The sequence below is a fragment of the Solirubrobacter deserti genome (assembly GCF_027587175.1).
Classification (GTDB): Bacteria; Actinomycetota; Thermoleophilia; order Solirubrobacterales; family Solirubrobacteraceae; genus Solirubrobacter; species Solirubrobacter deserti.
On sequence record NZ_JAPCID010000040.1, the window covers coordinates 1 to 54,915 of the forward strand.

The window sequence follows — 54,915 nt, forward strand, 5'->3', positions numbered from 1 at the left end:
GCCCCCGATCGCCTGCGCGACGGCGAAGACGCGGCCGCCGCCGAGCGCGCCGATCCGGTCGCCCGGGACGGCGTCCAGCAGCCCCACGGCCAGCTGGTCGACGTGGCCCGGCGCGACGATGTGGAATGCGTCCGCGCCGGCCACGATGCCCGGCGCGGCGTCCTTCGCACGCGGCGTCGTCAGCAGCGTGTAGCCCGGCCCGCCGAGTGCGTCGACGGCGTCGTCCAGCGCGCCGCGGCCGAAGACGATGAGCCGTTCACCGTCCTGCCAGCGAAAGCTACGTGCCAACGGGGTCCTCGTACCAGGAGTACGCATAGCTCGGATCGTCCAGGTCGCGGGCGAGCGTCGTGAGCTTCAAGGGGCGGAACGTATCGCACATCACGGCGAGCTCGGACGTCTCCTTCACGCCCAACGACTTCTCGACGGTGCCCGGCTGCGGGCCGTGCGGCAGGCCGCTCGGATGCAGCGTGAACGAGCCGATCTCGACGCCCTTGCGCGCGGCGTAGTCGCCGTCGACGTAGTACATGACCTCTTCGCTCTGCACGTTGGAGTGGTGATAGGGCAGCGCGACCGCCATCGGGTCCCAGTCGAGCATGCGCGGGCAGAACGAACAGATCACGAAGTTCGGGCCCTGGAAGGTCTGGTGCGCGGGCGGCGGCTGGTGCAGGCGGCCGGCCTTGGGCTCGAAGTCGTGGATGTTGAACGTGTACGGGTAGACGTAGCCGTCCCAGCCGACCACGTCGAGCGGGTGGTAGTCGAGCACGTAGTCCTGGTAGCCGCCGCGGACGCGGACCTTCACGTCGTGCTCGGCGCGGTCGCGGTGCGTGACCAGCTCCGCCGGGGGATGGAAGTCGCGCTGGGAGAACGGCGCGTGCTCGAGCAGCTGGCCGTAGCGGTTGCGGTAGCGGTTCGGCGTCTCGATCTCGCCCGGGGTGTAGAAGGTCAGCCAGCGCTGGGGCTCGTCGAAGCGGAAGCGGTACGTCGTCCCGCGCGGGATCACGACGTAGTCGTGCTTGCGGTAGGGCAGCGTCCCGAAGATGGTCTCCACGACGCCCGACCCCTCGTGGACGAAGATGACCTCGTCGCCCTCGCCGTCGCGGTAGAAGTAGTCGGCCTCGCGCTCGGGCACGCAGATCGCGATCTCGACGTCCCCGTTGTACTGCAGCACGCGCCGTCCCAGCACCGCGTCCCCGAAGGCCTCGGTGCCCATCGTGTGCGTGAGGCGGTGCACGTGCGTCTCGGGCACCCACTCCTCGAGCTCGATCGGCGTGAACTCCCCGACCTCCTTGACCCGGCAGGGCGAGAACAGGTGGTAGAGGATCGACTCGTTGCCGGAGAAGCCCTCGAAGCCCATGACCTCCTCGACGAGCAGCGGCGCGTTCCCGTTCGCCGACGAGTCGGGGTCGCGGAACTGGACGTGCCGCTTCGCGGGGACGCGGCCGAGTGACACGTAGCGCATCAGTCTCTCCTCTGCACTGGGTTCACCACGCGCCCGGCGAACAGGACCGTGCCGGTCGGCGCGTGCTCGATGGCCCACGTGAAGGGCCGGTCGAAGACGATGTGGAACTGCGGCTGGATGAAGGCGACGGCGCGCGCCATCACCGCGGTGGTGGCCGCGGCGCGGGTGCCCTCCTCGTCGACGTCGACCCGCGCGCGCTGCAGGATCCGGCTGATCCCCTTCGCGCCCGGCCCTTCGATCAGCTCGTCCAGGTCGTGCCCGGTCTCGAAGCTCAAGCCGAGCACCTCGTTGACGTCGATCGAGCTCTCGACCGTGAACCGGGGCAGCTCAACTGTCCCGTGCCCGCGCGCCCAGTCCCGCTCGCCCGGCTCGCCGAGCGTCGCCACGAAGCGCAGGTCGTGCTCGGAGTAGGGCAGCCGGACGGCGCCGTCGGCGTACTCGAACGTGCCCTCGACGCTCATCATCGGCACGTCGCCCACGCCCTCGAACGGGGCCGGGCGCGTGTCCTCGAACGGGCGCTGCCACTTCGCGTCGAGGTACTCGGCGTCGGTGAGGACGAAGACCTCGTCCGGGTCGAGCGACTCGAGGATGCGCGGGATCATCCCGCGCGTGTGCTCGCTCGACCACGCGTTGATCGCTTCGAGGTCGAGCGGGCCGGTGTCGAGCCTGAGCTTCCGGCCCGGCCGGTAGTCCTCGTGCAGCCACGCCGCCTGGGCACTCACCACGCCCGGCACCTCGGGCGGCATCTCGAACCGCTCGAGAGCGCGCCGGGTCTCACCCGTCGCGCCCCCACGGATCACGCTCAGCGCACGGTGCAGGCCGTAGGGCGAGAAGACGACATCACCGCTGAGCTGGTCCAGGAGCATGTCCTACAGGTTGCCGCGCAGGGCCTGCTCGCGCTCGATGGCCTCGAACAGCGCCTTGAAGTTGCCGTCGCCGAACCCACGCGCGCCGTGGCGCTCGATCACCTCGAGGAAGACGGTCGGGCGGTCGCCGATCGGCTTGGTGAAGATCTGCAGCAGGTAGCCCTCGTCGTCGCGGTCGACGAGGATGCCGAGCCGCTTGAGGTCCTCGAGGTCCTCGTTGATCTCGCCGATGCGCTCGGGCACGTCGTCGTAGTAGGTCTCCGGCGTGCGCAGGAACTGGATGCCGCGCTCCTGCAACTGCTCGACGGTGCGCACGATGTCGCGCGTCGCGACCGCGATGTGCTGCGCGCCCGCGCCGCCGTAGTACTCCAGGTACTCGTCGATCTGCGACTTGCGCTTGCCCTCGGCCGGCTCGTTGAGCGGGAACTTCACGCGCCCGTTGCCGTTGGTGACGACCTTCGACATCAGCGCGGAGTACTCGGTCGAGATGTCCTCGTCGGAGAAGTGCAGCATCTCGCGCATCCCGAAGACGTCCTCGTAGTACTTGACCCACTCGTCCATGTGGCCGAGCTCGACGTTGCCGACGATGTGGTCGATCGCGAGCAGGCCCGTGTCGCCCGTGTCGATGTCCCGCGCCGCGAACCCGGGGTGGAAGGCGCCCTTGTACTGGGAGCGGTCGACGAACGTGTGGATGGTGTCGCCGTAGGTGGCGATCGACGCGCGGCGCAGCGTGCCGTGCTCGTCGCTCACATCACGCGGCTCCTCGACGCCACGCGCGCCGCGCGCGGTGGCCTCGCGGTAGGCGTGGTCGACGTCCGGCACGCCCAGCGCGATCACCTTCACGCCGTCGCCGTGGCGCGCGACGTGCTCGCCGATCTCGTGGCCGGGCACCAGCGCGCCCGTCAGCACGATCCGGATCCGGCCCTGCTCGAGCACGTGTGACGCCCGGTCGCGAACGCCTGTCTCGAGCCCGGCGTACGCCACCTCCTTGAAGCCGAGCACCTTCGTCCAGAACGACGCGGCCTGCAGCGCGTTGCCGACGAAGAACTCGACGTGGTCGATGCCGTGCAGCGGCATGAAGTCTTCGGTCTTGCTCGGAGCGACGATGGGCTGGGTCGACATGGGTGGAATGTTCCGCCTCTCGTCCCGCACGCTCAATCCCGATCCGTTGCGCGCATGTGGGACCATGGGCGCCTGATGGACGACATCGACCGGCAGATCGTTGCGCTGCTGCGCCAGGACGCGCGGCGCTCGTTCCAGAGCATCGGGCTGCGCGTCTCGCTGTCCGCGCCGGCCGTCAAGCGCCGCGTCGACCGGCTCGAGGCCGACGGCGTGATCCGCGGCTACACCTCACGCGTGGACCCCGTCCGCTTCGGCTGGACCACCCACGCGATCGTCGCGCTGTTCTGCGAGGGACGGATGCCGGCGCACGAGGTGCGCGAGGCCGTCGAGCGCCACCCGGAGGTGGAGTCGGCCTACACCGTGGCGGGTGAGGCGAGCGCGGTCGTGCACGTGCGCGCGCGGGACACCGCGCACCTGGAGGAGACGCTGGAGCGCATCCGCGACCACCCGGGCGTGACCCGGACGCAGACGCAGATCGTGCTCAGCACGCTGTTCGAGCGCCCTTTTGAGGCCTAGCTACAGATTCAACCGCACAAATCCTTGGGGTACGCCCAAGAATTGTGGTCCAAGACTGCATAGCCTGCTCTCCATGACCCGCCTCGAGCGCCGTGTGAACATGGCCGCAGTCTTCATCCCGTTCATCGTCACCGCCGTCGCGATCGCTGTCCTCTGGGGCGACTGGATCGGCTGGTCCGACGTCGTCGTCTTCGGAATCATGTACGTGCTGAGTGGTCTCGGCGTGACCGTGGGCTTCCACCGGATGCTCACGCACCGCGCGTTCCAGACGCACAACTTCACCCGCTACTTCTTCGCCTATCTCGGCATGCTCTCGGTGCAGGGACCCGTCATCGACTGGGTCGCCGACCACCGCAAGCACCACGCCCACACCGACGTCGAGGGCGACCCGCACTCGCCGCACGTCGGCCACGGCGACGGCTTGTCCGGCGCACTGAAGGGCCTTTGGCACTCGCACGTCGGCTGGCTGTGGGAGACCCACGGCGAGGCCAGCGCGCGCAAGTACGCCAAGGACCTCGTCGAGGACCGCACCATGCGCATCCTCAACCGCAAGTTCCCGCTGATCGTGGTCGGCTCGCTGCTGATCCCGACGATTCTCGGCGGGCTGCTCTCGTGGAGCCTGAAGGGCGCGTTCACCGGCCTCATCTGGGGCGGGTTCGTCCGCATCTTCCTCCAGCACCACGTCACCTGGTCGGTCAACTCGGTCTGCCACTTCTTCGGCCGCCGCCGCTTCGACATCGAGGACAAGTCGACCAACGTCTTCTGGCTCGCCATCCCGTCCTTCGGCGAGTCCTGGCACCACAACCACCACGCCTTCCCGCGCTCGGCCGCGCACGGCCTCAAGTGGTGGGAGATCGACCCGTCGCAGATGGTCATCAACCTGATGAAGCGCCTCGGCCTCGCCTGGGACGTCGTCACCATCACGCCGGAGCGTCAGGCGCAGAAGCTGATCGGCGCCGAGAAGCCGGTCAAGAAGAAGAAGCCGGCCGAGTCAGACGAGAAGGTCGCCGAGCCGGTCGCCTAGCGCCCGGATCGTCTTCTCCGTGATCGGGCTGCAGACGAGGATCGCCTCGTCTGCGCCCAGCGCCCGCAGGTGCTCGGCGAGGTCGTCGGGCGCCACGGGCGCAGCGGTCGGCTCGCGCTCGACGGCTTCCCCCGGCATCTGCACCAGCACGCACGCGCTGCGCTCCAGGTGCGGTGGGATCTTCGCCTGCAGCTCCGCGAACCCCTCCGGCGTGTTGCCGTAGTCGGCCCACCAGGTGTTCCACACCGTGCAGTGCGGCGCCGCGATGGACAGCATCCGCGGCCCGTTGGAGCCGATCATCAACGGCACGGGCCGCGCCGGCTTCGGGAGCAGCACCACGTCGTCGGCACGGTGGAACTCGCCGTCGAACGTCACGCGCTCGCCGGCCAGCAGCCCGCGGATGATCGTGAACGCCTCCTCGAAGCGCGACACGCGCTTGTCGTACGGGATGCCGAACGCGTCGAACTCGCGCCGGTTCCAGCCCGAGCCGAGCCCGAGCGTGAAGCGCCCGCCCGACACCTCGTCGATCGTCGCCGCCATCTTCGCGATCAGCCCCGGCGGGTGGAAGCCGGCGCACGCGACCAGCGGGCCGATCCGCACCCGCTCGGTGGACGCCGCGAGCGCGCTCATCAGCGTCCACACCTCCCACGGCGCCCGTTCCGGCCCGTCGTAGAGCAGGTGGTCGCCGACCCAGACGGAGTCGAAGCCGACCTCGTCGGCGGCCTTCGCCATGGCGAGGTACTCGGGCCAGCGCACCTCGCGCTCGACCTCAGGAAGTTGGATGCCTACGCGCATTGGACCCAGAGACTAGGTCGAGGGCCCGCGCAGGGAGGCGCTGCCCGCGCCCCGAAGGCTCAGCGATGATCGTGGCGCCCGCGCCCGGGCGCGAACGCAAGCGCGTCGAAGACGCCCTGCCGGTGCCGTGACGCGGCGCCGTCAGGCGGCCGGGCGGGCTCGCACCGCGGGCGAAGGCGCAGCGGGCCGGCCGCCGAGGTGGTTGCCCCAGTCCGGACGGAACTGCACGCTGATGCGAGCTCCGAGGCAGCGGGCGGTCTTCGGGATCGCGTGCAGCCAGGTGCGCTGGCAGCTGCCGCCCATGACCAACAGGTCACCGTGGCCGATCTGAAGGCGCAGGCCGGGGCCGCCCGACGTCGGGCGCAGCGCGAAGGGCCGCACGGCGCCGAGCGAGAGGATCGCGACCATCGTGTCGGTGGGGCTCTCGCGGGCGATGCGGTCCCCGTGCCACGCGACGCTGTCGTTGCCATCGCGGTACAGGCAGAGCCCGGCGCTGACGAAGGGCCCGCCGACCTCGTCGGCGTAGTGGGCGTTCAGTGCCGAGCGCGCCTCGTCGAGGACGGGGTGGGGCAGCGCTTCGCCCTGCCGGTAGCGGGCGAGCAGCCGCGGGACGCGCACCGTGTTGTCGTACATGCGCATGCGTTCCTCCTGCCACGGGACGCCGGCGGCCAAGGCGTCGAACAGCTCGTCGGCCGCCGTGATGAACCCCGGTCGCACATCCAGCCACGCCCCGTCGGACAGCACCCGGCGCTCCACGGCGGCGCCCAGGGCGGCCACGCCAGGCTGACCCGACGAGCCGAACAGCGACGGTTGCACCACGAGGGGCACGCCGCGAACTATAGCGAACGTACGTTCGTATCGGGGAAGAGGGTGGGGGCGGAGCCTTCGTTGCGCCAGCAGGACGAAGACCCCGCGCCCCTCGTGGGCCCGGTCGGGACCTACGGTTTCTTGGGCGACTCGACGCGAATCACGAGCGCCACCGACGCCACGATGATTCCAGCGCCCAAAAGCGTGGTTGGGGTTATGGACTCGTTGAGCACGAGCCAACCCAGCGCGATCGCGACCACCGGGTTCACGTACGCGTACGTGGAGACCTTGGAGATCGGCGCGTTCTGCAGCAGCCACGCGTAAGACGTGAAGGCCAGCAGCGAGCCGAACGTGATCAGGTAGAGCAGGCCGCCGATCGAGCGCCCCGAGAACTCGCCGAAGTGCACGTCGGGCAGCTCGCCCGTCAGCACGCCGGTCGTGAACACGGCGATGCCGCCCAGCAGGCTCTGCCAGGCGGTGGAGACGAGCGGGTCGCGCGGAAGCGAGATGCGCGGTGAGGAGAACGAGCCGAGCGCCCACATGAACGCGGCGAACACGCACGCGAGCAGGCCGATCAGCGTCGCCTCGCCCTCGGGGTTGAGCAGGAGCACGAGGCCGCCGAAGCCGATCAGCGTCGCGACCAGCGACTGCCAGGAGATCGACTCGCCGGTGAGGCGGCGCAGGAGGATCACGAACAGCGGGATGGACGCGACCAGCAGCGCGGCCAGACCCGAGGGCACGGTCTGCTGCGCCACGGAGATGACGGCGTTCGCGCCCGGCAGCATCAGGCCGACGAAGCCGGCCGAGAGCAGCTCGGCGCGGGTCGGGCGCCACACGTGCCCGCCGCGCCGCCACGCGAGGATCGGCAGCAGGAGCAGGCCGACGGCCATGAAGCGAGCGCCCGCCCCGAGCAGGGGCGGGATGGTCTCGACCATCAGCGCGATGGCGAGGTAGGTCGAGCCCCAGACGATGTAGACGATCCAGAGCGCCGACCAGATCTTCCAGGGTGGAGCGGCCTCGGCCGAGGAGGTGGGGACGACCTCCCCGGCCGAGGCGTTCACAGCCGTCACGAGGTTCGAAGCCCCCGCGCACGGTAGGCCAGCAGGTCGACGACGTCCGCCGTGCGGCGGAACGGATCGGCGACCTTCTCGCCGGTGTCGACCGACAGCGCCGCGACGAGCTCGTCGTCGGCCTCGGCGATGAGGACGTCGCCGGTGGGGACTTCGCGCGAGTCGAGCTCGGCAAGGCGGCGCAGGGCGGGGCCGTCAGAGCCGCGGGCGGCGCGAATGACGACTGTAGGGGCGAGGTGGGTGGCGAGAGCGGACATGGCTTGACTCCTGAAACGGGGGAGAGAGGCGGGGTGTGAGGTACATCTTGCGGGCCACACTGCATCAGTTCAAATGACCTTTCGCTGGGCGTGGTATAAGAACCACTGATGCTTGACGTTCGCCGCATGCGGGTGCTCAGGGAGGTCGCCGTCCGCGGCTCGTTCAGCTCCGCCGCCGAAGCGCTGTCCTTCACGCAGAGCGCCGTCAGCCAGCAGATCGCCGCGCTCGAGCGCGAGGCCGGCACCAAGCTCGTGCAGCGCAACGCGCGCGGCATCCGCCTGACCGAGGCGGGCGAGGCGCTCGTGCGCCACACGGATGCGATCCTCGCCCGGCTGTCGGAGGCGGAGGCCGAGCTGGAGGCGATCGCCGGCGTGCGCGGCGGGCGCCTGCGCCTGGCGGCGTTCGAGTCCGCGTCGGCGTCGCTGATGCCGCTCGCGATCGCCGCCTTCCGGGAGCAGCATCCCGGCGTGGAGCTGTCGATGATCATCACCGAGCCGGAGGACGCGGCGCCGCTGCTCAAGAGCGGTGAGCTGGACCTTGCGCTGGGCTACGACTCGCGCGTCCGCACCGAGGCGGACGGCATCACGCGCCACCAGCTGCTGTCGGACCCGATGTTCGTCGCCATGCCGGCCGACCATCCGCTCGTGCACAAGCGCACGCTCCGGCTCGCCGACCTCGCGGACGACCCGTGGATCGGCAGCGTCGCCGACTGCGAGTGCAACCGCCTGGTCAACCGCGCGTGCGCGGTCGCGGGCTTCGAGCCGCGGATCGCGTTCCAGACCGACGACTACACGGCCATGCAGGGCTTCGTGGCCGCGGGCGTCGGCGTCTGCCTGATCGCCGAGCTGGGGCTCACGAGCGTGCGCGACGACATCGTGATCCGCGCACTCGGCCGCGAGACGCCGTTGCGGCAGATCTACGCCGCGACCGCCACGGACGCGCACCGTACGCCCGCCACGCAGGCGATGCTGGAGATCCTGCAGGGCGTTGCGGCTCGCTATGAGAGCCGCCGCCCGCAGCTGCAGCTCGTGGGCTGACCGCCCGCGAGCTGAGGAGTCGTCTAGATCTGCTCGCCGGTGACGGCGGGGTGCTTGTCGAGATCGACGTCGTGATCGAGGCCGACGTCGTTCGGGGCACCGATTTCGATGCTGCCAGCGCCGATGGGCTCGTCTTTGCGGGCCGCGCGACGGGCGTTCTTCTCGGCGCGCTTCTCGCGCACCTTCTGCTCACGGTTGAGCTTGGCGAAAGTCGTTCGCTTCTTTGAGCTGGACGCCATACAGGTCCATCCCTTCGTCGTTTTTAGGCCGCGCAAGGTCAGTCCGCGCGGGAGGAGACCACACACAGTAGCGGCCGCAACTAAATGTCGGATAGCCGCACCCGCATTGACAAGGTAGCGGCAAGGACGGGGCAACGCCGCGCCTGCAACCTGGATGACATGCCAGCCACCGACTCCCAACCGACGAGCGTCATCCAGCGGTGGACGCTCGCCGCCGTACTCGCCGCCACCGCGATCCTGATGCTCGACATCGCGGTGGTGAACACCGCGCTGCCGACGCTGCAGATCGACCTCAACACCGACCTGCACGCGCTCAAGTGGGTCCTGGACGCCTACACGCTGGCGCTCGCGAGCGTCGTGCTGACGGCGGGCTCGCTGGCCGACCGCTACGGGCGCCGCAAGCTGTTCGCCGTCGGCGTCGCCGTCTTCACCGTCTCCTCGGCGGCCGCCGCGTTCTCGGGCTCGATCGAGTTCCTGATCGCCGCCCGCGCCGTGCAGGGGCTCGGCGCGGCGCTGATGTTCGCCGTCTCGCTCGCGCTGCTCAGCAACGCGTTCCGCTCGCCCGCCGAGCGCACGCAGGCGTTCGCCGCCTACGGCGCCACGATCGGCGCGTCCTTCGCGCTCGGCCCGTTCGTGGGCGGCGTGCTGACGGAGTGGGCGGGGTGGGAGTGGGTGTTCCTGCTCAACGTCCCGATCGGCGTCGTGCTGCTCGCGATCACCGCGTCCAAGCTCGTCGAGTCGAGCGACCCGAACCCCCCGAAGATCGACATCCCCGGCCAGGTCACGCTCGTCGGCGGCCTGTTCGGGCTCGTCTACGGCCTGCTCAACGCGGCCGAGGACGGCTGGAGCGCGCCGCACGTGATCGTCGCGCTCGCGGCGGGCGCCGGCCTGATGACCGCGTTCATCACGATCGAGGCCACCTCGCGCAACCCGATGGTCCCGCTCGGCATGTTCCGCGACCGGCGCTTCGCCGGCGCGCAGATCGCCGCGCTGGCGATCTCCGCGGGCCTGTTCTCGACGTTCATCTACATCATGGTCTACCTGCAGGAGATGCGCGGGTACTCGCCCATCGAGGCCGGGCTGTTCCTCGTGCCCGGCACGATGTTCAACCTGTTCTGCGCGGCGGCCACGGCCCAGCTCGGCAAGCGTGTGGAGCCGGTCGTGCTGATCGCGGGCGGCCTCGGCCTGGCGGCGATCGGCATGGTGATCAGCGCCTTCACGATCACCGCGGACGCGTCCTGGCTGCAGCTGCAGGTCGGCCTGGTGATCGCGATGATCGGCACGGGCCTGTTCAACCCGGCCGTGAGCGAGGCCGCCCTCGACGTCCCCGAGCACCAGGCCGGCCTGGCGACCGGCATTCACGACACGGCCCGCCAGACGGGGATCGCGGTCGGCATCGCGGCGCTCGGCACGTTGATCTCGTCCACGGACTACGTCGGCAGCCTGCAGACGCTGTTCCTCGTCGGCGGGGCGATCGGCGCGGTGGGCGCGATCGCGGCGCTGTACCTCTTCCGGGGCCCGCGTGGCTCCGTCCCTGCGGCGGCGCCGGAGGGCGCCGCCGCCTAAGGCTGCGCCGGGCCGCTCGCGGAGCGGCCCGCCCGCTCGGCGGGTCATCGCCTCCGCCCGCCTCGAGCGGCCGGCGCCCGCGACCCTTGGTCACGCTCGCGGGCGCCGGTGCGCAGCGCGCCTTAGGCTGCCGGGATGTCGTGGTTTCAGAGCGCGGTCGTGTACCAGATCTATCCGCGGTCGTTCGCGGACTCGGATGGGGACGGGATCGGTGACCTGCGGGGGATCATCGAGCGCCTCGACTACCTGAAGCACCTGGGCGTCGACGTGGTGTGGCTGTCGCCGTTCTATCCCTCGCCGCAGGACGACAACGGCTACGACATCAGCGACTACCAGGACGTCGATCCGGTGTTCGGGACGCTCGCCGACTTCGACGAGCTCTCCGAAGGCCTGCACGCGCGCGGCATCAAGCTCGTGATCGACCTGGTCGTCAACCACACCTCCGACGAGCATCCGTGGTTCCGCGATCCAGCCAAGCGCGACTGGTACTGGTGGCGCGAGACGCCGCCGAACGACTGGCGCTCGTTCTTCAGCGGGCCGGCGTGGGAGCTGGACCCGGTCAGCGGCGAGTACTACCTGCACCTGTTCTCGCGCAAGCAGCCCGACCTCAACTGGGAGAACCCGGAGGTGCGCAAGGCGATCCACACGATGATGCGCTGGTGGCTGGACCGCGGGGTCGACGGCTTCCGCATGGACGTCATCAACCTCATCTCCAAGGACCTCGCGGCGGGCGTGTACTTCAACGGGCCGCGGATGCACGAGTTCCTCCAGGAGATGCACGCGTCGGTGTTCGCGGACCGTGAGGGGCTGCTGCTCGTGGGTGAGATGCCGAACGTGACGGTCGAGCAGGCACGGCTGTACACCGACCCGGCGCGGCGTGAGCTCGACATGGTCTTCCAGTTCGAGCACGTCCAGATCGACCAGGGGCCGACGTCGAAGTGGGACCTGCACGCGTTCGAGCTGCGGGCGCTGAAGGAGACGTTCGGGCGCTGGCAGACCGGCCTGGCCGACGTCGGCTGGAACTCGCTGTACTGGAACAACCACGACCAGCCGCGCGTGGTCTCCCGCTTCGGCGACGACGGCGAGCACCGCGTGGCCGCCGCGAAGATGCTCGGCACGGTCCTGCACCTGCACCGCGGGACGCCGTACGTCTACCAGGGCGAGGAGCTCGGGATGACCAACACGCTCTTCAACACCATCGAGGACTTCCGGGACATCGAGTCCCTCAACCACTACGCCGAGGCCGTCGCCGCGGGCGCGTCACCGGACGACGTGCTGCTGGCGCTGCGCAAGATGGGCCGCGACAACGCGCGCACGCCGATGCAGTGGACGTCCGGCGCGCACGCCGGCTTCACGGAAGGCGAGCCGTGGATTCCCGCCAACCCGAACCACGAGTGGATCAACGCGGAGGCGGCGGTCACCGACGAGGGCTCGGTCTTCCACCACTACCGGCGCCTGATCGAGCTGCGGCACCAGCTCCCCGTGATCGCGCGCGGGGACTTCACGATGCGCCTGGTCGACGACGAGCGCGTCTACGCGTTCACGCGCGCGCTCGAAGGCGAGGAGCTGCTCGTGCTGGGCAACTTCTCCGGCGACTCGATGCGGATCGAGATCGAGGGCTGGACCGGCGCCGAGGCGCCGCTCATCGGGGGTCCAGGGCTGGTGCTGGGTCCGTGGGAGGGGAAGGCCTTTCGGCGTTCAGCGGCCTGAGCACCTGGTAGATCACGACGGCGGCGACCGTGCCGAGCGCGATGCCCGCGAACTGGTAGTCGCCCCAGGTGAGCGTGTAGTTGCCGGCGCCGACGATGACCGCCACGCCCGCGACCGCGAGGTTCACGGGGTCGCGGAAGTCGACGCGGGCGTCGACCCAGATACGCGCGCCGAGGATCGCGATCAGGCCGAATAGGACGGTGACGGCGCCGCCGAGGACGCCGATCGGGATCGCGGAGATGATCGCGCCGAACTTGGGCAGCAGCGCGAGCGCGATCGCGATGCCGCCCGCGATGATGTAGGCCAGCGTCGAGTAGACGCGGGTGAGGCCCATCACGCCGATGTTCTCGGCGTAGGTGGTGGTGCCCGAGCCGCCGAAGGCGCCGGCGAGCGTCGTGGCGGCGCCGTCGGCGGCGATCGAGCGGCCGATCAGCGGGTCCATGTCGCGCTCGGTCATGACCGCGACGCTCTTGACGTGCGCGGCGTTCTCGGCGATCAGGACGAGCAGCACGGCGGGCACGATCAGCACGATCGCGTGCCAGGAGAACGCGGGCGTCGTGAAGTCGGGGAAGCCGATCCAGTCCGCGTCGCGGACGCCGTCCCAGTTGACCTTGCCGAGGATCGCGGCGAAGACGTAGCCGAGCGCGACGCCGATGAACACGCTGAGCTTCTGCAGCAGGCCGCGCAGCGCGACCGTGCCGAGCAGGATCACGACGAGCGTGAACAGCGCGATCCCGGCCTGCGCGCTGAACTGGTCCTTGGCGACGGGCGCGAGGTTGAGCCCGATCAGCATCACGATCGCGCCCGTGACCACGGGTGGCAGCAGGAACTCGACGACGCGGTAGCCCGCGCGGTCGATCACGATCCCGATCGCCGCGAGCGCGATGCCCGACGCGACGATCCCGCCCAGCGCCTCCGCCATGCCGCCGTCGTTCATCGCGGCCGTCACCGGCGCGATGAACGCGAAGCTCGACCCCGTGAAGCTCGGGACCCTGTTGCCCGTGATCAGGACGAACAGGATCGTGCCGATCCCGGCGAACAGCAGCGTCGTGCTGACTGGGAAGTCCGTCAGCACGGGCACGAGCGCCGTCGCCCCGAACATCGCCAGCACGTGCTGGGCCCCGAGTCCGAACATCGCCGGCCACGGCAGCCGCTCGTCCGGCGCGATGACCTGCCCTTCCCGCCGCAGCGTCCACATGTGCAGGGACGCTACTGCTCGCGCCCGACGGCTTTGCCGACCTCCGCCCGGCGCGACACGCCGAGCTTGGCGAACAGCCGTGTCATGTGGTTCTCGATCGTCTTCTCCGACAGGAACAGCTCGGCCGCGATCTCCTTGTTGGTGCGCCCGAGCGCGACCAGGTCCGCGACCTCGCGCTCGCGGCCCGACAGCGCGGCGAGGCCGTCCGTGCCGGCGGAGCGTCGCTTGCGCCCGGTGGTCTTGACGCCGAGCCGGCGCAGCTCGCGCGCGGCCTCGTCACGCAGCCGGATCGCGCCGTAGCCGGTCAGGTCGGACTCCGCGCGTTCGAGCAGGGCGACGTCGTCGCTCGCACGGCCGGCGAGGATGCGCGCGCGGGACGCCTGGATGACCGCGCCGACCGAGTCCGCGAGCTGGGCCGCGTCGAGGGCCGCCGCGACGGCCCGCTCGCCGCGCGCACCCCCGGCGGCGAGGTCGAGCTGCGCGCCCGCGGTGAGGACCGCGGCCTCGGCGTACGGGAGGCCGAGGCCGGCCGCGGCGGTCTCGCCCCGCTGCACCCAGTCGCGGGCGGCGTCGGGGCGGCCGAGTGCAAGCTCCGCGCGGGCCAGGATCGCGTAGAGCCACGCGCGGCGGCCGGGTTCGACGCCCGCGAACTCGGGCGCGCCGCCCGCGCTCATCGCCGCCAGGCAGCCCTCCGGCTCGCCCGCTTCGAGCTGCGCCGCCGCGACGTGCACGCGCGTCGCGCGGGAGAGCACGCTCTCGTCGAGCCCGTTCAACAGCGCCATCGCCTCGGCGCCTGAAGCGCGAGCGCGGTCCAGCTCCCCGCGCAGCGCGCTCACCCAGGCGTCGGCGGTCAGCGCGAAGCACAGCATCTGGTCGTTGCCCCACAGGCGCGCGCCTTCCACGGCCTCGTCGGCGGCCTCGGCCGCCTCGCTGAGCCGGCCGCGGACCTCGAGCGCGTGCGCGAGCCCGATCGTCATCGGGATCACGAACTGGCCCTGCCCGGAGGAGCGCGAGACCGTGATGCCGCGGCGGAAGTGGCGGATGGCGTCGTCGTAGCGCTCGCAGAAGAACTCGGCGAACCCGAGGTAGTAGGCGGTGTCCAGGCGGCCGGCGAGTCCGCCGTCGTCGAGCGCGTCGAGCTGCGTGGCCGCGTCCTCGCGCAGCGTCTGCGCCTCCGCGATCTCGCCCAGCCCGAGCGCGCCGAAGCACTGCAGCGCGGTCGCGACCGCGGCGAAGCCCGGCACGCCGATGTCGGACGCGGTCGCGCGCGCCCGTCGCGCCCAGGAGACCACCCCGTGGAAGTCGCTGTCGTAGAGCGCGTCCGCGGCGAGCTCGACCTCGAGGTCGGCGGCGCCGAACGAGCCTTCGCCCTGCGTCGTGAGCTCGGCCAGCAGGCGCGCGTGCGCGGCGGCGTGGCGGCCGAGCAGGTTCTCGCACATCGCGCACGCGGCCACGAGCCGCGCGCGCACCGGCGCGAGCTCCGGCCCCACGAGCGCCAGGCCGTCGTCCAAGGACTCCAGCGCCGCCTCCAGCCGCCCGGTGGCGGCGCGGGCCTGCGCGAGCCCGACCAGCAGCTCGAGCCGCGCCGGCAGGGTCTCCGGCGTCTCGGGCAGCAGTCGCAGCGCCGCCGCGAACCGGTCCGCCGCCGTGGCGGGAGCGCGGGCCGCCGCGTGCTTGCCGGCCTCGACGAGCACGCTCACGGCCTCGGCGTCACCCGGCCGCGCGCAGCGCTCCAGGTGGTGCGCGCGTGCGGCGAGCGACCCGCCGCGCGCCTCCAGCGCCGCCGCCGCGCGCCCGTGCGCGGCGATCCGCCAGCCGCCCGCGGCCGAGTCGTAGATCGCGTGCCGCACGAGCGGGTGCCGGAACCGGTAGCGGCGCGCCGTGTCGGTCTCGACGAGCAGCGTGCCCGCGAGCAGCTCGTCGAGCGCGGCGAGCGCGACGTCGCGTTGCGGGGAACCGAACTCGCGGTATGCGGGAGTTTCGTTCCCCTCAAGGCCGGCGGCGGCGATCGCGAGGTCCAGGTCGACGGGGTCGCCTGCGACCGCGGCGCCCTGCGCGAGCGCGCGGCCGGCTTCGCTCAAGGCCGCGATCTCCTGCTCGAGCGCGCGCAGCACCGCGCGCGGCACGCCGGCCTCGCCCGGCTCCGCGGCGACGCTGCGCCCCGCGGCGTGCTGACGCGCGAGCTGCTGGAGGAAGAACGGGTTGCCGCCGCCGGCCTCGAAGATCTCGCCGCGCACGGGCGCCGGGACCGAGTCGCCGAGCAGGACCTCCGCGTCGGCGAACGAGAGCGTGCGCAGCGCGTGCTCGATCACGCGGCCGTCGCGCTCGGCCGTGGCCAGCGCCGTCGCCAGCAGCGGGCGCACCGGCGCGGGGCGGAACGCCAGCACGAGCAGCACGCGCCCGCGCGGCGGGCGGCGCAGCAGCGCGGCGATCGTCTCCAGCGAGGAGTCGTCGGCCCACTGCAGGTCGTCGAGCGCGAGCACGACGGGCCGCGGCTTCGCGAGGCCCTCCAGCAGCGCGCGGACGGCGCGGTGGGTGCGGTACCGCTCGTCCTGGACGCCGGTCGCCGCGCCGCCGAGCACGGCCGCGAGCTCGGGCAGCTGATCGCCGACCAACCGCTCGAGCCGGTCCTGGCCGAGGAACGCGGCGTGGTCGGCGAGCGCGTCCTCCCACACGCCGAACGGCAGCTCGCGTTCGAGTTCGGAGGCGCGGCCGTTCAGCACCAGCGCATCGCCGGCACGGGCCGCCACCTCGTCCAGCAGGCGTGTCTTGCCGATCCCGCCCTCGCCCGAGAACGCGAGCACGCCGCCCTCACGCCGCGCGAGCGCCTCGTCGATCGCGGCCAGTTCCGCCCGCCGTCCCAGGAGTTCTGATGCAGCCAACGCGCCAAATCTATTCGGCTGACGCATCCGTGCCATGGGGCTAGCGCGAATACCTCACAACCTCCTCTCACGAACGAAAGGCAGTGAGATGCATCTGAAGCGCCTGGCGGCCACGGCCGCCACGATCGCCCTTGCGGCGACCGCGACCGCCTGCGGCGGCGAAGACGAGACGACCGCCGCCACCACCACCGGCACCACGCAGAGCAAGCCGGCGCCCCTCGCCGACATCCCGTCGCTGAGCGGCCGCAGCACCGCCGTCACGCTCGACGCCGGGTTCGTGGACGCGCTGGGCTCGTTGAAGCTCACGCCGGCGCCGGTCGGCGACGCCGAGATCACGCCGCAGGGCGTCGCCGAGTTCCCGATCACCGGTGGCAACGTCACCTACTACGAGCCGGGGACGGTCTCTCCGTACGTGCAGGGCATGATCGACCACGCCGGCTCGGGCCTCAGCCTCACCGGCGGCGGCAAGAAGGTCGAGCTGACCGACTTCGAGGTCGACCCGGGCAAGTCCGTGCTCACCGGCAAGGTGTCCGTGGACGGCGCGGTCGCCGCCGAGAGCGCGCCGCTGTTCTTCCTCGACGGCCGCACGCTCAAGCCGCTCGAGACCAACGACAACGGCACCGCCGTGCTCGAGGGCACGACCGTCAAGCTCAAGGCCGAGGCCGCGGACCTGCTCAACCAGACGTTCGGCGTCGACGCCCTCACCGAGGGCCTGAAGATCGGCGTCGCGAAGATCACGGTCAACACGGGCGCCTGACTCACGCGTAGGCGACCAGGTACCGCCACTGGTTGCGCAGGCGAAAGCTGCCGTCGGGCCGGCGCAGCGGCTGCAGTGAGGTGAGGATGGCGTCGCGCACGGCGTCCTCACCCGCGGCCCGGACCGCCGCCCCGACCGGCGCGGGCGCCAGCAGCAGCTCGACGAGCTCGGCCTCGCCCGCGTAGTGGAACGCGTACTCGAGGTCGAAGGCGTCGCCCGGCGTGAGCCCGGCGGCGCTCGCGATCTGCTCCAGCACGCCGGGGCTCCACAACGGCGGGGGCGGCGGGCTGTCCCCGCCCGGGGCGAGCGCGAACACCGCGTCCTTCATGCGCGTGAGGTCGCACCACTCCGGGTTTCCCCAGACCTGGATGACGACCGGGGCGCCGGACCTGGCCACCCGCCGCGCCTCGCGCAGCGCCGCGGTCATGTCGCGGGCGAAGAAGAACGCGTTGAAGCCGAACACGGCGTCGAAGGCGTCGTCGTCGTAGGGCAGCGCCTCCATGTCGCCCACCCGCAGGTCGGCCGCGGGGACACGCTCGCGCGCCAGCGCAAGCAGCTCGGGCGAGGCGTCCAGCCCGGACACCCGCGCCCCGCGGTCGTGGGCGAGGCGCAGGAAGGCGCCCGTGCCGCACCCCACGTCGAGGACGCTCGCGCCCGCGGCGAGCGGCACCCGGCGCAGCGCTTCGCGGTAGGTCTCCAGCTGCTGGTCCTCGGTCCGGCCCCAGGCGAGCGCCCGCGCGCCCCAGAGCGTGCCCTGGGCGGTCACTGGACGAACTCGATGCCGTGGGCCTCGGCGAGGGCGACGACATCGCCGGGGTTCGCGGCGAGGGCGCGCACGAAGGCCTCCATCTCCGTGCCGGGGGAGAACACCACGTACGCGCGCGCCGGCTCGTCGCTCTCGTTGCGGACGGTGTGCGCGGCGCCGCCCGGGATGTGCACCACCGAGCCGGGCGTGGCGACGATCCGCTCGTGCTCGCGGTAGATCGTGAGCCGGCCGGCCTCGACGCGGTAGAGCTCCTCAGAGGGATGACGGTGCAGGCCCGGCGGGCCGCCCCCGGCCGGGATCGTGACCTCGGTGGCGAGCAGCGCGCTGCCGCGGGCGTGGATGGCGATCTCGTCGCTTCCGACTTTCAGGCGTTCCATTTGACGACTCCAGTTAGACAGGATGACTGTCTAAATCTAGGCAGGTAGACTGTCTAAAGTCAAGTGTCGAGCCTGCCGGACACCACCGCCCGCCACGCGCCCGAGAACATCGCGATCCTGCTGCGCGAGCCGTTCCGGCGCATGACGGAGCAGACGATCGCGCGGCTCGCCGAGCGTGGGCACCCGCAGGTGCGTTACGCCCACGGCAACGTCTTCCAGTTCCTCGACGACGCGGGCACGCGCGTGTCCGTCCTCGCGGAGCGGGCCGGGATGACCAAGCAGTCGATGGCCCAGCTCGTCGAGCACCTCGAGACGCACGGCTACGTGGAGCGCGTGTCCGACCCCGCGGACGGCCGCGCGAAGCTCGTGCGCACGACGGCCCGGGGGCGTGAGGTCTTCGCCGTCGTGCGCGAGTTCATCGCGGAGACGGAGGCCCTGATCGAGGCGCGGCTGGGCGCCGACAAGCTCGCGCGCCTGCGCGCGCTGCTCACTGAGCTCGACGCGGCGCTCTGAGACCGGTGCGCGCGGGGACGCGCGCCCCCAGCCGCATCGCGGGCTTCTCGACGAGGTACCACGAGACCGCGGCGAGCGCGAAGGTGATCGGGAAGACCCACAGCGCCGCCGGGACGAAGCGCTCCGGCATCCGCTCGTGCAGCTGCAGCGCGTACATGACCGGGTAGTGCCACAGGTAGACGCCGAAGGACACGGTCCCGAGCCACACGACCGGCTTGGCGCTCAGCATGCGGCTCTCGCGGTAGGCGAGCGACCACAGCACCAGCCCGAACCCGATGCCGGCGGGCAGGTCGCCGACCGCATGGCCGAGTGTGCCCGTCCCGTCGCTGTGCCACCACGAGTTGGCGAGCACGATCGCAACTCCCAGCAGGCCGACGAACCGCGGCGGTGAGCGCTGCGCCAGGACCGCCGCGGCGACGCCGCAGGTGAGCACGCCGATGTACGAGGGGAGCGTCCAGGTCACCTCCGGCGGCCACTCGCGCAGCACGCCGGCGGTGGTCCACAGCAGCCCGCCCGCGATCAGGCCGGCGCAGGTCGTCAGCGGCCGCCGCAGCAGCGCGTAGCCGATCAGCGGCAGCACGAGGTAGAAGCTGACCTCGACGTGCAGCGACCACATCGGCGGGTCCAGCTGGTTGCGCGTCTCCTCGAACAGATTCGGGATGAAGAAGAGGAACTTCGGCAGGTCGTGCAGCGCGATCGCGCGGCCGTGCTCGGTGCCGTGCAGCAGCAGGAACGAGCCGACCACCGCGAGCCAGTAGCCCGGCACCACGCGCGCGAACCGCCGCGCCGCGTAGCGGCGCAGGTCGGGCGTCTTCCCCGCCGCCCACGGCAGCGCCAGCAGGAACCCGGACAGCACGAAGAAGAAGATCAGCGACACGCGGAACTCGCCGATCACGCGGTCCAGCAGATCGGTCCGGCCCGGCCGCGGATGGTTCGCGTCCGTGTACATCCAGACGTGCAGGACGACGATCAGCACGCACGCGAGCCCGCGCAGGCCGTCGAAGGACTCGAAGCGGGGGCGAGTTATCCGCGCCACTGCCTAGCCTGACCATGGTGGAAGAACTGCTGCACCGACTGGCCGGGCCGAACGCGACGTTCCGCGAGCACCAGCGCGAGGCGATCACGGATCTGGTCGAGGACCGTGCCCGCGTGCTGTGCGTCCAGCGCACGGGCTGGGGCAAATCGGCCGTGTACTTCCTCGCGACGACGATGCTGCGCGAGCGCGGCGCCGGCCCCGCGCTGATCGTCTCGCCGCTGCTGGCGCTGATGCGCAACCAGATCGCGGCGGCGGAGAAGCTCGGCATCCGCGCGCACACGATCAACTCGACCAACCGCGACGCGTGGGCCGAGGTCCGCGACCTGCTGCGCGAGGACGCCGTCGACCTGCTGCTGATCAGCCCCGAGCGCCTGAACAACCCGCAGTTCCGGGAGACGATGCTGCCGCTGTTCGCCGAGCGCGTCGGGCTGCTGGTGGTCGACGAGGCGCACTGCATCAGCGACTGGGGCCACGACTTCCGCCCGGACTACCGGCGCATCCAGGAGATGCTCGAACGGCTGCCGGAGGGCGTCGCGGTGCTGTGCACCACGGCGACGGCGAACGATCGCGTGGTGGCGGACATCACGGAGCAGTTGGCGTTGGGGCATGCGGGCGCGTTGCGGACGTATCGGGGGCCGTTGTCGAGGGCTTCGCTGCGGTTGGAGGTCGTGGAAAAGCCGGCGCCGGCGGACCGCCTGGCGTGGCTGGCGACTTTTCTCCCCTCCCTCCCGGGTTCCGGGATCGTGTACACCCTTACCAAACGCGACGCCGATTTGGTCGCCGATTTCCTCTCGGCGCACGGCGTGCCCGCGCAGTCCTACAGCGGTGAGGTGGACACGGAGACGCGGATCACGACCGAGGAGCAGCTGCTGCGCAACGAGCTCAAGTGCGTGGTCGCCACCAGCGCGCTGGGCATGGGCTACGACAAGCCCGACCTCGGCTTCGTCGTGCACTACCAGGCGCCCGGCTCGGTGATCTCCTACTACCAGCAGGTCGGCCGCGCCGGCCGCGCGATCGACCGCGCCGACGTCGTGCTGCTGCGCGGCGCCGAGGACCGCCGGATCCAGGACTTCTTCATCGAGCAGGCGTTTCCGCGGCGCGAGCAGGTCGACCGCGTGCTCGAGGCGCTCACGGACGACAGCGCGACCACGAACGAGCTGATGGGCATCGTCAACCTCGGCAAGGGCCGGCTGGAGGCGATGCTCAAGGTGCTCGACGTCGAGGGCGCGGTGGCCCGCGACGGCACGCGCTGGACGCGTCAACCCGGCGCGACGTGGGAGTACGACGGCGACCGCTACGCGCACGTCACCGCGCTGCGGCGGCGCGAGCAGGAGGCGATGGCCGCGTTCGGCGCCGACGGCCGCTGCCTCATGCGCGCGCTGCAGGAGGAGCTCGACGACCCCGACCCGAGCGACTGCGGCGTCTGCGCGGTGTGCACGGCGCCGAAGTTCGACAAGCCGCTGGACGAGGCGCTGGTGCGCGCCGCGGCCCTGCACCTGCGCTCCAAGCCGATTGTCCTCGACGTCAAGAAGATGGCGCCGGACGCCGAGGGCAAGATGAAGAAGCTGCCCGAGGACGTGCGGGCCGAGGAAGGGCTCGCGCTCGCCCGGCTCGGCGACGGGGGCTGGGACCCGCTCGTCCAGCGGGGCCGGAGCGACGGGCGCTTCGACGATCAGCTGGTGGAGGCGGCGGCCGAGGCCGTGCGCACCTGGCGGCCCGCGATCGGCTTGGTCACCGCGATCCCGTCCAAGCGCTCCGGCGCGCTGGTGCCGGACTTCGCGGCACGGCTGGCGGCCGCGCTCGGGCTGCCGTTCGAGCCGCTGCTGGAGCGCGTCGGCGACAACCCGCCGCAGCGCGAGATGGCCAACTCGGCGCAGCAGGTGGCCAACGTGCGCGGGGCGTTCAAGGTCGTCGCCGCGCCGCCGCCGGCCGGCGCGCTGCTGGTCGACGACATCCGCTTCAGCGGCTGGACGCTCGCGATGGTCGCCGGGCAGTTGCGCCGCCAGGGCGCAACCGCCGTGTTCCCGTTCGCGCTCTCAACCGCGTTTTAGGAGCTTCTCCCACAGCCGCTGGTTGCGGACCCGGATGGTGCCGAAGACCGTGCCGCCCGTGAGGATCACGCGCGGCGCGCCCGGCGTCGGGGCGCTCGCCTGCTGCTTGAGGCTGCCCATCCGCGTCTCGGCCCGGACCTCGACCTGCACGCCCACCGGCACGAGCAGGTCGATCGTGCCGAACGGCGTGAAGGCGTCGATCACGATCTCGCGCGAGCTGATCGTCGCCTGCCGCAGGTCCAGAGTGATGCTGCCTGTCCAGGAGCGGAACTCGCTGTGCGCGGGCACGACCCACGCGCCCGTGCGCTTGACGTCGCCCAACGTCTTCTCGCTCGCGTTCGCCGCGCTCACGGTCATGCCCGGCGCGGGCAGGTCGGCGGTCAGCGGATCGAGCTCGCCGCGCGTCTTGGCGTTGGCGGCCAGCTCGATGCGGTCCGTCAGCTCCTCCATCGTCAACCGGCCCTCGGCGGCCGCCTCGCGCAGCTGCTCGATGACGGCGTCCCGCTCGGCGTCTGAAGCTCGCACGTCCACCACCTGCAACTCTACGTGCCGATGGCGATCGTGGTTGGAGGAGAGGCGCTCGTCGACCTGGTCCCGCACGCCGACCACCTGGCCGCGCACCCCGGCGGCGGGCCGTACAACACGGCGCGCACGCTGGGCCGGCTCGAGCAGGACGTGCACTTCCTCGGCTGCCTGTCCGACGACGGCTTCGGACGGCAGCTGCGCGCCGAGCTCGAGGCGGATCGGGTCAAGCTCGACACGGTGGTCTCGACCGCCAGGCCGACGACGCTCGCGCTGGCCGAGGTCGACGCGTCCGGCGCGGCCAGCTACCGCTTCTACACCGAGGGCACGAGCGCGCCGGCGCTGACGCCGGAGGCCGCGCTGGCGGCGCTGCCGCAAGACGTCGACGTCCTCCACGTGGGCACGCTCGGCCTGATCATGGAGCCGACCGCGAGCGCGCTCCGGCGCGTGGTCGAGGCGGTTGCCGACCGTGCGCTGATCATGGTCGACCCGAACTGCCGGCCGACGTTCATCGCCGACCGCGACGCGTACCGCGAGCAGCTCTCGCCGGTCCTGCGCCACGCGCACGTGGTGAAGGTGAGCGGCGACGACCTCGAGTACCTGTCGCCCGGCGTCGGGATGGTGGACGCCGCGCGGGCGCTGGACGTGCCGGTCGCGCTCGTCACGCTCGGCGGCGACGGCGCATTGATCGTCACGCCCGAGGACGAGGCGCACGTGGACGCGCCGAAGATCACCGTCGTGGACACGATCGGCGCCGGTGACGCGTTCGGCGGCGGATTCCTCACGTACGTCGCCGAGCACGGCCGCGGCGTGCTGGACGACTCGGAGGCGGTGCGGGCGGCGACGCGCTTCGCGTGCGTCGTCGCCGCCCGGACCTGCGAGCGTGCGGGTGCCAGTCCGCCGAGGCGCTCAGACCTCGACGGCGACCTCTGAGCCGGGGACGGGCTCGCGCTCGCGCGGCATGCGGAGCGCCACGAGGGCGATCACGATGCCGACGATGACCGCTCCGGCGGCGACCTGGAAGGCCAGGGTGTAGCCGCCGGTGAGGGCCTGCAGGGCGTTGGCGCCGGACTGCGTGAGCTCGGCGGTGCGATCGGACGCGAGCGTGCCGAGGATCGCGATCCCGAGCGCGCCGGCGAGCTGCATGGAGACGTTGATGATGCCGCTGCCGAGGCCGGCGTCCTCCGGGCGCACGTCGCTCATCGCGATCGTCATCAGCGGCAGCATCGCCGTGCCCATGCCGAGACCCATCACCGCGAAGGCGGCGAACAGCGTCGGGAAGTAGGCGGTGTTCACGTCCGCGGTGGTGAGCAGCGTGAGCGCGCCGACGACCAGCACCAGGCCGGCCACGACCGTCCGCTCCGGCCCGAGGCGGCTCATCACGCGCGCCGTCGTACCGAGCGACAGCGCGCCGACGATCAGCGTCATCGGCAGGAAGGCGAGGCCCGTGAGCCACGCGCCGTAGCCGAGCACGTGCTCGACGTAGAGGGAGCCCATCACCCACGTGCCGAACATGCCGGTGACGAGGAAGCCGCGCACCACCGACGCGCCGATCAGCGTGCGCACGCGCAGGATCCGCAGCGGGAAGATCGGGTTCTTGATCCGCGTCTGCAGGTACAGGAAGGCCGCGCCGAGGATGGCCGCCGCGCCGCCCCAGCCGAGCGTGTGCGCCGACGTCCAGCCGTGCTCGGCGGCGGTGATGATCGCGTAGACCGCGGTCATCATCGAGGCCGTCACGAGGATCGACCCGGCGACGTCGACGCCCTGCTCGAGGCCGAGGCCCGGGCGGTTCTCGATCAGCCGCGCGCCGAGCACGAGGACCGCGATCCCGATCGGCACGTTGACGGTGAAGATCCAGTGCCAGTCGACGGACTCGACCAGTGCGCCGCCGAGCAGCAGGCCGAGCGACCCGCCGGAGGTGACGACGAACATGTACGCGCCCATGGCCTTCACGCGCTCGTCCACGCGCGGGAAGTCGGTGGCGATCAGCGCGAGGATGACCGAGGTGGCGATCGCGCCGCCGAAGCCCTGGGCGAAGCGCGCGGCGATCAGCGCCAGCTGCGATTCGGCGAGCCCGCAGGCGAGGGAGGCGACGGTGAAGATCGCGGTGCCGGCCAAGAAGACGGTCTTGCGACCGAGCAGGTCTCCGAGGCGGCCGGCGAGCAGCAGGAAGCTGCCGTAGGAGATGAGGTACGCGCCGACGACCCACGTGAGGTCGGCCTGCGAGAACTGCAGATCGCGCTGGATGACCGGAAGGGCGACGTTCACGATGGTCATGTCCACGACCATCATCAGCTGCGCCAGACACACGACCACCAGCGCCATCCAGGTGCGCCGCGAGGCGCCTTCTACTTGTGGAGGGATAGTCACTATGTCAGTGACTATATGGCGTAAAGGACGGTCACGCAACCGCTACTCTCTGAATCGCAACATGACCAACTCGATCCTGCTGCTGATCCAGCTCACGCGCAACGCGTATCGCCGCGCGTCGGAGGACGTCCTGGGCATGAAGGTCAAGGCGTACATGCTCTTGCAGAACCTGCGTGAAGGCGCGATGCCGCAGGCCGAGTTGCCCGGCTGCATGCACCTGGACGCGAACAACACGGTCCTGCTGCTCAACGACCTCGAGAGCAAGGGGTTCGTCGAGCGCCGGCGCGACCCCGCCGACCGGCGCCGCCACATCGTGGCGATCACCGAGGCGGGGACGAAGGCGCTGGCGCGGGCGGACCGCGTGATGGCCTCGCTCGAGGCCGAGGTCTTCGCGAGCCTGTCGCCCGAGGAGCAGGCGACCTTCCGTGATCTGCTCGCCCGCGCGGTCGCGGCCGAGCCGGCTGCGGTCTAGCTCAGGCGCGTGCCGTCAGGGAAGACCTCGGGGCGGCCTTAGCCCAAGCGCGGGCGGCCGCAGGTGTGCTCGTGGCACACCTCGGGGAGATGCGCGTGCGTGCCCTGATGGAAGTGCACGTGCGGCTCGGCGTGCGTGCCGAGCGTGCGCTTGATGGCGCTGATCAGCTTGCTCATGTGACGGAGTTCCTTGGCGAGGGAGGGGAGGGGAGGAGCTCCAAGTGTGACAGCTGGGATACCAGATGCGTGTTAGGTGCGGTGAACGATCGCAGCCGGTACGGTTGCGGCCGTGGAGCTCGACCTCCCGATCGTCGGCGCCCCCCTGGCGGGCGGCCCTTCGACACCGCAGCTCGCCGCTGCGGTGAGCGAAGCGGGCGGCCTCGGGTTCCTCGCGGCGGGATACCTGACCGCGGACGCACTGGCCGAGAAGCTCGCCGCGACCCGCGCGCTGACGGACCGCCCGTTCGGCGTGAACCTGTTCGTCCCGGGCCCGCGCGCCGACCCGGCCGTGTACGTCGACTACGTGCGCGGGATGAGCGAGCCGCGCTGGGACGACGACGGCTGGGACGCGAAGCTCGCGCTGCTGCGCGCCGAGCCCGTCGCGGTCGTCTCGTACACGTTCGGCTGCCCGGACCCGCTGCCCGAGCTGCCCGGAGAGGCGTGGGTGACGGTGACGAGCCCGGACGAGGCGCGCGCGGCCGTCGCGGCGGGCGCGGACGCCGTGGTCGCGCAGGGCGCCGAGGCCGGAGGTCACCGCGGTACGTGGGTGGACGCGCCGGACACTGAACCGATCGGCCTGGTCGCGCTGCTGCAGCTGCTCGCCGAGGGCGAGTCGCCCGGTGGCGTCGAGTCGCGTGGCGGGGACGAGCCGCCCGGTGTGGGCGAGTCGCGTCGCGCGGTCGAGTCGCGTGGTGAAGGCGAGTCGCGTGGCGTGGGCGTGCCCGTCATCGCGGCCGGCGGCATCGGCACGCCCGCGGCCGTGCGCGCGGCGCGGGCGCTCGGCGCGGCGGCCGTGCAGGTCGGCACGGCGCTCCTGCTCACCCCGGAGGCCGGGACGGTCGCCGCCTATCGGGAGCGCGTCGCGGCCGGCGACGCGCCGACCGGGCTCACGCGCGCGTTCAGCGGGCGGCTCGCGCGCGGCATCCGCAACCGGTTCATGGACGAGCATCCCGACGCGCCGATCGCCTATCCCGAGATCCACTACGCGACGGCGCAACTGCGCGCCGAGGCCCGCGCGCGCGGCGACGCGGACGGCTTCAACCTGTGGGCGGGCGAGGCGTATCCGCTGGCGCGGGAGGCGCCCGCGGCGGACATCGTGCGGAGGCTGGCCGGATGAGGGTCGCCGCCGTCGAGGCCGAGGCGGTCCCCGGAGAGGTCGAGCGCAACCTCGAGACGGCGGCCGAGTTGATCGCGCGGGCCCGGGCTGACCTGGTCGTGTTCCCCGAGGCGTTCGTCACCGGGTACGACGACGCCGTGTTCGGCGGAGCGCTGCCGTCGTCGGACCTGGCGTGGATCGGTCCCGTGCAGGACGCGGTCGACGCGCACGGCAGCGTCGTCGTCCTGAACACGCCGCTGGACCGGGGCACGCTGAGCAGCGTCGTGCTCGCGCCGCAGGCCGAACCCTGGCTCGCCTACGACAAGCAGCACATCTACGCCGCCGAACGCACGCACTTCACGGCCGGTGAGCGTGGCACGAGCTTCACGCTGGGCGACTTCGAGTTCGCGCTCTCGGTCTGTTACGACGCGAACTTCCCCGAGCACGCCGCGGCGGCCGCGGCCGACGGCGCGCACGTCTACCTCGCCAGCGGCGCATACTTCCCGGGCGGCGCGCACCGGCGCGATCTGCACTACGGGGCCCGCGCGCTCGACAACGGGATGTACGTCGTGTTCGCCGGGCTGCTCGGCGCGCCGCACGCCTTCATCGGCGGCTCGGCCGTCTTCGACCCGCTCGGCACGAAGATCGCGAGCGCACAGGACGGCCTCGCGATCGCCGAGCTCCACCTGCAGGCCGTCATCGCCGCCCGGGAGACCCAGCGGATGTGGACCGATCGCCGCGCGACGCTCGGCGACCGCCGCCGTCACGCGCTCGGATAGAGCCGCGCGACGAGGGCGGTCAGGCTCTCGCGCAGGTGGTCGGCGAGCCGGTCGTCCGGCCGGAACGCCCACCACGTCACCGCGCCCTGCCAGTGCGCCGCCAGCAGCGCGCCGGAGTCGTCACCGCAGCACGCGTCGAGCGCGGCGATCAGCTCGCGCTCCCACGCGGCGCCGCGCGCTCGCAGCACCGGGTCGCGCAGGTCCTCGCGCAGGATCAGCAGGTTCTCGGCGTAGCGGTCGAAGTCCGCGTAGCCGCCCGACAGCTCCACCAGCAGCTCGACCGCGCCCGCCGGCGTCCTCGGCGCGCGCTCCGCCGCCGCGCGCGTGCGCTCGACCAACCGGTCCCACGCAAGCAGGAGCGCGCGCTGGCGCAGCCCGTCCTTGCTGCCGAAGCGCTGCACCAGCGTCGCCCCGGACAACCCGCTCGCCTCGGCGACTGACGCGAACGTCAGCCGCCCCTCGCGCAGCAGCGTCAGCGCCGCGTCGAGCACTTCATCGTCGCTTCTTGTCTTCGGGCGCGGCATGGTGTAATCATAACCGAATGCTCGTTTATAGACCGCTGGAAGGGAAGGTGGCGCTCGTTGCGGGCGCGACGCGCGGCGCCGGACGGGGCATTGCGACCGAGCTCGGCGCCGCGGGCGCGACCGTCTACGTCACGGGGCGCACGACGCGCACGCAGGTGTCGGAGTACAACCGCACCACGGAGACGATCGAGGGGACCGCGGAGCTCGTGACCGAGGCGGGCGGCACCGGGATCGCCGTCCAGGTCGATCACCTCGAGCACGAGCAGGTGAAACGGCTCGTCGAGCGCATCCGCGCCGATCACGGCCGGCTCGACGTCCTGGTCAACGACGTCTGGGGCGGCGAGCAGCTGTTCGAGTGGGCATCGCCGGTCTGGGAGCACGACCTCGACAACGGCCTGCGCATGCTCCGGCTCGGGATCGACACGCACCTGATCACCGCCCATTTCGCGCTCCCGCTGCTGATCGAGCATCCGGGCGGCCTGCTGGTCGAGGTCGGCGACGGCACGAGCGAGTACAACGCCAAGACCTACCGCGAGTCGCCGTTCTACGACCTCGCGAAGGTCGCCGTCAACCGCATGGGCTGGGCGCACGCGCAGGACCTCGCACAGCACGACGCCACCAGCGTCTCCCTCACGCCGGGGTGGCTGCGCAGCGAGATGATGCTCGAGCACTTCGGCGTGACCGAGTCCAACTGGCGTGACGCGCTCACGAAGATCCCCGACTTCGCGATCTCGGAGACGCCGCGCTTCGTCGGCCGCGCCGTGGCGGCGCTCGCCGCCGACCCGGACAAGGCCCGGTTCAACGGCGAGTCGCTCTCCAGCGGCGGCCTCGCCCAGGTCTATGGCTTCACGGACGTGGACGGCTCACGGCCCGACGCCTGGCGCTTCATCGCCGACGGCCGCCCCGCCGACGTCGCGCCCTATCGCTAACGCGTCAGCAGCCCGGCGTCCAGGACGAACTGCGACCCGGTCACGAAGCGCGCCTTGTCGCTCACCAGGAAGCGCACGGCCTCGGCGACGTCGGACGCGTCGATCCACGGCACGGGCTGCAGGTTCCCGGCGGACGCCTCGGCGATCTCCTGCGGCGTCTTGCCCTCCATCATCGCGAGCCCGTCGTTGAGCGGCGTGTCGACGCCGGTCGGGTGGATCGAGATCACGCGGATGCCGTGCGGAGCGAGCTCGATCGCCCACGACTTCGTCAACCCCGTGAGACCCCACTTGCTCGCCGCGTAGTGCGAGAGCCGCCCCATCCCGCGCAGCCCGGCGATCGAGGAGTTGTTGAGGATCACGCCCGACTTGGCCGCGATCATGTGCGGGATGATCTGCCGGGCCACGATCCACGCGCCCTTGAGGTTGATGTCGATCATCGCGTCCCACTCGGGCTCGGTCAGCTCGTGCGCGAGCCCGTAGGCGCAGATGCCGGCGTTGTTGAACAGCACGTCGATGCGGTTGAAGCGCTCGATCGCGGCGGTCACGGCGGCGTCGACGGCCTCGAAGTCGCGCACGTCGGCGACGACGGTCAAGCACTCGCGTCCGAGCCCTTCGATCTCGGTCTGCAGCGACTCCAGCTCCTCGTTGGAGCCCATGCGGTAGGCGGGGTACGACAGCTGCGCCGCCACGTCGAGCGCGACGATGTCGTAGCCGTCCTCGGCGAGCGCGAGCGCCGTCGCGCGGCCCTGGCCGTGAGCGGCGCCCGTGATGAACGCGATCACGCCGCGTACCGCTCGAGATAGTCGTCGAGGTCCACGCCCATCGCGTCGTTGAAGACGTTGGTCGCGACCATGATCGCCCCGAACGCGATCAGGTCCACGATCTGCTCCTGCGTGAGCCGCTCGGCGAGCGCGGCGTGCAGCGCGTCGTCGACCGAGTGCGGGTCCGACGCCAGCCGGCGCCCGAGGTCGACGATCAGCGAATCGAACCCGTCCAGCTCCAGCGCCGCGGGGTCCTCACCCGCGTCGATCAACAGGCGGCGGAAGAACGTCGAGCAGATCAAGCAGTCACTCTCGGTCGAGATCGCGTGGCAGAACAACCACGTCCGCCGCTCGCCGAGCACGGGTGCCACTTGATCGTGCAGCGGATACCACTGCAGCAGCGCGTCGAGCGCGACAGGGGAACGCGCGAGCGTCCACTTCATGTTGGTCATGCGCCCACCGGTCGCCACGTGCGCGGCGGCGAGCTCGCGCGAGGCGGGTGGGGCGGAGGTCTCGTCGACCGGGGCGATGCGGGCCATGCAGCAATAATGCCGGGCGTGCGCAAGCTGGAGCCCGGGAGCGCCGTGGCGGGGTACCGGATCGAGGCCGTCGAGCGGACGGACAGGGACGCGATCGTGCTGCGCGCGGGCGAGGTGCTCCTGCACGTGAGCGAGGACGCGCGGTACCTGGACCGGGCGCGCCGCCTGCGCAGCGTCGAGCATCCGCACCTGCTGCGGCTGCGCAGCGCGCTGGAGCTGGACGGACGCCCCGTCGCGGTCCTGCAGGCGCCCGCGGGCACGCGGCTCGACCGCGCGTCGCCGCCCGACCCGATCGCGTTCGTGCAGCAGTTGGCGGGCGCGGTCGAGGCGCTCGAGGACGCGGGCGCCGACGTCCCGCCGATCACCCGCGAGCGGATCTGGGTCGACGAGCGCGGCGAGGCGCTGCTCGACGGGCTCGGCGCGCACTCGCACGGCGTCTCGCCCGCGGCCGAGCTGGCCCGCCTGCTGGAGGAGCTGGCCCCGCGCCGTTCGCCGCCGCTCGAGCTCGCGCTCACCCGGGCGCGCGACGGTGCATACCTGTCCGCGGGCCAATTCGCGGCCGACCTCGCGCGCGCCGCCGAGCCCTCGCACGAACGGCGCCGCTGGCCGTTCCGCGGCAACCTCAACTGACCTGCAAGTGATTGAAGTATCTTCACTGCGCCTTGCCCCGGGTCCCCGTTCTCACCCTGCTGCTGTGCGTCGCGCTGTCGGCGCAGGCGCTGGCCTCGGGCGAGACGACCAGCCTCCAGGGCAACGCCGCGCACGACGGGTACGTCGACGATCCGGCGCTGCGACCGCCGCTCACCCGCGCGTGGACGCGAACGTTCGACGGTGAACCCGGCTTCCCGCTGGTCGCGGGCGGCCGCGTGTTCGTGATCGTCGAGGGGGCCGACACCGTCGGGACGCTGTATGCGCTCGATCGCGCGACCGGTCGCACGCTGTGGCGCCGCGCCGTGGCGGCGTCCGGGGTGCACCTCGCCTATGACGCGGGGCGGGTGTACGTGGTGTCGCGGTTCGGCGTCGCGCAGGCCATCGACGCCGCGACGGGCGCGTCGCTGTGGGCGTTCCGCACCAACGACGGGATCTTCAACCTCATCCCGGTGGCGACCGGCGGGCGCGTCTATCTGAACGCCGACGGCTACTTCGACGCCCGCGACGGCGCCACCGGCGCCCGCATCTGGAGCGCGTACCTGTGGGCGAAGAACCTCCCGACCGTGGGCGGCGGGTACGCGATCCTCGGCGACGGCGTCCAGGAGTTCGCGTTCAGCGACGTCGACGGCGAGACGCAATGGATGAGCCGCGACGACGAGAACGCGCATGGGGACGCGGCGGCGCTGGCGATCCACGCGGGCCGCGTCTGGTCGGACAAGGGCCACGTGCTGGACCTGGCCACCGGCGGAAAGCTGCGCGAGTTCCAGTCCTCGCAGCGACCGGCCTTCGCCGGCTCGCTGGCGATCCTCGCGGTCGGCGGCGCACTGGTCGCCGAGGACGCCACCAGCGGCGCGCGGCGCTGGACGCGGCCGCTCGAGGGCGGCGTCAAGAGCCCGCCGCTGATCGCGGGCACGACCGTGTTCGCCGTCTCGGGCAGCGATCACGTCGAGGCGCTGGACACCACGACCGGCGCGCCGCTCGGCCGCTACCCCGTGCCGGACGCGAGCGCGATCGGGCTCGGTGCGGGTGACGGGACGCTCGTCGTGCCCACGGCCGACGGCGTCGCGGCGTTCGCGGCCGGCCCGTCCGGCCCAGGGCTGCCCGAGGTCGCGCCGGCGCCCTTCACCCCCGATGCGCCCGGCGTGAGCGACGACGCGCGCGCCCACCGGCAGGACCCTGCGCACTCCGGCGCGCTGGCGGCGAACACGCCCGCGGCGCCGCTGCGCACCCGCTGGGCGCTCGAGCTCAACGAGCCCTCCGGCTCGCTGGTCGCCGACGGCAAGGTCTTCACGATCGACACGCGCAGCTCCACGCACCGCCTGCTGGGCCTCGACGCCCGCGACGGGCGCGAGCTCTGGAGCGCACGCCTCCCAGAGTCCTTCCACAGCCAGCGCGACGCCGACACCGCCTACGACGCGGGCCGCGTGTTCGTGGTCGGCGGCGGGTACGTCCGCGCCTTCGACGCCGCCGCCGGGACGCTGCTGTGGGAGCGGCGTGGCTCGCGCGGGCCGATCGCGTTCGGCGGCGCGGTGTACGTCACGACCGACCGCGCGGTCATGGCACTGCGGCAGACCGACGGCGCGACGCTGTGGGAGGTCGCCGTCGAGCAGCCCGGCCCGCCGACGTCGGACGGCCGCACGCTGTGGGTGAGCGCGATGTGCGGGTGGCGCGGCTACGAGCTGGCGACGCGCAAGCTGATCGCGGCGGCCTCGGGCTGCGAGCCGGCGATCTCGCCGCGCACCGCGATGGGCGCGGGGGTCTTCGCGCACCCGGACGAGAGCGTCGTCGTGGACGCCGGCGACAACACGATCCGCGATCCGTTGGAGAGCCGCGGGACGCCCGCCTTCGCGCACGGGCTGCGCTTCTCGCTCAGCGCCGGCGCGCTCGACGCCTCGCCCGCGGCGGGCGGCCCGCTGCGCTGGCGGGTGATCGGCGACGGCGGGTTCGCCTCGCCGCCGCTCGTCGTCGGGCGACAGGTGTTCATCGCCTCCGACAGCGGGCGCCTGTTCAGCGTGGACGCCGACACCGGTGCCCGCGTGTGGACGTCGGCGCCCGGCGACGAGCCGCGCGCCGGCCAGGCACTCGCGGCCGGCGAAGGGCTCCTGCTCATGCCCTCGCGCAAGCGGCTGGTCGCGTACGAGAGCGCCGACGGCGCCGGCGGGCCGGACCGCGGCGCGCCGGACACGACGGTGGAGCCGCTGCCCTCACCGGTGCGTACCCGCGACCCGCTCGTCTCGTTCGGCGCCGACCGCGACGGCTTCTTCGAGTGCCGGCTCGACGACGGCACGTGGCTGCCGTGCACGGCTCCGCACCGGCTGATCGGGCTGGCCGACGGCGCGCACCGGCTGCTCGTGCGCGCGATCGACGCGCAGGCCACGGCCGACCCGACGCCCGCGCGGCTGCGTTTCACGGTCGACGGTCCGCCGGACACCTTCATCTACGGGGAGTTGGCGCAGCGTGGGCGCCCGTCGTTCGACCTCCACGCCGACGACGAGCACGCGAGCTTCCAGTGCCGCGTGAACGGCGGCGCGTGGTTCGGGTGCGAGGACGGCTGGCTGTCGGGCTCCTTCGCCGATGGGCTGCACACCGTCGAGGCGCGGGCGGTCGACGCCGCCGGGCAGGTGGACCCGACGCCGGCCGCCTTCACCTGGCGCCAGGACTCGGCGGCGCCCACGGGGCTGACGATCGACGGCCCGGCGGGGACCGTGCGCGTGTCGCAGCCCACCGCGTCCGGGCGAGCCGGGGACGACGGCCACGCGGTCGTGCGGGTGCAGTGGTACACGGCCGGCAGCTACGACAGCGGATACCCGCCGATGGAGACCGAGCAGGCCCGGATCGAGGACGGCCGCTGGGGGCTGAAGGCGCCGAAGCTGCATGACCGCGCGTACGTCGTCGAGGTCGCCCACCGAGACGACGCGGGCAACGAGACGGTCGCGGTCTCGCGCTTCACGGTGGACACCAGCGTGCCGGACGGCATCGTGCCCGAGACGACGGTGACGCCCTCGTTGACCACGCCGGTCGCGGACCCCGACGTGCGCGTCGAGTGGTCCTCCGACTACCTGATGGCCGGCTTCGAGTGCCGGCTCGACGGCGCGGCCTGGGGCGCCTGCCCGGCGTGGGGGTCGATCGAGGCGGCCGACGGCCCGCACCGCTTCGAGGTCCGCGCCGTCCGGCACGGCGTCGTGGACCCGACGCCGGCCGTGTTCACCTGGACGTTCGACCGCGTGGCGCCGGTCGTGACCGTGAACGTGCCGGCGACCACGACCGACCCCACCCCGCAGCTGTCCGGCACCGCCGAGCACTGGCCGGGCGCGACCGTGAACGTGAGCCACCTCGGCTCGGACGGCGGGTGGATGACCGTCACCGCGCCGGTCGCCCCGGACGGGACCTGGCAGGTCGACGCCGCGCCGATGCAGGACGGCGAGCGCACGGTGCGCGTGAGCCAGCGGGATCCCGCGGACAACCTGGGGTCCATCATCTCCGAGCCGTTCGTCGTCACCGCCTCCGCGCCCGTGACGATCATGGAGTGGACGCCTCCGGCCCTGGTCCAGGACGGACCGTCCTTCGTGTTCCGCTCGACCGCCGTGGGCGCGCGCTTCGAGTGCCGGGCGGACGCGGGTCCGTGGACCGCCTGTGCGTCCCCCTGGCGACCGCTGACCCCCACCGACGGGGAGCACACGGTCGCGATCCGCTCGATCGACGCGGCCGGGCACGTGGAGCCGCAGCCGGTCACGCACCGGTTCACCGTCGACGGGACGGCGCCGGAGGTGTCGATCGATACCCCCGCCGACCGGGCGAGCCTCGACGGCGGGCTGCTCGCGGGCCGCGCGAGCGAGGCCGGACCGGTGGTCGTGACGGTGTATCCGTACCGCCGCTCCTATCCGGAGGTCGAGCCCGTGTTCGTCGCCACCGTGCTGCCCGGGGCGGGCGACCGCTGGGCCGTTCGTGTGCCGAAGCTGCCGGAGGGCCGGTACGAGGTCGAGGCCGGCCAGGGCGATGCCGCCGGCAACGCCGGGCACGCGCTGCTGCGCGACGTGTGGGTCGGGCCGGCGCCGCCGTCGCCCGAGCCGACGGTGTCGCCGCAGCCGAGCGTGTCCCCGCAGCCGAGCGTGTCGCCGCAGCCGAGCGCGTCGCCCGATCCGCCGCAGCCGAGCGTCACGCCCGACCCGACCGCGTCACCGCAGCCAACGGTCGCGCCGCGCTCCGGCGTCCCGCTCCCGCCCACGCCCCGGGCGGCACCCAGACCCGCCGCGCGCCCCGTGCACGCCTCACCGGGCGCGCTCGCCCGCGCCATCCGCGCGGCGCTCAGGACCGCTGCCCCGCTCCGGTTCACCTACCGCTCGACCCGTCGCGGCACGTTGACGATCGCGGTCGGCCGGCGGACCACCCGCATCGCCTTCAAACGCGCGGGATCCAGGACTTTCTCGATCCGCGCCAGCGGGGGCAGGAAAGCGGCCGTGCGGGTCCGATTCGCGCGTTAGCGGTTGTGTTGAACGGGTGAAACGTCACTCGACGCGGCGTCAGCAGCTGTTACCACATACAGGGCATGCCGTACGTCGATCTTCACTGCCACATCCTGCCTGGCCTCGACGATGGGGCCCGCACGCTCGCCGACGCCGTCCGCTACGCCCGCGTGCTGGACGCCGAGGACGTGCTCGACGTCGCCTGCACGTCGCACATCAAGCGCGCGCACTTCCCGGACATCGACATCCTCGAGCTGGAGGGGCGCCGCGCCGAGCTACAGGCGGCGATCCGCGCCGAGGGCCTGCAGGTCACGCTGCACCCGGGCGGAGAGCTCGCACACGAGGACGCGTTGGCGCTGCACGACCGCGAGCTGGAGCTGATCGCCCAGGGCCCGTCGCACGCGCAGTGGCTGCTGCTCGAGTGCCCGTTCGCGGGGCTCGACGACGACTTCGACGCAGCGGTGGACCGGCTCACGCGCCTCGGATACGGGCTGCTGCTCGCACACCCCGAGCGCGTCGTCGGCGGCGACCTCGAGCGCCTGGACCCGCACCTGGAGGCCGGCGCGCTGCTGCAGGTCAACGTCTCCAGCCTGCTCGGCGCCCACGGGCCGGCCGCGCAGCGCATCGGCGCGCGTCTGGTGCAGACCGGCCGCGCGTACTGCCTGGCGTCGGACACGCACCCGGGCACCCGCGAGGAGATCCTGCCGTTCGGCTCCGACGCGTTGCGCCGGCTCGGCGTCAGCGAGGTCCAGGCGTTCCGGCTCACGCAGTCCAACCCGCGCTTCCTGCTCCGTGAGGGCAACCCGCGCCTGGCGCTCCCGGAAACGGAGGAGCGCGCCAACCCTACGCGCTGACGGAGTAAGTTCGGTCCCTTCGTGGACCGAGGGCTTCAGGAGATCGTCGATTCGTTGTCCCTGAGCCTGGGTCGGCCCGTCCTGATCGACGACGCCGAGCTCAGGCCGCTGGCGTACAGCACCCAGTTCGGCGAGCTGGACGCCGTCCGCACCGCCAGCATCCTCGGCCGGCTGGCGCCCGACGAGGCCCGCGTCGCCCTCTTCGCCGAGGGCATCCGCACCGCCACGGCGCCCGTTCACATCCCCGCCCGCCCGGACATCGGCATGCGCGCGCGGGTGTGCATCCCGCTCGTCGGCGCCGGCCGCCGGCTCGGCTACCTGTGGCTGTTCGAGGACCCGCCCGTGACCGCGGAGGAGCTCCGGCAGGCGCGCGCCGCCGCCGCCGAGGCGGCCGCGCTGGTCGGCCCGGACGCCGACGCGCAGCTGGTGCGCCGTCGCCACGAACAGCAGCTCGTCACCGCGCTGCTCGGGGATGACCCCGAGGCGGCCGCGCACGAGCTCGACGAGGCGCACTACCTGCCGCTGCGCCCCGTGCGCGTGTGGGTCGCGGCGCCGGCGGGCCCGGCGGGGGAGGAGTGGAGCGCGGAGGCGCTGGACCGGCTGCGCGCGCGGCTGGCGGCCAAGCAGGCGCTGTGCGCCGAGCTCGAGCAGCGGCTCGTGTGCCTGGCGGGGGAGCGCGGAAGCGCGGCGGTGCTGGAGGCGCTGGGAGCGCTCACCTCACCGCGGGCGCTGATCGGCCAGGGCGACGCGGTCGAGCACCTGCGCGACGCGGGCACGTCCTATCGCCGCGCGCTGGCGGCGCTGCGGGTCGCGGCCCATGAGGAGTCGGGGACCGCGAGCTGGGACGCGCTCGGCGTGGAGCGCGTGGTCACCGCGTTGCCGGACGCGGCGCTGGAGGATCTCCCTGAAGGGCTCCGGAAGCTGCTCGCCGGGGACCAGTCGCTCGTGCGGACGCTGGAGGCCTATCTCGATCACGCGGGCGACGTCAAACGCACCGCCGCGGCGCTGTCCCTTCACCGCGGCGGCTTGTACTACCGCCTGCGCAGAATCGAGGACGTGGCCGGCGTGAACCTGCACGACGGCGAGGATCGGCTGCTCTGCCACCTCGCCCTGCGACTGGCCCGGCTCAGTAGCTAGGGCGGGCCCTCTACGCGAGCTGCAGACGCGGGAGCAGCTCGGCGAGCTGAGCGGAGACGCGGCGCAGCGCCTGCGCGGAAGACGTGACCTCGATCGGCGCACCGCGGTCCGCGACCTCCTGGACGGCGTGCGCGACGGCGATCAGGCAGCTCTCCATGCCGGCGACGGCGACGCCGGCCTCCTGCAGCTGCCGCGGGTCGTCGGAGACGTCCTCGAGCTCGGAGACGAGCCACACGACCTCCCCGGCGGCGACGCCGGCACCCACCGCGAGGCGGCAGATCTGGTCGACGACGGCGGCGGTGTGGCCGTGCGAGTCGGCGCGGGCGGCCTCCATGGCGGCGTCGAGGGCGAGGCGGTTGGACTGCTCGGCGAGGGCGATGATGGACGCGACGAGATGATCAGGGCGATTGGGCTTGAAGCGGGACATGGGGGACGTATCGGGACGTCCCCTCAAGGCCCGGTTGGGCGAAGGTCAAGAAGCGGTCAAGCTCCGCACGGGCGCGAGCGCGGCCGGGCGCTCGCGCACCCAGTCGAGCTCGGCGGCGAGCCCGTCCTGCAGCGTCGTGCGCGCGGTGAAGCCCAGCTCGGCGTGCGCGCGGGAGGTGTCGGCGCCGGTGTCGGCGACATCACCCTCCTGGCGTTCGGCGTGGCGCACGTCGAGCGGGCGGCCCGCGATCCCCGCGAGCGTCTCGAGCGCGCGGTTGAGGCTCACGCTGCCGCCGCCGCCGATGTTGTAGACGCGGCCGGGCGGCGTGGCGGTGCTCCCGGCGGCGATGGTGGCGGCGACGATGTCGCCGACGTAGGTGAAGTCGCGCGACTGGGTGCCGTCGCCGAAGATCTCGATCGGGCGGTTGCCGACGATCGCCTCGCAGAAGCGCCGGAAGGCCATGTCGGGGCGCTGGCGCGGGCCGTAGACCGAGAAGTACCGCAGCGCGACGGTGTTGACGTCCAGCTCCTCGCCGTAGAGCGCGGTCAGGTGCTCGGCGGCGAGCTTGGTCACGCCGTACGGGGAGAGCGGATGGGGCGTGACGTCCTCCGGCGTGGGGAGGGTGAGCGCGTCGCCGTACACCGACGACGAGGACGCGTACACGAAGCGCTTGCCGTCGAAGTCCACGAGCGCCTCGAGCAGGCGCTGGGTGGCGGCCACGTTGTGGTGCGTGTAGCGCTCGAAGCGCGAGCCCCAGCTGGAGCGCACGCCCGGCTCGCCGGCGAGGTGGTAGACGACGTCGCAGCCGTCGATCAGCGCGTGCGCGTCGAGCTCGACCAGGTCGCCGGTGACCAGCTCGAACGCGTCGTGGTCGGCGGCCTGCGCCAGGTTCGCCTGCTTGTCGGCGCGCGCGTAGTTGTCGTTGAAGCAGTCCACGCCGAGCACGGCGTGCCCGGCCTCCAGCAACGCGTCCGTGAGGTGCGAGCCGATGAACCCCGCGGCACCGGTGACGAGCGCTCTAGCCATGGGGGACCTCCTCCGTGATGCGTCCGTGGTCGAGTTCGAGGATCAGGTCGGCGGTGGCGGCCAGCCGCGCCGAGTGGGTGATGAGGATGCATGTCCGGCCGCGCATCAGGCGGTCCAGGCCTTCCAGGACCTGGTTCTCCGCGTCCTGGTCGAGCGCCGTGGTGGGCTCGTCCAGGATGATGATCGGCGGGTCGCGCAGCAGCGTGCGGGCGATGCCGAGGCGCTGACGCTGGCCGCCGGACAGGCCGGTGCCCTGCGGGCCGAGCTCGGTGTCGTAGCCGTCGGGGAGCTGCTCGATGAAGTCGTGGGCGGCCGCGGCCTTGGCGGCCTCGATGACCTCCGTGTCGCTGGCCTCGGTGCCGTAGGCGATGTTCGCCTTGACGGTGCCGGTGAACAGGACCGTGTCCTGCAGGACGACCGCGACCTGGTCGCGCAGCCACTGCTGGGCGCAGTCGCGCGCGTCGCGGCCGTCGATCAGCACGCGGCCGTCGGTCGGGTCGTAGAAGCGGGCGACCAGTGCGGCCAGCGTGGACTTGCCCGCACCGGACGGGCCGGTGAGGGCGAGGCGCTGGCCGGCGGGGATGCGCACCGTGACGTGTTCGAGGGCGGGCCGCTCGTTCCCGTAGCGGAAGCTCACGTCCTGCAGCTCGATCTCGCCGGTGGCGCGGCCGCCGCGGTAGGCGTGCGGGCGGTCCTCGAGCACGTCGTCCTCGGTCAATACCTCGGCGATCCGGTCCGCGCGGGCGAGCGCGGCGGTGAGCTTGGCCGCCTCGCGCGCGAACGAGCGCATCGGCGAGGACGCCTTGCGCGTGTAGGAGACGAAGATGATCAGCTCGCCGACGGACATGTCGCCGTTGGACACGCGGATGACGCCGACCACGGTGACGATCGCCGTGGCGAGCGCCCGCAGCACGCCGACGCTGCCGTCGAAGCGGGCCTGCAGGCGCGCGACCTCGACGCCGAGCTGCTGGCGCTGTTCGGAGCGGGTGCGCACGCGCTCGGCCTCCCGGTCCTCGGCGCCGAACGCCTTCACGACGGTCATGGCGGACAGCGCCTCGTTCGCGATGCTGGCCAGATCGCCCTCGTGGCGGCGCTGGCGGCGGGCGCGCTCGCGCACCTTGCGGCGGAAGACGAAGCTGATCAGGATCAGCAGCGGGGACGTGACGAGGCTCAACAGCGCGAGCACCGGGTCGATGACCAGCAGCACGACCGTCATGCCGAACGCGAGCAGCGCGCTCTGCAGCATCTCCCCGAGCGTGTCGCTGAACAGCTCGCCCATGTCGTTGACGTCCTCGGTCACACGCGTCAGCAGGTCGCCCTTGGGCGTGCGCTGGTGGTAGGCGAGCGACAGGCGCTGCAGGTGGTCGTAGACGGCGACGCGCAGCTGGTGGGCGATCCGCTCGCCGGCGCTCTGCAGCCACAGGCCGGTGAAGTAGGTGGACGTCGTCTCCGCGACGGCGATCGCGAGGATCAGCCCGCCGATCGCGAGCAGGACGGTCACGTCGGGCGTGAACGGCGGCTGCCGGTCGCCGATCACGTGGTCGACGATCAGCGCGATCGGCCACGGCTTGGCCAGCTCGGCGAGCGCGAGCACGGCCGCGCCCGCGCCCGCGCCGGCGAGTGCGCGCCACTGGCGCAGGACGTACGGGCGCAGGACCTGGCTGCCGGTGCTCATGCGATCAGCTCGTGCAGGAGGTCGCGGGTGGTGGCGGCGCCGTCGAGGTCGAGCGCGGCCGGTGCGGGCTCGTGGTGCAACAGGTCCGGGTCGACGTGGTCGGAGACCCGCACGAGTCCGAGTTGCTCGAGTCGGTGCGCGCGGCGGGTCTGCTCGTCCTCCTCGGGCGTCGCGTACGGGACCATCAGCGCCGGGACGCGGGCGCGGACGACGTCGAGCGCGGTGTTGTAGCCGCACTGGCTGATGCTCGCGCGGGCTTGTCGGAGCTCCTTGGCCAGGTCCGGGACCGAGCGGATGAGCTCGACGTTGGGCGGCGCGGCGCGTTGCAGCGCGCGGAAGTCGTCCTCGGGCATCAGCGGGCCGGCGATCGCGCGCATCGGCGTGCCGTTGAGGGTCTCGATCGCCTGTTGCAGCAGCGGGCGCCCGACCCGGCCGCCGCCGGCGCTGATCACGACGTGGTCGCCGCGGGGCGGCGCGTCCTCGTCGTCGCGGGCGGTGACGAAGCCGGTGTAGTGGACGGGGACGCTGAGCGGCGTCGGCGGCTTGAACGTCTCCTCGAGGCGGGCGAAGCGCGGGTCGGAGTGGACGAGGAGCGCGTCCAGGTGCGCGTCGGCCAGCTTGCGCGCGCGGTCGTCGCGCTCGGGGTCGCCGCTGACGAGTATGTCGCGCAGGCTGCAGGCCTTGAACGCGTCGTGCGCGGCGCCGAGCAGCGGCACGATCTCGCGCGCGAACTTCGCCCGGCCGAACGGGAACAGCTCCACGAGCACGACCTGCGGCTTGACGTCGCGCAGCGTCGTGAGGATGCGGTGCAGGCGGACGTCCCACGCGCGTTCCGTGGTGTAGCGGGGATCGGCGGAGCCGAACCCGTTGCCGTTGAGGCCGAGCGGCGGCAGCGCCACGATCTCGACGTGCGGCGGCGGGGCGATCCCCTTTGGCAGCTGCCCGCCCGCGATCAGCACGACCCGGAAGCGCTCCGCCAGCCGGTCGCACAGCGCGTACGAGCGCATCAGGTGTCCGAGGCCCACCGAGTGCTGGCAGTAGAACAGCAGCGCGGGCTTCATGCGAGCAGCCTCGGAAGCCGGGCGATGAGCTGCGGCCGGTAGCGGCTGATCGCGGGCAGCGCGACCCGCGCGAGCAGCGACGCCCTCGTGTACCAGCTGAGCGCTTCGCGGTCGAGCGTGCCGTAGCCTTCCAGGAACGGCCGCGCGTCCGCGCCCGCCACCAGCAGGTTCGCGACCACCTGTCCAACGTCCGCGGCGGCGGGCCCAACCGCCAGATGCTCGAGGTCGAGCAGCGCGACCGTGCCGTCCTCGAGCAGCACCGCATTGCCGAGATTCGCGTCCCCGTGCACGAGCACCTCCGGCTGCTCAGGCGGCGCCCCGAGCCGCTCGACGAACCGCTTCGCGGCGTCGCCCGCCTCGGGCCGCGCGGCCGCGATCACCTCCGCCGCCGTCACGAGCCGCGCGCGGTCGAGCCGCACGAAGTTTCCTAAAGAGGGACTGTCCCTCTTTATGTCGCGCGCGCCCGGATCGACGCCGTTTTGGCTCTGCGCCGTGGCGTTTCCTAAAGAGGGACTGTCCCTCTTTAGGTTGTGGAGCGCGCGGAGGCTGCGGCCGAGGCCGTGCAGGTCCGGCGGGCGGCCCGGCAGCGCCTCGATCGTGAGGACGCCGTCTTCGTCGGCGAGGAGGCGCGGGACGCGGACGGCGTCCTGGTCCGCCAGCGCGCGCAGGCCGCGGCGTTCGCCGTCGGCGCGCTGCACCTTCGCGTAGGCGCCGTCGAGCTGGGCGGTCGCGGACTGCTCGGCCGCCCACGCGATCAGGCGGCCCGGCAGGCGCGGCAGCGCTGCGAGCTTGCGGTCGTGCGGGAACGGATACAGCGCGGCGTCGACCTCGGGCGCGGGCACGCCGTCACGGCGGCCGGAGCGGGCCGCGGCGAACGCGGTCGTCTCTCCCACCCGGTAGCGGTAGACGACGCGCACGCTGTCGCCCACGCGGTACTTCACGTACATCCGCTCGCACGCGTCGACGGGGACGCCCGCGTGCAGGCGCTGGGACAGCACGCCGGCCATCGTCTCCGGGCGCAGGAGCGCGTCGCGGCGCGGCAGGACCGGGTCAGGCGCGAGCACGCGGCTCCAATACGGTCACGAACCGCGCGCGCTTGCCGACGGCGACCGCGCTCACGACCTTCGCCGCCTGCTTGATCCCGTACTCAGGGCTGATCCAGCCGTCCTCGAGCGCCACGGAGCGGGCGCCGCTGATCGTCAGCTCGGCCTCGGGCGTCACGACGCCGTCCGCGCGCAGGTGGGCGGGCCCGGGCGGCAGGTGCCAGCGCAGGTCGTAGCGGTGGCGGTGCGCGCCCTCCAGCTCGTCCTCGATCACCCAGCGGCCGTCGGTGAGCGTGACGCGGCGGCGGTGCACGGCCTCGTAGCAGGGTGAGCGCACCTCGCCGGCAAGGGTGGTCTCGTCGCCGCCGAGGAACGTCGCCTGCGCGCTCGGCAGCGAGGAGCGCGAGCGCGTGTACGGCGTCTGGTCGAAGCCGTCCACGCACACGGTGTTGTGCGCGGCGGTGCCGCGGAACCAGTGGCGCCAGTTCGGCTTGCCTTCGGCGTAGGTGTAACGCCCGGGGTCCAGCACGAGCGGCCGGCCGTGTGCCCACGCCTCGAGGCTCAGCGCGTCGTAGTGGCCGTGCCCGCCGTCACCCAGCGGGCCGCAGTCGAAGATCAGGTAGCGGTCGCGCGTGCGCTGGATGAAGTAGCCGCCGTCGGGATAGGCGCCGGCCTGCGGCTCGAGCAGGTCCTCGCGGGCGAGCAGCCGACCTGCGAGCCGCAGCAGCGCCGTGTAGTCGCCGGTGTCTGCGTCGCTCAGCGCGGGGATCGTGCCGTCGGGGCGGCGGCAGTCGCGGGCGAACGCGCACGCGAGCGCGAGCCGCTCGTCGAAGCCCGCGGGCAGCGGCACGCCGAAGCGCCGGCAGTTCTCGCGCGCGCCGACGAACGAGCGCAGCGCGATGCAGTGGTAGTGCGTGGAGCGCTCGCGGTGCACGCCGTCCGGGCCGAAGTCGGTGAGCAGGTTCTCGTGCAGCTCGGCGAGCGGGGGCTCGATCCCGAGGCCCGGCAACGCGAGCGCGACGATCAGCAGCGCGTACAGCTCCAGCGTGCGGTGGTTGCGCTCGGGGGAGAGGTTCGCGCGCACGTGCCGGGCCTGCGCGCCCAGGCTCTCGTACAGTGCGTGCGCGACGCCGGCGTCGGCCTCCGGCAGCCGCTGCCAGGCGTAGATCCAGTTCAGCACGCGCCGGGCGGTGACCTCGCTGTCGTCGTGGCCGGGCTGGACCTGCAGGATGTAGCTCGCCACCAGCCGCTCCCACGCGTGCAGGTAGCGGGCGTCGCCGCTCGCGCGGAACGCGTCCGCGAGGTCGAGCCCGTAGTAGAACTTGACCCAGTCCAGCCGCCACTCCTCGTCGTTCGGAAGCGGCGCGTCCAGCCAGTCCGGCTCGAGGCCGAGCGTGCGCGTCTCCCCGTTGAACGTGAAGCGCCCGCTCGCCACCGCGTCCGCGAGCGCCCGGTCGCGGTGCTCGTGCTCGTTGACGCAGAAGACGGGGCGCGGGCGGGCCGAGAGCATGACGATCACCGCTCGATCGCCTCCCGGAAGAGCGCCGCGAGGTCCTGCGCGAGCCGCTCGCCGTCGAAGCGCTCGCGCACGGTCGCGCGGCCGTTGTCGGTGAGCCGGCGCGCGAGCGCGCGGTCGTGGTGCAGCCGGACGAGCGCGTCGGCCAGCGCGGCCGGATCGTCGGGCGGGACGAGCAGGCCGTTGACCTCGTGCTGCACGAGCTCGGGGATGCCGGACACGTTCGACGCCACCACCGGCGCGCCCGCGGCCATCGCCTCCACGAGCACGTTCGGGATGCCGTCACGGTCATTGGGCAGCAGCCGCGAGGGCATGCACAGCGCGCCCGCGCGGCGGTACTCGTCCAGCAGCTCGGCCGGCCCGACGGGACCCGGCAGCGCGACCGGCACGCCATGGCGCTCGATGTGCGCGCGCAGCGCGGCGCCGTCCTTGTCGTCCTGCCCGACGATCGCCGCCTCGAACGGGATCCCGCGCTCGCGCAGCTCGGCACACGCGTCCACGAGCGTGTCGAAGCCCTTCTTCGCGACCAGCCGCCCGACGCCCAGCACCCGCAGCGTCCCGTTGGTCTGCGGCCGCGGCCGCTCCTGCTCGAGCAGCCGCGTGAAGTCCGCCGACAGCCCGTGGTAGACGAGGTGCACCCGCGCGCTCGGCGCGATCCGCCGCAGGTGCGCGACGTTCGCCTCCGTGCACGTGACCGCGAACGCCGCGGCGTCGAGCTTGCGCTGCAACCAGCCCTTCGGGTTGAGCTCGGGCGCGTAGATGTCCCGCGCGTGGCCGGTGAAGGAGAACGGCAGGCCGGCGATGCAGGCCGCGAGCCAGGTGATCGTCGTCGTGCCGTGCGCGAAGTGCGCGTGCAGATGGCGGACGTCCGGGGCGGCGAGCAGGCGGTCCGCCAGCGTGACCGCCTGGACGAGCTCCTTGACGTAGATCTTCCGCGGGCCCGACAGCGGCGTGCGCCGGTCACGCCACGCCTGGGCGAACGCGGTGCGCGTGGCCCGCGCCACCCCGTGCGGACGCCGCCGCGCGCACCGGCGCAGCGCCGGCACGAACGCCCGCACGTCGCTCCAGCGCCACCGGTGCAGCGGCTTCGTCAACCCGACCGGATCCGGCAGGTACTCCGGCCGCGCGACGATCGCATCCAGGACGGGATGGTCGTGGCCCTGCTCGCGCGCCTCCACCGGCTTGATCACGAACAGCCGCAGCGGCACGCCCGCGCGCTCCACGCGGTGGATCTCGGAGGCGATGAACGTCTCCGAGACCCGCGGGAACCCCATCAGGATGTAGGCGACCGACCCGTTCACATGTCGATGACACGGGGCCGGCCGCGAACGTCACGCGCCTTTAGCGGATCTTTAGCTAGCCGTAGAGGCGGAACGTGGCCTCGAACGGCTCGAACATGTCGTTGTTGGGCTTGTACACGGCCAACGAGAGCCGAACGCGGGGACGCTGGCCGGCGCGGAGCGCGCGCTTGACCACCCGATGGCCGGCTCGGCTGAGCGGGAGCACGAAGCCGCGTTTCCTGCCCGGCGCGGATCCGGCCCTCGCGGGTCCTGAACCGGGCTTGGTCATCCACTCCGCGAAGCCTGAGTCCGTGTAGCGGGTCGGGGCGGCACGGTTCTCGACCCGCAGCTCCCCGTCGGAGACGACGAACTCGTTGGCGATCGTGCCGTCGGGCCCGAGCGTGGTCCGGGTGCCGACTTCGTAGAACAACGAGGGTCCACGCACCTTGGGCCAGTCGACCTCGTAGATGAAGCGCGGCGTCAGCCTGTCCTTGTCGAGGCCCGCGGTGTAAGTGGACCCGTTCGCGGGCGCGACGGGCGTCACGGTGAGACCCGCGGCGGACGCGGCGTTGGGCGCGACGAGCGCGACACAGGCGATCGCGGCCGCGAGAACTGCGCGGTACATCAGGCGGTACTTTCCTTCTGTGGCTGAGGCAGGTCGTTCGTGACCAGCGGTGAACGTATCCCGATCCACCACCGAATCAACCCACCACCGTCGATCGGACATGGCTGAGCTGCCGCTGGGAGTCGTCCTGCCCAACGAGGTCGCCGATGCGGACCCGCGCGAGATCGCGCGGCTGGCGCAGCGGGTCGAGGCGCTCGGGTTCGCGTCCGTGTGGCTGCCGGACCATCTGCTGCCGCCGCGGCCGTTCGGGGACGTCTATGGCGGTGTGCACGAGGCGCTGATCCTGCTCGCGAACATCGCCGCGCGCACGGAGCGGGTCACGCTGGGCATGTCGGTGCTGGTGCTTCCGCTGCGTGAACCGGTGCTGCTGGCCAAGCAGCTCGCCACGCTCGAGCGGCTCGCGCCCGGCCGCGTGATCCTCGGCGCGGGCGTCGGCTGGGAGCGAGAGGAGTTCGCCGCGCTCGGCGTCCCGTTCGAGCGGCGGGGCGCGCGGACGGACGAGCAGCTCGCGCTGATCGAGCAGCTCCACCGCACCGGAACGGGCCCGGCCGGCGGCGTGCTCGAGCCGCGGCCGAGCGCGCGCATCCCGCTGATGATCGGGGGCAAGTCCGACGCGGCGCTCAAGCGAGCGGCGCGGATCGGCGACCTGTGGCAGGCGTACAACGTCACGCCCGGGGAGTTCCGCGCGCTCAAGGCACGGCTGCGCGAGTTCGCCGACGGGCGCCACGTGTCGGCCGGGACCGTGATCGGCGGCGACGCTACCGCGGAGGACGTCGAGGTGTGGCGCTCCGCGGGGGCCGAGCACCTCGCGATCCATCCCGGCCGGCTGGATGGGGCGGCGGAACGGCTCGCGAGGCTCGTGTAGTGCTGCGGGAGGCGCTCGACGCCCTGGCCGCTCCCGTCGACGTGTTCTTCCGCGACGACGACGCCGGCTGGGAGGACGCCCGGCTGTTCGAGCTCCTCGCGCGCTTCGCCGAGCACGGGCTGCCCGTCGATCTTGCCGTGATTCCCGCCGACCTGCACGACGCGTTGGCCGCGCGGCTGATCGACAGCCATGCCGGTCTGCACCAGCACGGGTACGCGCACACCAACCACGAGGTCGAGGGACGCAAGTGCGAGTTCGGGCCGGCGCGCGACAAAGCGGCGCAGAACGACGACATCGCGCGGGGGCGAACGCAGCTGCGCGAGCGGCTCGGCGACCGGCTCGACCCGTTCTTCACGCCGCCGTGGAACCGCTGCACGCGCGACACCGCGGAGGTGCTCGTCGAGCTCGGCTTCAGCCTGCTCAGCCGCGAGCACAAGGCCGAGCCGTTCGGCCTGCTGCCCGAGCTGCCGGTGCACCTCGACGTCGCGCGGCTCTCGCCGCAGGCGCTGGACGAGCGCTTCGCGGCCCAGCTGCGAACCGGCGGGCCGGTCGGCGTGATGTTCCACCATGGCGTGATGGAGGCCGAGGACATGGCGCGCGCCAGCGAGCTGCTGCAGCTGCTCGCGAACCACGAGCAGGTGCGCCCGTGCAGGATGGCCGAGCTGTGCCACTGACCGACCACACGGACTGCGTGCTCGTCGTGATCGACGTGCAGCCCGGGTTCGGCGGCGACGCCGACGTACTCGCCCGCGGGCACTGGCTGACGAAGCTCGCCCGCGCGCTGGACGTGCCGATCGTCCTCACCGAGGAGGAACCCGAGCGGCACGGGCCCACCCGGCCCGGCTTCGTAGAGCCGGGGACGCCGGTGTTCCGCAAGCCGACGTTCGGGCTCGCGGGCACGCCGGAGATCCTCGCAGCGGTGACCGGCACGCACCGCAACACCGCCGTGCTCGTCGGGTTCGAGACGGACGTGTGCGTGTACCAATCCGCGGTCGGGCTGCTCGACGCCGGCCTGCGCGTGATCGTCGTCGAGGACGCCACCGGCTCGCCGGGCGAGATGCACGCGCGCGGCCTCGCCCGGCTGCGTGACGCGGGCGTGACGCTCACGCACTGCAAGGCGCTCGGCTACGAGTGGGTGCGCACGGTCGAGGGCGCGAAGATCCTGCCGCGGCCCGCTCCGTTCGCGCTGTGAGGCGGCGGGAGTTCCTGGCGGGCGCGGCGCTGGTCGCGGCCAACCCGCGCGTCGCGCTCGGGCAGGCGCGCCCGCCCGACGGGCCGGTGATCACCGCGCCGCCGCTCACGAACGCCGAATACCTGGCGCTGGCGGACCGGATCATGGCCCGGCTCGACCACACGTGGGTGCGCCACAAGCAGGCCTACAGCGCGGGGACGCTGAACGTCGGCACGATCTACAACGCCGCGATCCTCACCGTGCACGCGACCGCGGCCGAGGTCGGCCACACCGGCGGGCGCGCCCGCAACGACGCCCGCGCGCGCCGGCTCGTCGCGCAGCTGATCGACAAGCCGGTGTTCTTCACCGGCCCGCGCGGGCGGCGCGGGAAGATGTACCACTCGCCCGGCTGGCTCGCCGACCTCGAGCTGCCGGACGCGCCGCAGGACAAGTCGATCGACCCGAAGGTGGCGGAAGGGCTCGTCGCGGCCTACCGCGCCCGCGACGCGCTCGAGCTCGACGCCGCCACGATCGAGCGGCTCACGTTCTGCGTGGACCGCGTCGCGCGGGACTCGTTCTTCCGCTTCCCGAACGTGCGCCTGAACCAGTTCAACTGGAACGCCGAGCTGTACCTGGCGGCCGCGACGCTCACCGGCAACCCCGAGCTGCTGCGGCGCGACTACCGCCGCCAGCTGCGGCGCTTCATCCGCGACGACCGCAACCTCGGCCCGAGCTACCGCTTCAACTACCTGCCGCACTTCCCCGCCGACGATCCCTCCAACCTGGACAGCGCCGAGTACGCGAACATCACGCTGCACGCGCTGCACGCCTACGAGCCGGCGCTCGCGGTGGGGATGACGCCGCTGCCGGCGCGCGAGATCGCCCACCTGCGCGCCTGGGTCCGGCGCGCGCTGTTCGGCTACTGGACGCACAGTGGGATGCTCAACTGGGACACGGGCCTGGGCATCGCGCGCTGGATGAAGGCCAAGACGTGGGCGTACGCGCTGCAGGGCCTGCTCACGATCGCCAGCACGCCGCGCTTCCACGAGGACCCGCGCTACGGCGGCTGGGCGAAATGCATCTTCGACCGCTCGCTCGCGCTGTACGACACGATGCTCACCGACGGCAACACCTACGCCTACCCGTCGCCCCACCTCTACGGCGCGACCACCAAGCACCAGGCGACGGGCGACCAGCGCGTGTTCTCCGCCCGCATGGCGGCCAACGCGGCCCGTGCGATCACGCTCGGCCTCGGCACGATGCCCGCCGACGAGCCGCCGCCGTTCTTCGCCTACGACTCGGACATCGGTCGCCTCGCCGTCTCGACGCCCCGCTATGCGACCGCCATCGTCGCGTCCAACCGCGGCGCGTTCCCGTACGGCGGCGTGGAGCCCGCGCGGCTGCTGGACGGCGAGGGACACGCCATCAACCTCGGCGGGCGGGGAAATGCGGCCTTCGGCTTGGTGATCAGAGGCCCCTCCGGGCGCTTCGCCACCCAGACCGCCGACAGAGGGGAGATCCGACTGGTCGATCCGCGCCGTCCCGGCCCGTTCGAGGACCTGCGCGCCACCACGCGGATCGCGAACGAGGACGTCACCGTCACCGCCACGCACCGCTTCACCGCGACCGCGATCGAGACCACCTGGCAGCTCACGCGCAAGCGCCGGGTGACCGTCGACGCGCAGTTCCCCACCGCCCGCGGCACGACGATCGAAGCCGTCTACGGCGACGGCCGGATCGTGCGTCTGCCGCCGGGTCGCGCCGGGGTGCGGCTCGACGGGATCGTCCGGCTCGAGCTCGGCGACTACACCGTCACGCTGCCCGGCCTGGCCGGCGGTTCGGCGCGCGCGCTGCGCACCACGCCGCAGGCCACGAACCCGCGTCCCGGGCCGACGCTCGCGGTTCGCCTCCCCCGAACGGCCGACCGACTCACTGCCAGAATTTCCAAGCGATGAGTCCGCGCTCCTGGGATCGTCTCTGGTCCTATGAGTGGAGCTGCGGTAGAGGCACAGGGGCTGGTCAAGACCTACAAGGGCAGAGGCGGCGAGGTCGAGGCCGTCAAGGGCGTCGATCTGCGGATCGAGCCGGGTGAGATCTTCGGCTTCCTCGGTCCGAACGGGGCCGGGAAGAGCACGACGGTGCGCATGCTCACCACGCTGCTCACGATCACGCGCGGCAGCGCGACCGTTGCGGGCGTGGACGTCGCGCGCGACCCGGACCAGGCGCGCCGCCGGATGGGCGTCGCGCTGCAGGAGGCCGGGCTGGACCCGCGCCAGACGGGCCGCGAGCTGCTCGTCCTGCAGGCGCGGCTGTTCGGGATGGGCGGCGGTGAGGCGGCCGAGCGCGCCGGCGAGCTCCTGCGCCTCGTCGAGCTCGAGGACGCCGCCGACCGGCTGATCAAGGGCTACTCCGGCGGCATGAAGCGTCGCCTGGACCTCGCCAGCGCGCTCGTCCACCGGCCCGAGGTGCTGTTCCTCGACGAGCCCACCACCGGCCTGGACCCCGCGAGCCGGATCACCGTGTGGGAGGAGGTGCGCCGCATCAACGAGCTCGGCACGACCGTCTTCCTCACCACCCAGTACCTGGAGGAGGCCGACCAGTTGTGCGGCCGGCTCGCGATCATCGACGGCGGCCTGATCGTGCGTGAAGGCACCCCGGAGAGCCTGAAGGCCGAGCTGCGCGAGCGCACCGGCCTCAGCCACGACCCGACGCTCGACGACGTGTTCCTGGACGCCACCGGCCGCACCCGCGCCAAGGCCGAGGGCGCGGTCTCGGAGGTCGTCGCATGAACCAGACCTGGGTGCTCGGCCAGCGCGCGCTGCGCGAGGCGTGGCGGACGCCGGAAGCGATCCTGCCGACCCTGTTCATCCCGTTGTTCTTCCTCGTGGTCAACGTCGGCCAGGCCGCGCGGATCTTCCCGTCCGCCTCGACCGACTTCCTCAACGGTCAGAGCTACGGCGCCTTCCAGCTCCCGGCCAGCCTGCTGCTGGCGGCGAGCTTCGGCACCGCCGCGCTGTACCTCGTCGAGGACATCGAGGGCGGCTACTTCGACAAGCTGCGCGCGGCGCCCGTCTCGCGCGCCGCGCTCGTCCTCGGCCGTCTGTTCGCCGAGTTCGTCAAGGGCGTCGTGATCGCCGTCGCCATCATCGCGCTCGGCATGGTCTTCGGCATCGAGATCGCCAGCGGCCCGCTCGGCTTCGTGCTGCTCGTGCTGCTCACCGCGCTGTGGGCGGTGGTGTTCGTCGGCCTGCTGCAGCTGATCGCGCTCAAGACCCGCAACGCCGCCGCGACCAACTCCGGCAGCCTGATCTTCTTCCCGCTCATGTTCCTGACGCCGAACTTCGTCCCGCGTGAGCTGCTCACCCGCCCGATGGAGATCGCCGCGACCTTCAACCCCGTCACCTACCTGATGGAGTCACAGCGCTCGCTGATCCTCGACGACCTCGACTGGGGCACGATCTGGCCCGGCTTCGCCGTCGTCCTGGTCGTCGGCGCGATCATGCTCGCCGCCAACGTGCGGCTCATCAACCACTACGACTAGACCGGCGATCGCGCGTACGTGCGGCGACCGGTCAGGCGACGAGCGACAGGCTCGGGCGCGCGGCGGCGGCGTCGACCAGCGCGCGCATGACCGCCGCGTGCTCGGGGCGGTGCGTGAGGACCTCGGCGTGCCACTGCACGCCGAGCAGGAAGCGGGCGCTGGGATCGCAGACCGCCTCGGGCAGACCGTCCGGTGCGTGAGCGATGACCTCCAGGCCGCCGCCGAGGGCGTCGACCGCCTGGTGGTGGAAGGTGTTGACGGTGAGCCGGCGGCGGCGCGTGACGCGGTGCAGGAGCGAGCCGGCCTCGGCGGTCACGGCGTGGGTGACCTCGTGCGGCGCCTCGGCCTGGCGGTGGTGGGCGATGTGCTGGTGCAGCGTCCCGCCGCGCGCGACGTTGAGCGCCTGCATCCCGCGGCACACGGCGAGCACGGGCAGGTCGCGCTCGCGCGCGGCGCGGTGCAGGCGCAGCTCGTAGTCGTCGGCGGCGCGGTCGATGTTCGGGCCCAGCTCGGGGGAGGGCGCCTGGCCGTAGGTGCCGGGGTCGAGGTCGGGGCCGCCGCTGAAGAGCAGGCCGTCGACGCGCTCGAGCAGGTGGTGCGCGTCGTCGCCGAAGCCGTGCGCGGGGAGCACGACGGCGATCCCGCCCGCCTCCTGGACGGCGTGCACGTACGTCAGGCGCAGGTTCAGCCGCGGCGGCGCGCAGGTGCGCGCGTCACGTCCCGGGGCGGGCGCCAGCGCGGTGCCGGGCGCCGCGAGGAGCTCGTGCGTGACGATGCCGATGAGTGGGGGACGTGGGTGCAAGATTGGGGGAAGTACGCCCGGTTGTGAAGGCCGTTACATGTGTTCTCGGTCACACGAGCGCGCGCTTGAGGACGAGCTCGTCGCCCTCGGCGCGCAGGCACTCGAAGCCCGCGGCGGCGTAGGCGGCGCGCGCGGGCGCATTGGCGCTCCGGACGCTGAGCATCACGGCCTCGAACCCGCGTTCGTGCGCCCACGCGCAGCACGCGTCCACCAGCGCGCGGCCCGCCCCGCGGCCACGCGCCTCGGGCGCGACCCACATCGCGTTGATGACGGCCGCCGCGCCCTCGCCTGGCCGCACGAGCGCCATCCCGACCCACTCGTCGGCGCCGCGCACCGCCACGAAGGTGCGCTGCTCGGGGTTCGCCGCGCTGCGCTCCCACCACTCCGCCGGCCGGGCGGCGTCGCGCTCGTAGGTCGAGCCGAACGCGTCCGGGTCGCTCGCCAACGACCGCAGCCGGATCTCCCGCAGCCGGTCGGCCTCGTGGGCGAGGACGTGCCGGACCGTCAGAGCCACGCGCGCAGCTGCGCCGCGTACGCGTCCCGGAACGCGGTCGTGTCGTGGATCGTGTGTGGTGCGCCCGCGAACCGCACGACGCGCACGTCCGGGTGCGTACGGGCGAGCTGCGCCTCGTGACGGGTCGGGAAGGCGGCGTCGAACGCGTCGTCGGCGGCGAGGATCAGCACGGGGACCTCGACGGGCGACGTGGGGTCGGCGGCGGCGAGGAGCGAGCCGTCGACCACCCGGTCGAGCACCTCGGGGTCCAGGCGACGCAGCGCATGGGCGCGCGCCGCGAGCGCCTCGGGGGTCTGGAGGTCGCGGCAGTCGAGCTCGGCCTCGATCTCCGCCTCGGTCGCTCCGCGCGCCTGCCACGCGCGCACCGCCGCCTGCTGGTCGCGGAAGGCCGGGATGCCCGGGTTGCGCTCGTGCTCGACCGGGTCGCCCATGTACAGCGGCGGGTCCTCCAGGAACAAGCGCGTGACGAGGTCCGGGCGCTGCTGCGCGAGCGTCCACGCGGTGACGCCGCCGAGCGAGTGCCCGACGACCGCCGCCCGGCCGAGCTCCTCGAGCACCGCCAGCGCGTCGTCCACGTAGTCCGGCAGCCGGTAGGTGCCGGGCCGGCGGGGCGCGTCGCCGTGGCCGCGGAAGTCCACGCGCACGGTGCGCCGGTCCTCCAGCTCGAGCCACTGGTAGGTCGCGGCCGAGCCGCTCACCCCGTGCAGGAACAGCACCGGCTCCGTCATCGGCGGGCGACCAGCGTGTACAGCAGCGGCAGCACCTCACCGTTCACGCGCAGGCGGCAGCGCCCGTCGGCCTCGGGCGTGAGCAGCCCGCGGCCGTCGCGCGCTGCGTCCATGTGCTCGGCCAGCGCCTCGATCCGCAGCCCGGCGCCGAGCGCCGCCGTCACGACCTCACCGAGCGAGTGCGCGTATTCGACGGTCGCCGTCGCGCTGACGTCCGCCTCAGGGTCCGCGTAGGAGCCAGGCTCGTCGAACGTCCGCGCGCCGTCGAACGCGTACGGGAAGTCGAGTTGCAGCGGCTCGACCGAGCCGACCATCAGGAACAGCGGGTGCAGCTCGACGAGCACCAGCCGCCCGCCCGGCCGCAGCGCGCTCGCCGCGCTGCGCATCCACGCGTCGAGGTCCCCGATCCAGCACAGCACGCCCAGCGTCGCGTAGACGAGGTCGAAGCGCCCGTGCAGCGCGGCCGGCAGGTCCATCGCGTTCGCCTCGACCCACTCGGCCTCGACGCCCGCGCGCGCCGCCAGCTCGGCGGCGGCCGCCAGCGAGCCGGGCGAGAAGTCCGCGCCGGTCACGCGCGCGCCGCGCCGGGCGAGCGAGATCGAGTCGAAGCCGATGTGGCACTGCAGGTGCAGCACGTCCAGGCCGGTCACATCCCCGACCGCCGCCGCCTCGTACTCGTTCAGCGAGTCGCGGCCAGCCACGAGCGCATCCTTGTCGTAGTAGGCGTCGCGGCCGTGGACGGTCGCCAGCGCGTCCCAGTGGGCGCGGTTCACAACGAGCGGGTCCATCCGGCGCAACGGTATACCTGGAAGCCGATGCGGTACGCCGTGCTCATCGTCGGCCTCGTGCTCGCCGCGGCGGCCGTCGCGTTCGCCCAGACGCCGGAGCCCGTTCCGGCGCCGACGCCGACGCCGGTCGCGACCGAGACGCCCACCCCGACCGCCTCCGGCGAGCCGCTCGACCAGCCCAGCGCCCCGCCCGACTTCGCCGCGATCGACTGGCGCAGGTCGCAGGCCAAGGGCAGCTGGGCTCGCAACGGGCGGCTCGTGCGCGGCGTCCTGCTCCCCGAGCTGGGCGAGGACTTCTTCACCTGGGACCCGATCAAGAACCAGATCCCGAACCGCGAGTGGCGCCGCTACGGCACCGACCGGCTGATCCGGTTCGTGCTCAGCGTCATCCACGCCTACCGGCTCGAGCACGACGGCGCGCAGCGGATCGGGATCATGGACCTGTCGCGCACGCACGGCGGGCGCTTCGGCCCCGAGTTCGGCGGCCTG

General features: G+C 72.6%; 56 protein-coding genes (1 of these 56 only partly in view). 24 read left to right on the top strand and 32 right to left on the bottom strand.

Translation table 11 applies throughout. The features are described from left to right. From OJ962_RS23245 to hppD, 4 genes are all read right to left on the bottom strand, one after another. On the bottom strand, positions 1 to 288 hold a 288-nt coding region (locus tag OJ962_RS23245; RefSeq protein WP_270006636.1), incomplete at its 3' end, for a hypothetical protein. After that, complete coding sequence (locus OJ962_RS23250; RefSeq protein WP_202957576.1) at positions 278 to 1,459, bottom strand: homogentisate 1,2-dioxygenase; 1,182 nt, start codon at positions 1,457 to 1,459, stop codon at positions 278 to 280. The genes OJ962_RS23245 and OJ962_RS23250, both read right to left, overlap by 11 nt. After that, positions 1,459 to 2,325: a serpin family protein gene (locus OJ962_RS23255; RefSeq protein ID WP_202957575.1), complete on the bottom strand. Its 867-nt coding sequence runs from the start codon at positions 2,323 to 2,325 to the stop codon at positions 1,459 to 1,461. The genes OJ962_RS23250 and OJ962_RS23255 overlap by 1 nt, the downstream gene beginning before the upstream one ends. 3 nt (positions 2,326 to 2,328) lie before the next feature. Continuing rightward, positions 2,329 to 3,447 (bottom strand): 4-hydroxyphenylpyruvate dioxygenase, encoded by a 1,119-nt coding sequence (gene hppD / locus OJ962_RS23260; RefSeq protein WP_202957574.1) that lies wholly within the window; start codon positions 3,445 to 3,447, stop codon positions 2,329 to 2,331. A 75-nt stretch (positions 3,448 to 3,522) separates the two neighbouring features. On the opposite strand from hppD, the gene OJ962_RS23265 reads away from it, so the two are divergent. Both OJ962_RS23265 and OJ962_RS23270 read left to right on the top strand, forming a co-directional pair. Then, a complete protein-coding gene (locus OJ962_RS23265; protein ID WP_202957573.1) occupies positions 3,523 to 3,963 on the top strand; it encodes an Lrp/AsnC family transcriptional regulator in 441 nt (146 codons plus the stop codon). Between the two features lie 73 nt (positions 3,964 to 4,036). After that, positions 4,037 to 4,987, top strand: coding sequence for an acyl-CoA desaturase (locus tag OJ962_RS23270; RefSeq protein WP_202957572.1), 951 nt, complete (start codon positions 4,037 to 4,039; stop codon positions 4,985 to 4,987). On the opposite strand, the gene OJ962_RS23275 is transcribed toward OJ962_RS23270, so the two are convergent. The 4 genes from OJ962_RS23275 to OJ962_RS23290 form a co-directional block, all read right to left on the bottom strand. Beyond that, positions 4,955 to 5,782 (bottom strand): LLM class flavin-dependent oxidoreductase, encoded by an 828-nt coding sequence (locus OJ962_RS23275; protein WP_202957571.1) that lies wholly within the window; start codon positions 5,780 to 5,782, stop codon positions 4,955 to 4,957. The genes OJ962_RS23270 and OJ962_RS23275 overlap by 33 nt on opposite strands. Before the next feature lie 141 nt (positions 5,783 to 5,923). Next, positions 5,924 to 6,610 carry an alpha-ketoglutarate-dependent dioxygenase AlkB gene (locus tag OJ962_RS23280; protein ID WP_202957570.1) on the bottom strand — a complete coding sequence of 229 codons (687 nt, stop codon included), beginning with the start codon at positions 6,608 to 6,610 and terminating at the stop codon, positions 5,924 to 5,926. 110 nt (positions 6,611 to 6,720) lie between these two features. Beyond that, a complete protein-coding gene (locus OJ962_RS23285) occupies positions 6,721 to 7,650 on the bottom strand; it encodes an EamA family transporter (RefSeq protein ID WP_270006637.1) in 930 nt (309 codons plus the stop codon). Positions 7,651 to 7,655: 5 nt separating this feature from the next. Further along, complete coding sequence (locus OJ962_RS23290) at positions 7,656 to 7,916, bottom strand: hypothetical protein (RefSeq protein ID WP_202957568.1); 261 nt, start codon at positions 7,914 to 7,916, stop codon at positions 7,656 to 7,658. Positions 7,917 to 8,024: 108 nt separating this feature from the next. Between OJ962_RS23290 and OJ962_RS23295 the strand changes: the two genes are divergently transcribed. Then, positions 8,025 to 8,954, top strand: a complete 930-nt coding sequence (locus OJ962_RS23295) for a LysR family transcriptional regulator (RefSeq protein ID WP_202957567.1) — start codon at positions 8,025 to 8,027, stop codon at positions 8,952 to 8,954. A gap of 23 nt (positions 8,955 to 8,977) precedes the next feature. On the opposite strand, the gene OJ962_RS23300 is transcribed toward OJ962_RS23295, so the two are convergent. Further along, a complete protein-coding gene (locus OJ962_RS23300) occupies positions 8,978 to 9,193 on the bottom strand; it encodes a hypothetical protein (protein WP_202957566.1) in 216 nt (71 codons plus the stop codon). Positions 9,194 to 9,352: 159 nt separating this feature from the next. On the opposite strand from OJ962_RS23300, the gene OJ962_RS23305 reads away from it, so the two are divergent. Beyond that, positions 9,353 to 10,759, top strand: a complete 1,407-nt coding sequence (locus tag OJ962_RS23305; RefSeq protein ID WP_202957565.1) for an MFS transporter — start codon at positions 9,353 to 9,355, stop codon at positions 10,757 to 10,759. 135 nt (positions 10,760 to 10,894) lie between these two features. Next, complete coding sequence (locus OJ962_RS23310) at positions 10,895 to 12,469, top strand: glycoside hydrolase family 13 protein (protein WP_202957564.1); 1,575 nt, start codon at positions 10,895 to 10,897, stop codon at positions 12,467 to 12,469. Here the strand turns inward: OJ962_RS23310 and OJ962_RS23315 are convergent. Together OJ962_RS23315 and OJ962_RS23320 are read right to left on the bottom strand one after the other, a co-directional pair. Then, positions 12,402 to 13,667, bottom strand: coding sequence for a uracil-xanthine permease family protein (locus tag OJ962_RS23315; RefSeq protein WP_202957563.1), 1,266 nt, complete (start codon positions 13,665 to 13,667; stop codon positions 12,402 to 12,404). The genes OJ962_RS23310 and OJ962_RS23315 overlap by 68 nt on opposite strands. 11 nt (positions 13,668 to 13,678) lie before the next feature. Beyond that, the gene (locus OJ962_RS23320; protein WP_202957562.1) at positions 13,679 to 16,549 is read right to left on the bottom strand and encodes a LuxR family transcriptional regulator; all 2,871 of its coding nucleotides are present in this window, start codon (positions 16,547 to 16,549) and stop codon (positions 13,679 to 13,681) included. 88 nt (positions 16,550 to 16,637) lie between these two features. On the opposite strand from OJ962_RS23320, the gene OJ962_RS23325 reads away from it, so the two are divergent. Beyond that, complete coding sequence (locus OJ962_RS23325; protein ID WP_202957561.1) at positions 16,638 to 17,306, top strand: hypothetical protein; 669 nt, start codon at positions 16,638 to 16,640, stop codon at positions 17,304 to 17,306. Position 17,307: 1 nt separating this feature from the next. Here the strand turns inward: OJ962_RS23325 and OJ962_RS23330 are convergent, their stop codons facing one another. Continuing rightward, positions 17,308 to 18,072, bottom strand: a complete 765-nt coding sequence (locus OJ962_RS23330; protein ID WP_202957560.1) for a class I SAM-dependent methyltransferase — start codon at positions 18,070 to 18,072, stop codon at positions 17,308 to 17,310. Beyond that, on the bottom strand, positions 18,069 to 18,449 hold the full coding sequence (locus OJ962_RS23335) for a cupin domain-containing protein (RefSeq protein WP_202957559.1): 381 nt from the start codon (positions 18,447 to 18,449) through the stop codon (positions 18,069 to 18,071). Before OJ962_RS23335 ends, OJ962_RS23330 begins: the two co-directional genes overlap by 4 nt. A gap of 63 nt (positions 18,450 to 18,512) precedes the next feature. Here OJ962_RS23335 and OJ962_RS23340 point away from each other — a divergent pair, with 63 nt between their 5' ends. Then, positions 18,513 to 18,962, top strand: coding sequence for a MarR family winged helix-turn-helix transcriptional regulator (locus tag OJ962_RS23340; RefSeq protein WP_202957558.1), 450 nt, complete (start codon positions 18,513 to 18,515; stop codon positions 18,960 to 18,962). Here OJ962_RS23340 and OJ962_RS23345 read toward each other — a convergent pair. Then, on the bottom strand, positions 18,937 to 19,998 hold the full coding sequence (locus OJ962_RS23345; RefSeq protein ID WP_202957557.1) for an acyltransferase family protein: 1,062 nt from the start codon (positions 19,996 to 19,998) through the stop codon (positions 18,937 to 18,939). The two genes, OJ962_RS23340 and OJ962_RS23345, sit on opposite strands and share 26 nt — an antisense overlap. A 14-nt stretch (positions 19,999 to 20,012) precedes the next feature. On the opposite strand from OJ962_RS23345, the gene OJ962_RS23350 reads away from it, so the two are divergent. Continuing rightward, a complete protein-coding gene (locus OJ962_RS23350) occupies positions 20,013 to 22,049 on the top strand; it encodes a RecQ family ATP-dependent DNA helicase (RefSeq protein WP_202957556.1) in 2,037 nt (678 codons plus the stop codon). Here OJ962_RS23350 and OJ962_RS23355 read toward each other — a convergent pair. Then, positions 22,035 to 22,580, bottom strand: coding sequence for a DUF1707 SHOCT-like domain-containing protein (locus tag OJ962_RS23355; protein WP_270006638.1), 546 nt, complete (start codon positions 22,578 to 22,580; stop codon positions 22,035 to 22,037). The genes OJ962_RS23350 and OJ962_RS23355 overlap by 15 nt on opposite strands. A gap of 21 nt (positions 22,581 to 22,601) precedes the next feature. On the opposite strand from OJ962_RS23355, the gene OJ962_RS23360 reads away from it, so the two are divergent. Further along, positions 22,602 to 23,504, top strand: a complete 903-nt coding sequence (locus OJ962_RS23360) for a PfkB family carbohydrate kinase (RefSeq protein WP_238932286.1) — start codon at positions 22,602 to 22,604, stop codon at positions 23,502 to 23,504. Here OJ962_RS23360 and OJ962_RS23365 read toward each other — a convergent pair. Further along, entirely contained in the window at positions 23,481 to 24,941 is a 1,461-nt protein-coding gene (locus OJ962_RS23365) for an MFS transporter (RefSeq protein WP_270006639.1), read from the bottom strand. The two genes, OJ962_RS23360 and OJ962_RS23365, sit on opposite strands and share 24 nt — an antisense overlap. A gap of 61 nt (positions 24,942 to 25,002) precedes the next feature. Between OJ962_RS23365 and OJ962_RS23370 the strand changes: the two genes are divergently transcribed. Continuing rightward, the gene (locus OJ962_RS23370; protein WP_202957552.1) at positions 25,003 to 25,413 is read left to right on the top strand and encodes a MarR family winged helix-turn-helix transcriptional regulator; all 411 of its coding nucleotides are present in this window, start codon (positions 25,003 to 25,005) and stop codon (positions 25,411 to 25,413) included. A gap of 38 nt (positions 25,414 to 25,451) precedes the next feature. On the opposite strand, the gene OJ962_RS23375 is transcribed toward OJ962_RS23370, so the two are convergent. Further along, complete coding sequence (locus OJ962_RS23375; protein ID WP_202957551.1) at positions 25,452 to 25,589, bottom strand: hypothetical protein; 138 nt, start codon at positions 25,587 to 25,589, stop codon at positions 25,452 to 25,454. Positions 25,590 to 25,701: 112 nt separating this feature from the next. Between OJ962_RS23375 and OJ962_RS23380 the strand changes: the two genes are divergently transcribed. Continuing rightward, entirely contained in the window at positions 25,702 to 26,748 is a 1,047-nt protein-coding gene (locus OJ962_RS23380; RefSeq protein ID WP_202957550.1) for an NAD(P)H-dependent flavin oxidoreductase, read from the top strand. Next, a complete protein-coding gene (locus tag OJ962_RS23385; protein ID WP_202957549.1) occupies positions 26,745 to 27,506 on the top strand; it encodes a carbon-nitrogen hydrolase family protein in 762 nt (253 codons plus the stop codon). Before OJ962_RS23380 ends, OJ962_RS23385 begins: the two co-directional genes overlap by 4 nt. Here OJ962_RS23385 and OJ962_RS23390 read toward each other — a convergent pair. Continuing rightward, a complete protein-coding gene (locus tag OJ962_RS23390) occupies positions 27,491 to 28,030 on the bottom strand; it encodes a TetR family transcriptional regulator (RefSeq protein WP_202957548.1) in 540 nt (179 codons plus the stop codon). The two genes, OJ962_RS23385 and OJ962_RS23390, sit on opposite strands and share 16 nt — an antisense overlap. A 17-nt stretch (positions 28,031 to 28,047) precedes the next feature. On the opposite strand from OJ962_RS23390, the gene OJ962_RS23395 reads away from it, so the two are divergent. After that, positions 28,048 to 28,959: an SDR family oxidoreductase gene (locus OJ962_RS23395; protein WP_202957547.1), complete on the top strand. Its 912-nt coding sequence runs from the start codon at positions 28,048 to 28,050 to the stop codon at positions 28,957 to 28,959. Here the strand turns inward: OJ962_RS23395 and OJ962_RS23400 are convergent. Both OJ962_RS23400 and OJ962_RS23405 read right to left on the bottom strand, forming a co-directional pair. Then, positions 28,956 to 29,741, bottom strand: a complete 786-nt coding sequence (locus OJ962_RS23400; RefSeq protein ID WP_202957546.1) for a mycofactocin-coupled SDR family oxidoreductase — start codon at positions 29,739 to 29,741, stop codon at positions 28,956 to 28,958. The two genes, OJ962_RS23395 and OJ962_RS23400, sit on opposite strands and share 4 nt — an antisense overlap. Further along, positions 29,738 to 30,259 (bottom strand): carboxymuconolactone decarboxylase family protein, encoded by a 522-nt coding sequence (locus OJ962_RS23405; protein ID WP_202957545.1) that lies wholly within the window; start codon positions 30,257 to 30,259, stop codon positions 29,738 to 29,740. The genes OJ962_RS23400 and OJ962_RS23405 overlap by 4 nt, the downstream gene beginning before the upstream one ends. An 18-nt stretch (positions 30,260 to 30,277) precedes the next feature. Here OJ962_RS23405 and OJ962_RS23410 point away from each other — a divergent pair, with 18 nt between their 5' ends. The 4 genes from OJ962_RS23410 to OJ962_RS23425 all read left to right on the top strand — a co-directional run bounded on the left by OJ962_RS23410 (position 30,278) and on the right by OJ962_RS23425 (position 37,364). Continuing rightward, positions 30,278 to 30,889: a protein kinase family protein gene (locus tag OJ962_RS23410; protein ID WP_202957544.1), complete on the top strand. Its 612-nt coding sequence runs from the start codon at positions 30,278 to 30,280 to the stop codon at positions 30,887 to 30,889. Between the two features lie 32 nt (positions 30,890 to 30,921). Beyond that, the gene (locus OJ962_RS23415; RefSeq protein ID WP_202957543.1) at positions 30,922 to 35,391 is read left to right on the top strand and encodes an outer membrane protein assembly factor BamB family protein; all 4,470 of its coding nucleotides are present in this window, start codon (positions 30,922 to 30,924) and stop codon (positions 35,389 to 35,391) included. 65 nt (positions 35,392 to 35,456) lie between these two features. Beyond that, positions 35,457 to 36,227: a CpsB/CapC family capsule biosynthesis tyrosine phosphatase gene (locus OJ962_RS23420; RefSeq protein WP_202957542.1), complete on the top strand. Its 771-nt coding sequence runs from the start codon at positions 35,457 to 35,459 to the stop codon at positions 36,225 to 36,227. A 21-nt stretch (positions 36,228 to 36,248) separates the two neighbouring features. Further along, entirely contained in the window at positions 36,249 to 37,364 is a 1,116-nt protein-coding gene (locus tag OJ962_RS23425; protein ID WP_202957541.1) for a PucR family transcriptional regulator, read from the top strand. 10 nt (positions 37,365 to 37,374) lie between these two features. Here OJ962_RS23425 and OJ962_RS23430 read toward each other — a convergent pair whose 3' ends face one another. The 8 genes from OJ962_RS23430 to OJ962_RS23465 are packed head-to-tail and all read right to left on the bottom strand — an operon-like array spanning position 37,375 to position 46,017. Further along, the gene (locus OJ962_RS23430; protein ID WP_202957540.1) at positions 37,375 to 37,791 is read right to left on the bottom strand and encodes a methyl-accepting chemotaxis protein; all 417 of its coding nucleotides are present in this window, start codon (positions 37,789 to 37,791) and stop codon (positions 37,375 to 37,377) included. Positions 37,792 to 37,836: 45 nt separating this feature from the next. Continuing rightward, positions 37,837 to 38,817: an NAD-dependent epimerase/dehydratase family protein gene (locus tag OJ962_RS23435; RefSeq protein ID WP_202957539.1), complete on the bottom strand. Its 981-nt coding sequence runs from the start codon at positions 38,815 to 38,817 to the stop codon at positions 37,837 to 37,839. After that, positions 38,810 to 40,492 carry an ABC transporter ATP-binding protein gene (locus tag OJ962_RS23440; protein WP_202957538.1) on the bottom strand — a complete coding sequence of 561 codons (1,683 nt, stop codon included), beginning with the start codon at positions 40,490 to 40,492 and terminating at the stop codon, positions 38,810 to 38,812. The genes OJ962_RS23435 and OJ962_RS23440 overlap by 8 nt, the downstream gene beginning before the upstream one ends. Beyond that, positions 40,489 to 41,553: a glycosyltransferase family protein gene (locus OJ962_RS23445; protein ID WP_202957537.1), complete on the bottom strand. Its 1,065-nt coding sequence runs from the start codon at positions 41,551 to 41,553 to the stop codon at positions 40,489 to 40,491. The genes OJ962_RS23440 and OJ962_RS23445 overlap by 4 nt, the downstream gene beginning before the upstream one ends. Beyond that, positions 41,550 to 42,617, bottom strand: a complete 1,068-nt coding sequence (locus OJ962_RS23450; RefSeq protein ID WP_202957536.1) for a phosphotransferase — start codon at positions 42,615 to 42,617, stop codon at positions 41,550 to 41,552. Before OJ962_RS23450 ends, OJ962_RS23445 begins: the two co-directional genes overlap by 4 nt. Beyond that, positions 42,604 to 44,106 carry an alginate lyase family protein gene (locus OJ962_RS23455; RefSeq protein WP_238932418.1) on the bottom strand — a complete coding sequence of 501 codons (1,503 nt, stop codon included), beginning with the start codon at positions 44,104 to 44,106 and terminating at the stop codon, positions 42,604 to 42,606. The genes OJ962_RS23450 and OJ962_RS23455 overlap by 14 nt, the downstream gene beginning before the upstream one ends. A 5-nt stretch (positions 44,107 to 44,111) precedes the next feature. Then, the gene (locus tag OJ962_RS23460) at positions 44,112 to 45,413 is read right to left on the bottom strand and encodes a glycosyltransferase family 4 protein (RefSeq protein ID WP_202957534.1); all 1,302 of its coding nucleotides are present in this window, start codon (positions 45,411 to 45,413) and stop codon (positions 44,112 to 44,114) included. A 55-nt stretch (positions 45,414 to 45,468) separates the two neighbouring features. Further along, positions 45,469 to 46,017, bottom strand: coding sequence for a hypothetical protein (locus OJ962_RS23465; protein ID WP_202957533.1), 549 nt, complete (start codon positions 46,015 to 46,017; stop codon positions 45,469 to 45,471). Positions 46,018 to 46,117: 100 nt separating this feature from the next. Here OJ962_RS23465 and OJ962_RS23470 point away from each other — a divergent pair, with 100 nt between their 5' ends. Genes OJ962_RS23470 through OJ962_RS23495 form a run of 6 tightly spaced genes read left to right on the top strand, consistent with a single transcriptional unit; the run spans position 46,118 to position 51,594 of the window. Beyond that, on the top strand, positions 46,118 to 46,882 hold the full coding sequence (locus OJ962_RS23470) for a TIGR03619 family F420-dependent LLM class oxidoreductase (protein WP_202957532.1): 765 nt from the start codon (positions 46,118 to 46,120) through the stop codon (positions 46,880 to 46,882). Beyond that, positions 46,882 to 47,556, top strand: a complete 675-nt coding sequence (locus OJ962_RS23475) for a polysaccharide deacetylase family protein (RefSeq protein WP_202957531.1) — start codon at positions 46,882 to 46,884, stop codon at positions 47,554 to 47,556. The genes OJ962_RS23470 and OJ962_RS23475 overlap by 1 nt, the downstream gene beginning before the upstream one ends. Beyond that, positions 47,547 to 48,074, top strand: a complete 528-nt coding sequence (locus OJ962_RS23480; RefSeq protein ID WP_202957530.1) for an isochorismatase family protein — start codon at positions 47,547 to 47,549, stop codon at positions 48,072 to 48,074. The genes OJ962_RS23475 and OJ962_RS23480 overlap by 10 nt, the downstream gene beginning before the upstream one ends. Further along, on the top strand, positions 48,071 to 50,008 hold the full coding sequence (locus OJ962_RS23485; RefSeq protein ID WP_202957529.1) for a hypothetical protein: 1,938 nt from the start codon (positions 48,071 to 48,073) through the stop codon (positions 50,006 to 50,008). Before OJ962_RS23480 ends, OJ962_RS23485 begins: the two co-directional genes overlap by 4 nt. A gap of 30 nt (positions 50,009 to 50,038) precedes the next feature. After that, positions 50,039 to 50,842, top strand: a complete 804-nt coding sequence (locus OJ962_RS23490) for an ABC transporter ATP-binding protein (protein WP_202957528.1) — start codon at positions 50,039 to 50,041, stop codon at positions 50,840 to 50,842. Continuing rightward, entirely contained in the window at positions 50,839 to 51,594 is a 756-nt protein-coding gene (locus OJ962_RS23495; RefSeq protein WP_202957527.1) for an ABC transporter permease, read from the top strand. Before OJ962_RS23490 ends, OJ962_RS23495 begins: the two co-directional genes overlap by 4 nt. A gap of 31 nt (positions 51,595 to 51,625) precedes the next feature. Here OJ962_RS23495 and OJ962_RS23500 read toward each other — a convergent pair whose 3' ends face one another. Genes OJ962_RS23500 through OJ962_RS23515 form a run of 4 tightly spaced genes read right to left on the bottom strand, consistent with a single transcriptional unit; the run spans position 51,626 to position 54,426 of the window. Continuing rightward, positions 51,626 to 52,396, bottom strand: coding sequence for a gamma-glutamyl-gamma-aminobutyrate hydrolase family protein (locus tag OJ962_RS23500; protein ID WP_202957526.1), 771 nt, complete (start codon positions 52,394 to 52,396; stop codon positions 51,626 to 51,628). 49 nt (positions 52,397 to 52,445) lie between these two features. Next, positions 52,446 to 52,910 carry a GNAT family N-acetyltransferase gene (locus OJ962_RS23505; RefSeq protein ID WP_202957525.1) on the bottom strand — a complete coding sequence of 155 codons (465 nt, stop codon included), beginning with the start codon at positions 52,908 to 52,910 and terminating at the stop codon, positions 52,446 to 52,448. Beyond that, positions 52,901 to 53,638, bottom strand: coding sequence for an alpha/beta fold hydrolase (locus OJ962_RS23510; protein WP_202957524.1), 738 nt, complete (start codon positions 53,636 to 53,638; stop codon positions 52,901 to 52,903). Before OJ962_RS23510 ends, OJ962_RS23505 begins: the two co-directional genes overlap by 10 nt. Further along, on the bottom strand, positions 53,635 to 54,426 hold the full coding sequence (locus tag OJ962_RS23515; protein WP_202957523.1) for a class I SAM-dependent methyltransferase: 792 nt from the start codon (positions 54,424 to 54,426) through the stop codon (positions 53,635 to 53,637). Before OJ962_RS23515 ends, OJ962_RS23510 begins: the two co-directional genes overlap by 4 nt. A gap of 27 nt (positions 54,427 to 54,453) precedes the next feature. Between OJ962_RS23515 and OJ962_RS23520 the strand changes: the two genes are divergently transcribed. Further along, positions 54,454 to 54,915 carry the 5' portion of a penicillin-insensitive murein endopeptidase gene (locus OJ962_RS23520; RefSeq protein WP_202957522.1) on the top strand. 246 nt of this gene lie beyond the right edge of the window, so 462 of the gene's 708 nt are visible here — the first part of the coding sequence; it begins with the start codon at positions 54,454 to 54,456; its stop codon lies beyond the right edge, outside the window.

Excerpts from the sequence above, each read along its gene's own strand:
- OJ962_RS23455 (WP_238932418.1), bottom strand. The coding sequence starts at position 44,106 with ATGCTCTCGGCCCGCCCGCGCCCCGTCTTCTGCGTCAACGAGCACGAG.
- OJ962_RS23490 (WP_202957528.1), top strand. The coding sequence starts at position 50,039 with ATGAGTGGAGCTGCGGTAGAGGCACAGGGGCTGGTCAAGACCTACAAG.
- OJ962_RS23385 (WP_202957549.1), top strand. The coding sequence starts at position 26,745 with ATGAGGGTCGCCGCCGTCGAGGCCGAGGCGGTCCCCGGAGAGGTCGAG.
- OJ962_RS23275 (WP_202957571.1), bottom strand. The coding sequence starts at position 5,782 with ATGCGCGTAGGCATCCAACTTCCTGAGGTCGAGCGCGAGGTGCGCTGG.
- OJ962_RS23370 (WP_202957552.1), top strand. The coding sequence starts at position 25,003 with ATGACCAACTCGATCCTGCTGCTGATCCAGCTCACGCGCAACGCGTAT.
- OJ962_RS23290 (WP_202957568.1), bottom strand. The coding sequence starts at position 7,916 with ATGTCCGCTCTCGCCACCCACCTCGCCCCTACAGTCGTCATTCGCGCC.
- OJ962_RS23390 (WP_202957548.1), bottom strand. The coding sequence starts at position 28,030 with ATGCCGCGCCCGAAGACAAGAAGCGACGATGAAGTGCTCGACGCGGCG.
- OJ962_RS23250 (WP_202957576.1), bottom strand. The coding sequence starts at position 1,459 with ATGCGCTACGTGTCACTCGGCCGCGTCCCCGCGAAGCGGCACGTCCAG.
- OJ962_RS23445 (WP_202957537.1), bottom strand. The coding sequence starts at position 41,553 with ATGAAGCCCGCGCTGCTGTTCTACTGCCAGCACTCGGTGGGCCTCGGA.
- OJ962_RS23495 (WP_202957527.1), top strand. The coding sequence starts at position 50,839 with ATGAACCAGACCTGGGTGCTCGGCCAGCGCGCGCTGCGCGAGGCGTGG.
- OJ962_RS23420 (WP_202957542.1), top strand. The coding sequence starts at position 35,457 with ATGCCGTACGTCGATCTTCACTGCCACATCCTGCCTGGCCTCGACGAT.
- OJ962_RS23465 (WP_202957533.1), bottom strand. The coding sequence starts at position 46,017 with ATGTACCGCGCAGTTCTCGCGGCCGCGATCGCCTGTGTCGCGCTCGTC.
- OJ962_RS23270 (WP_202957572.1), top strand. The coding sequence starts at position 4,037 with ATGACCCGCCTCGAGCGCCGTGTGAACATGGCCGCAGTCTTCATCCCG.
- OJ962_RS23360 (WP_238932286.1), top strand. The coding sequence starts at position 22,602 with ATGGCGATCGTGGTTGGAGGAGAGGCGCTCGTCGACCTGGTCCCGCAC.
- OJ962_RS23335 (WP_202957559.1), bottom strand. The coding sequence starts at position 18,449 with ATGGAACGCCTGAAAGTCGGAAGCGACGAGATCGCCATCCACGCCCGC.
- OJ962_RS23315 (WP_202957563.1), bottom strand. The coding sequence starts at position 13,667 with ATGTGGACGCTGCGGCGGGAAGGGCAGGTCATCGCGCCGGACGAGCGG.
- OJ962_RS23310 (WP_202957564.1), top strand. The coding sequence starts at position 10,895 with ATGTCGTGGTTTCAGAGCGCGGTCGTGTACCAGATCTATCCGCGGTCG.
- OJ962_RS23510 (WP_202957524.1), bottom strand. The coding sequence starts at position 53,638 with ATGACGGAGCCGGTGCTGTTCCTGCACGGGGTGAGCGGCTCGGCCGCG.
- OJ962_RS23265 (WP_202957573.1), top strand. The coding sequence starts at position 3,523 with ATGGACGACATCGACCGGCAGATCGTTGCGCTGCTGCGCCAGGACGCG.
- OJ962_RS23255 (WP_202957575.1), bottom strand. The coding sequence starts at position 2,325 with ATGCTCCTGGACCAGCTCAGCGGTGATGTCGTCTTCTCGCCCTACGGC.
- OJ962_RS23430 (WP_202957540.1), bottom strand. The coding sequence starts at position 37,791 with ATGTCCCGCTTCAAGCCCAATCGCCCTGATCATCTCGTCGCGTCCATC.
- OJ962_RS23395 (WP_202957547.1), top strand. The coding sequence starts at position 28,048 with ATGCTCGTTTATAGACCGCTGGAAGGGAAGGTGGCGCTCGTTGCGGGC.
- OJ962_RS23350 (WP_202957556.1), top strand. The coding sequence starts at position 20,013 with ATGGTGGAAGAACTGCTGCACCGACTGGCCGGGCCGAACGCGACGTTC.
- OJ962_RS23405 (WP_202957545.1), bottom strand. The coding sequence starts at position 30,259 with ATGGCCCGCATCGCCCCGGTCGACGAGACCTCCGCCCCACCCGCCTCG.
- OJ962_RS23470 (WP_202957532.1), top strand. The coding sequence starts at position 46,118 with ATGGCTGAGCTGCCGCTGGGAGTCGTCCTGCCCAACGAGGTCGCCGAT.
- OJ962_RS23375 (WP_202957551.1), bottom strand. The coding sequence starts at position 25,589 with ATGAGCAAGCTGATCAGCGCCATCAAGCGCACGCTCGGCACGCACGCC.
- OJ962_RS23300 (WP_202957566.1), bottom strand. The coding sequence starts at position 9,193 with ATGGCGTCCAGCTCAAAGAAGCGAACGACTTTCGCCAAGCTCAACCGT.
- hppD (WP_202957574.1), bottom strand. The coding sequence starts at position 3,447 with ATGTCGACCCAGCCCATCGTCGCTCCGAGCAAGACCGAAGACTTCATG.
- OJ962_RS23515 (WP_202957523.1), bottom strand. The coding sequence starts at position 54,426 with ATGGACCCGCTCGTTGTGAACCGCGCCCACTGGGACGCGCTGGCGACC.
- OJ962_RS23435 (WP_202957539.1), bottom strand. The coding sequence starts at position 38,817 with ATGGCTAGAGCGCTCGTCACCGGTGCCGCGGGGTTCATCGGCTCGCAC.
- OJ962_RS23325 (WP_202957561.1), top strand. The coding sequence starts at position 16,638 with ATGCATCTGAAGCGCCTGGCGGCCACGGCCGCCACGATCGCCCTTGCG.
- OJ962_RS23295 (WP_202957567.1), top strand. The coding sequence starts at position 8,025 with ATGCTTGACGTTCGCCGCATGCGGGTGCTCAGGGAGGTCGCCGTCCGC.
- OJ962_RS23440 (WP_202957538.1), bottom strand. The coding sequence starts at position 40,492 with ATGAGCACCGGCAGCCAGGTCCTGCGCCCGTACGTCCTGCGCCAGTGG.
- OJ962_RS23305 (WP_202957565.1), top strand. The coding sequence starts at position 9,353 with ATGCCAGCCACCGACTCCCAACCGACGAGCGTCATCCAGCGGTGGACG.